Here is a 55,830-nt window from a genome sequence, read left to right as displayed (position 1 = left end):
CGTCTGAAGAGGTGATCGCTGCCTTGATGTCCGCGCGCTCGGAGAGGAGTTTGGACAGGTTCGGCGCGTTTTTCTCGATCAGTCCTTCCAGAGGGATCAAGGTGCCGCTGGCGGAGTAGGTGGCGATTTCGGCATCCGTCAGGCCTGTGTTGAAGAACGCGTCCGGCAGGTCGCCACTGGCCAGGATCAGGTTCTTCTTTTCCTGGAAGACCGTCTCGGGAAGGTTTTCCCACTCGATGTGGACGTTGGTGGCCTTTTCCCATTCCTTGACGACGGTCATGGTGTTGTAGTCGGGGGCCAGGGCCGCTTTCGTTCCTGAGAACTTCAAGGTCAGCTGCTTGCTGACAATGGGGAAGCCTTTTTCTTGAAAGCCGAAGTCTGCGGAGGCATCTTTGATCTCCGTGGTGCCTGAGTTGGAGCCGGAGCAGGCGGTGAACGTCAACGTTCCGGCCAGCACGGCGCCAAGGACGGCGAGTTTGCGGCTGATTGCCATGGTCATTTCCTGTTCTGAGTGTGATCGGGTGCGGTCCAGAGGCGAATGCTTTGGACCGTTTTCTTTGGGGTGAGCGATTATTTGACGGCGCCGATCATGGCGCCCTTGGTGAAGTGCTTCTGCATGAATGGCAGGGCAATCATGAGTGGCAGGCTCGAGACGACGATCATGGCGTACTTGGTGAGCTCTGCGATCCTTTGCGCTGCCGCATAGGATTCGATGTCCCCGCCGGTTGTTCCGGTGGAGGAGACGTCTGACTGGATCAGGATGTTCCGCAGGACGAGCTGCAGCGGGTATTTGGTGTCGTCGTTGAGGAAGATCAGGGCGTCGAAGAACGAGTTCCAATGGGCCACCACGTGCACCATGATCATCAGCATGATCAATGGCTTGGATAGTGGCAGGACCATGTTGAAGAAGAACTTGAAGTCCGTTGCCCCGTCCATCTGGGCGGCCTCGCGCAGTTCGTTGGGGATGGTGTGCTCGAAGAAGGACCTGGCGATGATCAGGTTCCAGACGCCCACGGCACCCGGCAGGACCACGGCCCAGATGGTGTCCAGCATGCCCAGGTCCCGGACCACCAGGTACTTGGTGATGAGTCCGCCGTCGAAGAACATGGTGATCACGAACAGGAGCATCAGGATCTTGCGGCCCGGCATGTCCTTCCTGGACAGCGCGTAGGCGCCACACAGGATGGTGGTAACGCTGATGGCGGTTCCCAGCACGGTGTACAGGAGGGTGTTGCCGAGTCCGTTCCAGATCCTGCTGTCGGCGAAGATCCGTTCGTAGCCTTCGGTGGTAACTCCGGATGGGAACAGCCAGACTTTCCCTTCGTAGACGGCATTGGGGTCGCTGATGGAGGCGATGACAATGAAGTAGAGGGGGTAGACCACGGCAAGGATGGACAACAGCAGCACTGCCGCGGCGGCGACGTTGAAGATGCGATCGCCGTATTTGTCGCGCAGAGTCTGGTGACGGCGGCCCGGGTTGGGAGCGCTGTTGGCCTGGTGGATGGTTGAGGGTTCGGTTGTCAGGGACATTTCGGCATCACCACAGGGTCGCTTGGTTGGCCCGGCGTGCGATCGTGTTGAAGACGAGCAACAGCGCAAGGTTGAGGAGGGAGTTGAAGAGGCCAATGGCGGCCGAGTAGCTGAACTGCGCTTGCTGCAAACCAGCGTGGTAGACGTAGGTCTGGATGATCTCTGATGTGGACAGGTTCAACGGTGTCTGCATCAGCAATGCCTTTTCGAAGCCCACGTTCAGCAGGTTGCCGATAGCCAGGATGAAAAGGATGGTCACCACCGGCATGATGCCCGGCAGGTCGATGTGGCGGATGCGCTGGAGCTTTGACGCGCCATCCACCTTCGCGGCGTCGTGAAGTGCGGGGTCGATCGCGGCCAACGCGGCGAGGTAGACGATCATGGAGAACCCCGCGTTCTGCCAGACATCCGAGATGACGTACACCGGCCGGAACCACTCAGCCGAGCCCATGAAGAAGATCGGCTCGCCTCCGGTGAGTTGGATGGCGTTGTTTACCAGCCCTGACCTCGGCGAGAGGATCACGAACATGATTCCCACCACCACAACGGTGGAGATGAACGCCGGCGAGTAGAGCACCGTTTGGGTGAACTTTTTGAATCTCTCGCTCTGGAGCTGGTTGACCAGCAGCGCCAGAATGATGGGGATGGGGAAGGCCACTAAGAGGCCCAGGACCGCGATCCATAGCGTGTTTCCCACCACTTGGCCGAACTGGTAGGAGTTCACGAACCGGACGAAGTGGTCCAGCCCCACCCAGGGGCTGTCAGTGAAACCATCCACCGGGTTGTAGTTCTTGAAAGCTATCTGCACGCCGTACATCGGCCAGTACTTGAAGACCAAGATGTACAGCAGCGCTGGCGTTAGTAATACGTATAACTGCCAGGCCCGAAAAATGCGCCGAAGGCGGAGCGAAGCAGAAATTTTTCGTTGCGGAAGTTGCGGCACCGGTGCCGCAGACGGACGCCCGCGTTTCGCCGGCATAGTGCGGCTCATGGCATCTCCTTAGGGTGTGTAACTGACTTTCGTTCAATAAGGGGGCATTCCATGAGCTCCACCCGACCATCGGGCTCGGCGCCTTGGAGGATAAGATCAACCGCGCGCCTGCCCATGGCAATAAAGGGCAATTCGAAGGTTGTCAGCCCTGGACGAAGATGGGGAGCGACGATGGCTTGGTTATCAAAACCCACAATCGAGACGTCATCAGGAATCGAAAGCCGAAGATCGGCTACCGCTTGATAAGCCCCCCATGCCGTCCGGTCATTGGCGCAGAAGATCGCCGTAGGTTGCTCCGGGGCAGTCATCAATTCCATTGCATACTTGTAACCGTCATCCTCGCCGCCCCTGCCGAAGCGCACCAGCGCGGGGTCCACGTCCAGTCCAGCCTCTGCAAGGGCTGCCGTATAGCCCTCGTAACGGCCCACCGCGGCAGGAAGGCCGCTTTCGAGCAATTCGATGTTGATCATCCCCACGCGGGTGTGCCCGGCATTAAGCAAGTGGCGGGTGGCTGAATAGCCGCCGTTCACCTCGTCGGGTGCCACACTGGGGAGCTGCCCGGCCCGATCCTGGGAGTTCAGCACCACCGAGGGAACACCAGCAAGAGCCTTGGGCACCTCCAGCAGCCGGTGATACATGGAGCCATAAACGACGCCTGCCACATTGTAGGAAAGCATGGCGTCAAGGGAAGCGGCCTCAAGGTCCTTGTCTCCGCCGGTGTTCATGGTCAGCAGGAGGAGCCCATCCTCCCAGGCGCGCTCTTGGGCCCCTTCGATGATTGCCCCGGCAAAGGGGGAAGTCGCCACAGAGTCGCCAATGAACCCGACCATACCGGCCAACCCATCGCGGAGCATCTTTGCGTGGGCGTTCGTGCGGTAACCGAGTTGCGCGACGGCATCTTTGACCTTGCGTCGGGTCTCGTCGGAAAACCGCGACCCGCCCGCTGAGTTCAGCACCAGGGAGACAGTGGCTTGCGAAACACCGGCAGCAGCAGCAACATCGTGCATGGTCGGCTTGGAATGCGGCTTCGACTTAGCCATGGGGCACCTCCTTGGGCCGTATCAGCGTATTGGTTATTCGTATTAGTTATTCGTATAACGTGGACAAATGTATCCGGCGTCACGTCGGAGTGTCAAGAGTTAGGGAGCACTCGCTCCGCCGAGGTGACAGTTAATACCCATGTCTGCGAGCAGGATTGGTGTTAACTGCCACCTCGGCGGAGTAAATCAGGCGAACTTGGCCAAGGGGTTCGCCAAACGGCCCGCCATCTGGAGCCCACCAGAGGGATCCGAGATGTCGAGCATTTGCTGGTTGTTCCGGAGCTGCAGGCGGTTGAGGCAGGAGAGCTCGAAGTCCGCTGCGAACAGGTCGTGCATCGCGAACTGGTCCGCCAACTCCGGGTGGCGCTGCTGGTATTCCCGCAGCACTGCGGCGGCAGTTCCCCAGAACTCGTCCTCGCGCAACGTGCCGTCCTCCACAAGGATTGCGCCCAGGAAGCGGAAGATGCAGTCGAACACGTCGGTAAAGATGGCCAGGACCATTTCCTCGGCAGGGATCTCAGCCTTGACACGGGAGACCTCCTCCGGGAGTTCCAGCCGGTCCCCCATGACCACGATTTCCTCCGCGATGTCCTTCATGATGGCGCGGACGGGCACTCCATCCTCAAGGATCAGGATGACGTTCTCGCCGTGCGGCATGAAAGCGAGCTCGTACTCGTAGAGGCAGTGGACCAGCGGCACAAGGTAGGCCTCGAAGTAGCGGCGAAGCCACTCAGTGGGGGCCAGGCCCGACCGCTGAATCAGGGCGGACACCACCGATTCTCCCGAGGAGTCCACGTGCAGCAAAGACGCCATGGTGGCCAGCTGCTGCCCCTCCGTGAGCAACGGTAGCGGGCTTTCCCTCCACAGGGCCGAGAGCATCTTTCGGTACGGGGACCCCTTGGCCGAAGCAGCCTCGTAATAGTGATTGTGGTAGCCGATGGCCGCGGTTTCACGGATCATGGCCAAGCCCCGATCCTGGAGCTCCTGGTCATTGCCGATCAGTTCCTGCAGCCAGTCATTGATGGCCGGTGTTGCCTTCATGTACTGCGGGGACAGACCGCGCATGAAGCCCATGTTCAAAACGGACATGGCCGTCTTGACGTAGGCCTTTTCCGGGTAGTCGGTGTTGAAGAACGTACGGATCGACTGCTGTGCCTGGTACGAATCTTCCCCCGTGCCAAGGTTCACGATGTGGCGCTGGGCGATTTCTGCCGCGAACGTCACCGTGAGCTTGTTGTCCCACTGCCACGGATGGACGGGCATGAGGAGGTAGTCCTCCGGATCCAGGCCGGATGAGGACAGTTCCGCGTTGAACCAAGCAAGAGTCGCGGGCCCAAGTTCGGCCTCGAAGTGCGTCCGGTAGTCCAACCTTGCACTGGAGGTGAATACTGCCTTGCTGCGGTGCACAGCGATCCACTGCAGCTTCACGGCTGCGCCGGTTTCCGGTGCAAATGCATGGTAGTCGGCGATCCCGAACCCAAGCCGGCCGTTGTTGGCCACGAAGCACGGGTGGCCCTCGGTCATGCTGTGCTCAATGGCTTGGAAATCAGCGGCGCGGTCAGCGCCGCCGGTGATGCCCGCAGCCAATTGGGCCGAGCTGAACGGCTTGCCCTGCTTATAGGCGTGGCTGGCCAGCGTGCTGCTGATTTCCTCAAGGTATACAGGCAGCATTTCCTGGCGGATGGCCAGTGCCTCATGGAACTCGGCAATGAAGTCCAAGGCATCCACAGGGAGCTCTTCACCATCCCGCAACCGAACGATGGATTCCGCGGATACGGACCAGTGCTCCAGTTGCAGCAGCCGGGCGCGGAAGCGGTATTCAGTAGCAGCGTCATCGCTCACTACCTTGTACAGTCCCACGCCGGCACCCTCCTCGCGGATCAGCTCCGGGACCAGGATTCGCTCGTGCGAGAACTCGGCGATCGCCTTGCGGACCAGGTGCCGGTTGGCGATGGCCCAGCGCTCCGGGGTCAGATGGGACACGGAATCAACGGCGGTGATAGTCGCGTTGTCGGCAGTTGTTGTCACAGGGATTCTCCTCTGGTCGCCGCGGCAGGCGCGGCCAGAATCGGGGTCAGGGTCGCCAGGAAATCCTCGCGGGTGCAGAAGCTGAGCAGCCCCTGCTTGTGGTCTTCGGCAGGGTCGACGGCGGGAAGGGTCACCACTCCGTGCGGGCGGAAGCCCACTTTCTCGTTCAGGACATGGATCTTGTGGTTGCGGGCGTCCGGCTCGACGACGACACGCTGGGTTGCCGGGTCATCGAAGAGTTCCGTCATGACGGACTGCATAACGGCGGTGGTGAAGCCCGGTTGCGGGGCGCCGCTGGGTGGTGACACCAAGAGATGCATGCCCACGTCACCTGGCTGAACCTCGTAGACGTCCGCCAACGGCGACGACTCCGGTCGGTACCGCTCCATCAGGAAGGCGGGGACGCCGTCGTCGAGCCCCAGGAACGCTTGGTGATGGCCGGATTCAGCGATCTTGGAGTATTCCTCCACAACGTCCTGCTCGGTGGCCGAAACCATTCCCCAGAACCGCGCATATTCTTGGCTGACCCAGCTGTGGAGGATAGGTGCGTCCGCCACGGGATCAACCAGCCGGAACGTGAAGCTCATACGGTGGCTCCAGCGGTTTCGGGGACGGCAGCAGTCACGGGAGCGGGAGCACCGAACTGCTGGAATGCGATGCTGCGCTCGATCGGGTAGACCTCGCGGCCGGTGATTTCGCGGAGGATGCAGGAGTTGCGGTAGGCGGCCATGCCAAGGTCCGGCGTGACGAAACCATGGGTGTGCAGTTCGGCGTTTTGGACGAAGATTTCGCCCGGTTCCACGCCGGTGCCGTAGTTCCGCTCAACGTCAAAGCGGCCCTTGGCGTCACGACGGATCCGGTCCTGGATGCCTGCCAGGAAGGCGGGCTCCTTGTACGTGTAGCCGGTGGCGAGGACCACGGCTTCGGACTCCAAGGTGTAGCCCTGCCCGTGTTCCTCGTGGTGCAACCGGAGTGTATGGGTGCCGGTGGTGGCATCCCACTCTGCAGCGGTGAGCGATGAGTGCGTATGCAACTGGGTGTCCACCATGCCGGAGAGGCTCTTGGTGTAAAGGAGGTCGTAGATGTCGTCGATCAGGTCCGAGTTGATGCCCTTGTACAGGTTCTTCTGGCTCTTGATCAGCGAATCCCGCTGCTCGCCCGGGAGCGAGTGGAAGTAGTCAACGTACTCCGGCGACGTCATCTCAAGAGTGAGCTTGGTGTACTCCAAGGGGAAGAACCGGCCCGAACGCGTGACCCAGTTGAGCTGGTAACCGTAGACATCGATCTCCTGCAGCAACTCGTAGTAGAGCTCCGCAGCGCTCTGGCCACTGCCCACAATAGTGATGCTGCGCTTGGACTGCAGCTCACTCTTCCTCGACAGGTAGTCGGCGTTGTGGAGGACAAGTCCTCCGGCGTCCACTATTCCTGCACAGGATTCCGGGACATACGGGGAGGTACCGGTGCCCAGGACAAGCTTGCGGGCGCGAAGCACCTCAGCTCCTTCCGGCCCCTGGACCGAAAGCCGGTACACGCCGTCGTCGTAGGTCACATCCAGCACATCCGTGCTAAAACGAACAGACTCAAGCTGGCCGGCCACCCACTGGCAATATTGGTTGTACTCGGCACGCAGCGGGTAGAAGTTCTCGCGGATATAGAAACGGTACAAGCGCCCGGTCTGCTTCAGGAAGTTCAAGAACGAGAACGGCGACGTCGGGTCGGCGAGCGTCACGAGGTCCGCCATGAACGGGACCTGCAGGTGCGCCGGCTCCAACATCATGCCGGGGTGCCAGTCGAAGGACTCGCGGCGGTCCAGGAAAACGCAGTCGAGGTTTTCCACGGGCTCGCTCAACGCGGCCAAGCCCAGGTTGAAAGGCCCGACGCCGATGCCTGCGACGTCGTAAATCTTGCCGTTGTCCTGGGTGCTCACGCTGCGGCCTCCGTGGTGTTCGCCAACAGGTTGTCGCCCGTCCGGCGGATAAGTTCGATGATTTCCTGGATGTCCCTCAGGCTCGCCTCGGCGTTGAGGAGGGTGAATTTGAGGTAGTGGCGGCCAGCCACTTTGGTGCCGGCAACAACGGCCTGGCCGGAAGCGAAGATCGCGGCGCGGATAGCTGGGTTGAGAACGTCTGCAGCATCTTCATCGAGGGCTGCACCGTCAACCACTGGGCGGTAACGGAAAACCAAGGTGCTCAGCTGGGGTGCTGCAGCGAGTTCGAAGTCAACATCGTCAGCCAGCGAGGTTCCCACCCGGGCGGCGAGGTCGATCGCTTCGTCGAAGAGTGCGCCGATGGCGTCGGCACCCATGATGCGGAGGGTCAGCCACAGCTTCAGGGCGTCGAAGCGGCGGGTGGTCTGGATGCTCTTGTCCACTTGATTGGGGATTTCTGCCTTCGCCGCGCTCTCAGGATTCAGGTAGTCCGCGTAGTAGGTGACGTGGCCCATCATGGAGCCGTTGCGGACAAGGACTGCGCTGGAGCTGACAGGCTGGAAGAAGGTCTTGTGGAAGTCGACCGTGACGGAGTCCGCAAGGTGGATCCCGTTCAGGAGGTGACGGTGCCTGCCGGAAACGATGAGCCCTCCACCGTAGGCGCCGTCCACGTGCAGCCACGAATCGTAGGCGCGAACCAACGCTGCCATTTCGGACAAAGGGTCAACCGAACCGAAGTCCGTAGTCCCGGCAGTTGCGACAACCGCCATCGGCACCAGCCCGGCGTCGTGGGCTTCCGCCAAGGCAGTAGCAAGCGCGGTGGGGTCCATGCGGTGGTCTTGGGTGGTAGGCACTGCGATGACGGCATCGAAGCCCAGCCCCAGCATGGAAGCAGACTTCTGGATGCTGAAGTGGCTATCCACGGACGTAAAAATCCGGAGCCGGTCGAGCAGGTGCGGCAGGCGCGCATCCCCATTCGCGGCCCGCAGCTTGGCGACGGCATGATTCCGGGCAATCAGCAGGGCTTGGAAGTTGGACTGGCTTCCACCGGACGTGAACACACCGTCAGCGTCTTCCGTGAAACCGATCCGCTCGGCCGTCCAATCGATGAGGCGGCGCTCGATCATGGTGGCACCGGCGCTCTGGTCCCAGGTGTCCATGGAGGAATTCACTGCCGAGAGCACGGCTTCGCCAACCAGAGCCGGAATGACAACCGGGCAGTTGAGGTGCGCCGCGTAGCGGGAATCGTGGAAGTAGACGGCGTCCTTGAGGTAGAGCTCCTCGAGCTCTTCCAGCGCCGCAGCCGTGTCCGGCAGCGGGCGTTCAAGGTCCACCGCACCAACCTTGGCCTTCAGTTCTGCATGCCCGACGCCGGTGAACGGCTGGGCGGTCCGCTGAACTTTGGTTGAGACCGCATTGACCCCCTGGAGAACCTGAGCGACGTAACTGGGTGAATTTCGTGCGTTGAACAGCTGGTTTGTGGCAGCGAGGGCCAGTTCCACTTTGGAGCCAAAATCCTGCTCCTGAGCGATCCGCTCTTCGACACTAGGTGACGTCACGTCAGCTTCCTTCCATTGCGTTGGGGCCGCTTGTTAGCAAGGTAAGCCTTACTTAGGTAATCCTTTGCGTCAAACTTTTGTGATGTATTTCGCTGAGAAGACGGTTTCTCGCGACTGTGCCGCCCGTAAGTACGTCATTGACTTTTCTTCGGACCACTTTGGGTGCAGAATATGGCACTATTTTTGGGTCCGAAGGCTTCGCTGGGCCGTGTGTGCACGACCTGCTGCCTTCCGATCTCCAAGGGGTAGAGTGCTAGGACTATCCGCTGCCCACGGTTGGGGGACCATATGAAGGACCACGCCCACGAACGAATCGGCTTCCGCGAAATCGACGAGCATGGCAACGCCCAGCCCGCCGTCAGCCCCCACGTGCCGGAGACCGCGGGCGCGGAACGCAAGCGCATCCAGCTCAACCCATTCATCATTGCCTTGTGGGTCTTGGACGCCGGCTTGGCATGGTTTGGATTATGGGCTTTAACTACGGCGGCCAGCGCGATAGTGAGCACTGCCCAAGCTCAGTCCCCCGAGTCAGCCCAGACAGCCCAAATTAACTTCATCATGCTCTCCAACGCACCCTATGCAATCCTGGCTGCGTTGCTGATCACTGCCGCTCTGCTCTTGTGGCATGCAGTGCAATGGCAAAGAAAGCGGTCCCCGCTTCCTTAGCGAACCGGCTTCCCAGGGAAGCGGGCATCAAGTTACTCGTTCTTCGGTTCCCCCACCGGCTTCTCGGCGGGCCAGTCGACGTCCTGCTCGTAGCCCTCGTGCTTCTTCAAGTACGCGGCGATGTACGGGCAGTGCGGGATGATGCGCTTTCCGGAGGCCACCACATCATCCAACGCAAAGTGCGCCAGGACTTTTGCAAGGCCTTGGCCGTTGAACCCTGGTTTCGTCTCAGTGTGAATGAAATCAATATGACCGGGCTTGTCCATGAACTGGGAAATCACGGCCAGCTCGCCGTCCACATGCAGCTCATAGCGGTGAAATTTGTCGTTGCGCACCGTGGTGACGCCAGCTCGGAACGACTCTGCCAGTGAATCCGTGTACTCGGTCATGTTTCGAGATTGGCACGTAAATCCGGGTCTGGCAACGTGCGCCAGCGCCCCCCGCGCAATTCAGCGCCTTCCTGTGCGGGCAGCGTCAGCACCGGCGTCGGAACCCTGCCAAGCAAAAGGACCGAAAGGGCAAAGCACGCCGCTCCCCCACCCAACAGGGCAAGGGTCAATCCGTTGAAGGCGGCGTCCGCCAGCGGGACCAAAACCACGACGGCGGCGGTCACCACTGCGGTACGCGACGGTCCCCGCGCGTGGCTGGCCGCCGTCGGGCGGTTCTCCAATCGACCAAAAATCCATACCACTGGGGCCAGCAGGGTTAGTACAGCGAAGAAGACCGGGATCCGCGCCCACCACCACTCTGCGCTCCCGGCCAATGGCTTGGGCACATCGGTGAGCAACAGTAACCCGGACATGCCCACCAGCAGTGGGAGGTGCCACAGATAGACGGTCATGGATCGCCGTCCCGCTACAGCAATAACTACCTGGACCCAACGGAGGTCCGCGATCCACCGAATGCCCTTGTGGAGCAGTTGAAGCGTCGCCGCCTGGGAAACGCCCAAGAGAAGCAGGCAAAAATTGGGCGGATTCAGGTTTACCACCATGTTCCCCGGGTACACGGCCACGCCGGTCACCAGTCCCAGCAGAAGGTTGCTGGAAATCATGGCACCAAGAAGCCAGCTGCGACTACGTTTCTCGAAGAATCCGTCGGCCATGAGGAATCCAAGCTGCTGGACAGCGCACCACACGAAGATCATGTTTGCGAACGCCAGGACGGGGACGGCGCCGCGAAGGGAATCCACCGTGATGATCAGTGCCACCAGCACAGCGAAAGTCAGCAGCGGCAGCCGTTCGTGAAGCCGGGCCATGAACGGGATACTGAGTTGGGCCGTGAGGTAGGCAGCCAGGAACCACAGTGGCATTGCGGCCCCGGCAGTCATCAACTGGATGACTTGCGGGTGGACGCCAAGCAGCAGTGCCACCCATAGCCCTCCCCACATGACGGCCAGTACAGCCATGGCCGGGCGGATCAGGCGCAGGAGCCGTAGCTGGGCGAAGTCGAAACCGGTGCCGCCGTGTGACTTCAGGCGCCGCCACGATTGCAATCCGGTCACGCCGCCCAGGACGAAGAACAGCGGCACAATCATGAGCCCCCATGCCACAGGGGTGAACCAGCTTTGCTCCATGAGCACATTCAGGGTGGTGACAGTGCCATCCTTGTGCAGGACGGGGCTGACCATCATGCAGTGTGCCGCGACGACCAGGAGCAGGCAGATGAAGCGGACGAGGTCGATCGCCGGGTCCCGTTGCACAGCCGTTGCCGGGCCGGCGGGAGGATGCGCGTCCATCTCCATGGTTCTCCCTACAATGGCACGCCGCTGCGTGCTTACTCCATTGTCCGCCCGCGCAAGGGCTTGGACCAGCAGGCAGGGCGGACGACCCAGCCGTTATCCACAAACTCGAAATTGGCTCTGGACGAGTTGGGGAATCACCGGCAGGATCAGAGGCATGACTACGTCGATTTTCGTGAACCTGCCCGTCAGCGACCTGGAGGCCTCCAAGGCCTTTTACACATCCCTTGGCTACTCCATAAACCCGAACTTCACCGACGAGACCGCTGCCTGCGTGGTCTTCAGCGACACCATCTATGCAATGCTCCTGACCCACGCCAAGTTCAGCGAGTTCACCAAGCAGCCCATCGCGGACACGCAAAATTCGACGGCGGCCATCGTCGCCATTTCAGCCGACAGCCGTGAGGACGTGGATGCCGTGGCTGCCAAGGCACTCGCAGCCGGTGGTTCCGAAACTTACGACGCCATGGACATGGGATTCATGTATAGCCGCGCGTTCCGCGATCTGGACGGCCACCACTGGGAAGTTGTTTGGATGGACGAGACCGCGGCCCAGGATGGTCCGCCGGAATCCTAGGTCCTTGGCCTAACCCAACCTGGCTTAGCCCAGCGTTACTGCAAGCACGCCAAGCACGACGGCGAGAAGCGGCGTGGTGCCTTGGAGGGTAGCTGCGCGGAGGTACTTCTTGCCGCTTGCTGCGAGCACGAGGGCCGCCAAAAGCATGGAACCGCAACTGCTGAAGACAAGGGTCCAGCCCACTTGGGGTGCACCCATAGCCACTGCGACAATGCCGACCAGTGCGCCGATGGCCAGGAACAAGTTGTAGAAACCCTGGTTGTATGCGAGCGGTTTAGTGGTTTCCGCGTCAGCCTGGGAGGTGATGCTGAATGTCTTCCAGGTTTTTGGTTTTGTCCAAGTAATGGACTCCATGGTGAAGATGTAGACGTGGAGCAGGGCAGCAATCGTCGCGAATATCAGGGAGGCCAGGATCATGTTTTGATCCTAGCCTCCCTGGTTGCCGGCCTTGGTTGCCGCGCTGCTCGTCAGACGCTGAGCAACTCGAGTGTGGCGCCCGCAAAAGCTGCAGCCGAGCCATTCCATCGGGCCAACAATCCCTGCAGGTTCTCGCCGTCGGCCCGGTGGGCTGCAGTTTCCGACTCCAGCGTCGCCAGGATGCCGGTCCGCAGCTCCGTGTTGAAGTTCACCTTTCCAACGCGCATTGAGGGAGCCTTCGCCAACTCGTCGGCCGGAATGCCGGAGGCTCCGTGAAGCACCAGCGGCGCCTCGGTCTGCGCAGCGACTTCTTGCAGTACGTCCCAACGGATGTTGGGGTCGCCCTTGTACTTCCCATGTACGTTACCCACCGCGACAGCCAGTAGCTGGGCTCCCGTGCGCTTCACAAAGTCGGCCACCTGTGCCGGGTTGGTGAGTCCCGCGACGGACGTTCCGGCGTCGTGCGCTGGACCTTCGGCACTGAACGCCCTGTCCTCATCGCCCGCTAGGCCGCCCAACTCCGCCTCAATCACGACGTCGTTACGTCCTTGGGCGTTTAGCGCCGCACGGACTTCACGGACAAGGGCGATGTTGTCCTCGTAGGGCAATGATGAACCGTCAGCGAGGACCGCATCCGCACCGGCTGTCACGGATTCCAGGATGACCTGGATGTCCGAGGCGTGGTCCAACTGGACCGAGACGGGGATGCTGGCGTCGTCGGCGAGTCCACGAAGGGCCGCGATGAGGCGCAACCCATTAGGCGTGGACGCGGTCTTCGGAGCGACGAGCAGGATCACGCCGAGCCCTGCTTTTTCGGCCGCGCCAACCACAGCCAGGGCGGTGGTGAAGTCGTAACAGGTGAACGCCGGAACAGCCGAGCCGGAGCCCAGGGCAGAGTTGACCATATGGTCGAGTTTGCCGCGCATCAGTGGGCCAAACCTCCCACCAGGATCCAGGCAACGTAAGTCAACGCGAAGCCGGCCAAGCCCAGGATGGTGGTGAGAACGGTCCAGGTCTTAAGGCCATCTGACACGGTGAGGCCGTAATAGCGGACAACGGTCCAGAACCCGGCGTCGGTTACGTGGGACAAGCCCAGTGAACCGAAGCCAATGGCAATGACGATTACCGCGATCTGGGCTGGCGTGTACCCGCCCTCCATCACAGCGGAAGTGAGCAGGCCGGTTGTGGTCACGATGGCGACAGTGGCAGATCCCTGGGCGGCGCGCAGTGCCAAGGAGATGATGAAGCCGAGCACGATGACCGGCAGCCCGAGGCTATCCAGGGTGTGGGACAGAGCTGCGCCGATTCCGGATGCCCGGAGGACTTCACCGAACACACCGCCAGCGGCCACCACCATGAGGATGGAAGCGATGGGAGGAAGTGCGCCTTCGAAGATCTCACCCGTTTCCTTGAGGGACCAGTTGCGGCGGACGGCCAGCAGGAAGAAGGACAGAGCCACAGCCACCAGGAGTGCGAAGAACGGGTTCCCGATGAACGCAGCCACACCGTACCAGTAGTTGTCCTTGGGGAGGGTCAGCGTTCCCACGGTGCCAAGGAGGATCTGGACGATGGGGGCGGCGATAAGGAACATGATCAGGCCAGGCCGCGGAGGAGCGATGGCGTGGGCACCGGGGCCGTCATGGCCAACGTGGACCAGTGATTCGGAACCGAACTCGTCCACTTGCTGCTTGACGCCTGGAAGCAATTCGTACTCTTTGCGGTTCATGATGCTGGCAACCCAGTAGGACAGGAAGCCAAGCGGCACGCAGATGATCAGTGAGATCAGGGTGATGAGTCCAATGTCCGCACCGAACACGCCGGCGCCGGCAACGATGCCCGGGTGCGGCGGGACGGCCACGTGAATGGACAGCATGATGCCGGCCATGGGCAGGCCGAACTTGATCGGGTGTACGTTAGCGATCTTCGCGAACGCATAAACAATGGGAACGAGGACGATCACGCCCACCTCGAAGAACACGGGGATCGCCACGAGGAAGCCGACGGCCGTCAGTGCAATGGCAACGCGTTTGGCGCCGAGCTTCTCAGTGAAGTGGGTGGCCAGCGACTGCACGCCGCCGGAAACTTCAATCATGCGGCCGAGGATGGCGCCAAGGGCGATCAGCAGTGCGACCTTGCCCATGGTGCTGCCAACGCCCGTGGTCACAACAGTGAAGATGTCCTTGAGCGGAATCTGCGCGGCGACGCCCACGAGGATGCTGACGGCAAGCAGCGCAACAAAAGCCTGGATTTTGAAGCGAATGATCAGCACAAGCAACAGGGCGATGCCCGCTGCGGCGATGGTCAGCAGCAGGGGTGTTCCCAGCTCCACTGCGGGCTTGATAGCGGGGGCGTCAGCCGCCTGAACCATCAAAGAGTTAACGAGGGGATTCATTGGGGGTGTCTCCTTTGACATACCAGTCTAGAGAAGACCGGCGGGAGGTGGCGGCGACGGCGAAGGGGGGATCGCCGTCGTCGCGCGTTCTGAGGGGTGCTTAGGCCGTGCGCTTTGCGGGCGCTACAACCTTGATGACGGCGGAGTCGTCGGCGGCGGCGAGGCCCTGGGCCTGACCGAGAAGGTAAAGCTGTTCTGCAGCGGCGGCAACGGGTGCGGCAAGACCGGCGGCCCGGGTTGCCTTACCCACGATGCCCATGTCCTTGACGAAGATGTCCAAGCGGCTGAGTACCTCGGCGCCCTCTTCGGAGTAGGCCTCGAGGATGCGCGGGCCGCGGTTTGAAAGCATGAAGGAACCTGCGGCTCCGGCTTCCAGGGCGGCGAGGGTCTTGGCCTGATCGAGTCCGAGGGCGTCGGCAAGGGCCATCGCCTCGGCAGCCGCGGCGATGTGGACACCGCAGAGGAGCTGATTGACGGTCTTGAGGGCCTGTCCATCGCCGGGCTTGTCGCCCACGATGCTCAGGGTGGAGGCCAGCAGTTCCAAGGCAGGACGGGCCTTTTCCAGTGCCTCCGGCTCAGCACCGACAACGATCAGCAGGTCGCCTTCGCCGGCACGCTTCGGGCCGCCGGAGAGCGGCGCATCCACCAGGGCTACACCGTATTCCGCAAGCTTTTCCACCGTGGCGGGGATGGCTTCGGTGCCAACTGTGCTGCCGAGGATCACGACGGCGCCCGGCTTCAGTACAGAAGCCACGCCATTCTCGCCGAAGAGGACGTCGTTAAGCTGTTCGCCGTTACGGACGGCCAGGAGCAGCGCGTCCGCGCCATCCGATGCCTCGCGGGCAGAAGCAAAGGTCTTGATGCCGGCTGCTGCGGCGAGCTCCAGTCGGGGCTCGGCGATGTCGAAGCCGTGGACAGTCAGCTCGGACGCGAGCCGGGTTGCCATGGGCAGGCCCATGGCGCCGAGGCCCAGGACGGTGACTGTGTAGTTGCTGCTGGTCATGGTGTTCTCCATTGAATTTCGGGGTTCTAGAAAGTGGCGCTGAGCTTGCGGGTGACTTCAGTCAGGGATTGGTCGTCGCCCACGTTTCCGGCAAACACGATGTACGGGATGCCCTTCGCGGGACCGTCCACGGGCTCCCACAGCGAAACAATGCCCGGCAGCATGGGGCCGCGGACGATCGCGTGACGAATCTCCAGTCCGTGCGCGGCGACGTCCGACGACGTGATGCCGCCCTTGGCGATGACAAACCGTGGCGGGAAGGTCTTCAACGTCCGGTTCACGACTGCGACGACGGCGGCCGAGACGGTGCGGGCGATCTTCAGGCTCGCTGCGGCGTCGTCTGTCTTGATGAGCAGGCGGCTGGTGTGGACGATGACGTCGCCCTTGTGAAGTGCGTCGACGACGTCGGACACGACAGTTGCGATGTAGGCATCGGCCTCGGCCGTCAGCAGCTGCTCGACGTCGATCTCGACGGTCCGTGCAGAGCTGTGTTCCGCGGTCAGCGAGTTGAGCTGGCGCGTGGTGACGCCGACGTGGGAGCCGACCACGATCAGGCCCCCTCCTGTGGAGGGGGTGTTGCCTGCATAGGCCTCTTCTGAGGTCAACGCGGTCCGGATCTCCTGGCCGATGCGACCCCTCACAAAGGGTGGGCCCACTCGGTAGAGAAGCTTCTTGCCACGGCGCTCGGCTTCTTCGAGACCCAGGGCCAAGGCGCGGAAATCATTCTCGGTAACAATGTCTGCCACGATCGGTGTGGAGTTGGTGGCGGACTCAAGGGCGTCGGCGATGGCCTTCGCTGAGATGGTGGGATCCTGGGCGGACGCTCCGGCTCGGATGATGTTGAGGTCAAGCACGATCACATCGCCGGCAGGGAACCGTCCCTGCGACTTCTCCTCCACGTACTTGGCCATCTCGGAGTTCTTAAAGCCGAAGCTGGCGTCCTTGGCGAATTCCGTCTCGGCCACGGGGGTGAGTGTGCCTGCTGCTTCTCCGGTGCCCCGCATGTAGTGCACGCCGCCGATGGTGACGCGGCCGGCGTCGGGGAATGCCGGGACGATCACCACGCCGTCGGTAGCTTCATCGGTCTCGGCTGCCACGGTGGCTGCAATGACGTCGGGCTCCAGCGGGTAGTGGCCGCGAAGGGTGGAGTCGCTGCGGCTGACAAAACCGAGCCTCACATTCCCTGCTGCCGCTGCCAGGGCGTTGCGGACGATTTCCTCGTTGCGGGCTGCAGCTTCGGCCGGGTCCAGGCTGCGGGTGTTGGTGAGGACGTAGACGGCGGGCTTGGTCTGGTTCTGCCGGATGTGGGTGAAGGCCCACGTGAAGTCTGCGACGTCCCACCGGGTCAGCACAGCGAGATCCGCAACGGACTGCGTTCCCGTGGGGTCGTCGTCGAGGACTACCAAGACGCGGGGAGATGTTGCCGAGGACGCCGCAACAGCGTCGGCAACCAACTGAGCAGGAATCTGAACTTCCGCCGGGAAAGCGGCCAGAACGTCGGCTTCAAGGGTCACTGTGCACTCCATCGTGGGAAATCTCTGTAGCGGTTTGGTGAATGTAAGATGTCAGACATCTAACATTTGAATTAGTGTGACACACGGCTCTACACTGCGCAAGGTGCTGCGCATCACTAGGCTGGGGGCATGGCTGACCGTGTTGTTGCGCTCCCGTTCGTCAACGTCCTCACGCCTACCGTCTCCGCAGGTGAAGCGGCTCCCGTGGCACTGATCCACGGATGGGCCTCCAGCTCCGTGTACTGGGAACCTCTTGCGAAAAAACTGCTCGACGCCGGCCGGACGGTCTGGATTTTCGACCTCCCCGGCTACCACCCAGGTGAAGAACTACCGCCGGACTTCGCGTGGACGCTGGGCTCGGTGGCCAGTTCGGTTGCGACAGCCATTGAAGACAGGAGCAGCGGACCGGTGCACCTGGTGGGGCATTCCATGGGAGGCAGTGTTTCATTGACACTTGCTGCAGCCCGCCCCGAACTAGTGGCCACCATAACTTTGGTGGGCATGGCCCCCGTGCCGCAGAATCAGGGATTCAAAAAGCTGTTGAGCTCGCAACTGGATCAGGGATTTTTCGATTCTGAGACCATAGCAAAGCTCATGGATGCTTGGTATGGAGAACTGTCCGCAGCAGACATGGCGCGGCTCAGCACAGGATTTGATGCGCCGTTCCCGATTCTGTCCGCAAGCGCTTTGGCGGCCATGACCGGCGTCGAACCTTCAGTGCCCGGGCGCGTCCACGCGCCACTGCTGGTGATAGCCGGCACCGATGACCGGGTGCGGCCTATGGAGCAAATACGCGCGTTCGTAGCCGAAAGTCCGCATCGGCAGCTAAGTGCCATCCCCGGCGCCGGCCACAACGTCCACTGGGAACAGCCGGAAAAATGCGCTGCGGCACTAACTGGGTTTTGGGAAACAAGCCGGACACTGCCAGCGTAAGATGTCTGACAACCGCCCGTCCGAGGGAAATGCGCAAGGAGCCGGGCGGTCTGGAGTATAGGAAATGGGGATACATGGCACGCAAGTCGCTGGTCGGCGTTGTCGCTGACGAGCTGCTGGACCGGATCATCGCGGGCGAGTTTCCGCCTGGAACGGTAGTCCCGGGAGAGCTGGAGCTCAGCGCCAAACACGAGGTGAGCCGGATGACTGTGCGCGAGGCCATGAAAACCCTCGAGGCGCAGCGGATCCTTAGCGTCGAACGGGGCCGCGGAACGTTCGTCAACCCTCTCAACCAATGGGCATCTCTGGAAGCCGTGTTGCGTGCGGCCTCGGAGGGAACCAAGGATGCAGCTGCCGCGATCCAGCTGATCGAACTGCGGCGCATGCTTGAAACCGGCGCCTGCGAACTGGCCGCTGAACGCATCTCGGACGATGAACTCACGGCCCTCAAAGAGCATGTGGAAAAGATGCAGGCCGCCCACGAGACCAATGACCTCGCCGCCTTCGTGGAAGCAGACCTTGCCTTCCACGACGTGATCCTTCACGCCTCAGGCAACGTCTTTGTCGCCGTGCTCTTCGAGCCGCTGCACCGGGTCCTCGAAGCCCGGCGGACCGAAACCTCAGCCTTCCCGGAGATCCAGGAACACGCCATCGGGCACCACCGGAAGATCGCGGCCGCTTTGGAATCGCGCAATCCCAATGATTCACGGCTGGCCATGGATGCCCATATGCAGCAGACGCTGGATGACCTGAAGACGTACGTGCTGGAGGCGTAGCTACCGACGCAGGCTCACGCTGGGCAGCTCGCCGAATGCCTTGACGTACAGCGCCGAGAACCGTCCTTGGTGCGTAAACCCGCACAACTCCGCAATGGCAGTGACGCTCTGCTCCCGCGGGTTCGCTTCCAAGAGCATCTCCCGGGCTCGGTCCAGCCGGATACTGCGCAACATGTCCGACGGCGTGGCACCGGTTTCCGCCCGAAGCGCCGTTTGCAGCGTACGGACCGAAACGCCCAAGCACTCGGCAATGTCCGGCACCGTAAGTTCCTCGAATGCATGCCGCTCCAACAGCTCGCGGCATTCACGGACAAGCCGGCTTTCGGACTCCGCGTCCTGGGTCTCGCCACTGGGCAACTCCATCGCCATCAGCAAACGTGACATCATGCTGTCCGCCAGCAATCCCTGAACGAACGCAGGGGCACTGGAGGCGGGCTGGCTGATCATGTCGTCATGAAGTTCGACGACGGACCTCAAGAACGCCCGGCCGCTGCCGCTTGAGAGATCCATGCCATAGCCCAGGTCAACAGCACTGTCGCCGTACAACTGCTCGGCCACGCGCTCCATCGCCGAGTGCCGCACATAGACAATCAGGTGCGGACTGCCGCTGTCCCAACTCATGGAAAAGGGCCGGTCGACCGGCGGAACGGTGGCCACACTCGGACTGGATTCCACAGTGTTTGTACCCACCTGCATGGAAGCGTGCCCGGCCAGCGGAATCTGCACCAGATGGAAATCCTGCAGTCCCTCAGGTTCTATCCGAACGTCCGCACCGTAGTCCAGGAACTCGATGCCCACGTCGCCGCGATGCAACGAACGCAGCTTCATGTCCATCAACGATGCGCGCGTGCGTGGAGCGAGCTCATGGCTGCAGAACAGCTCCGCGATCTTGGCATGTGCTTCGTCCACATCCTTTGTGGCCACCGTCGGTTGTCCCCGCAGAACATCACGGGCAAGAATCCTGACCATCCGCCACCTACTTCACGGGTAATTGCACTCCACATTTAAACGGCATTTTGCAGCTTTTCGCCTTTCGGATGATCCCCGCGCCAAGTGGATATTCCGCAGTGCAGCGGCTGTCTAGAGTCGCCTTTAAGACAAGTATGACGCAGCTCACAAAACCATAACAGTCGTGGAAGCGAGGTGAGGACAAGTGAAGAACATCAGAGTGGTACATGACCGCAGGGACGAGTGGGACAGGAGCCACTTCGAACTCTGGGCGGCGGAGCTACAGGCCAGGGAAACCCACCTCACTTCCGCGGCGTGGGTTGGTTGGCATGAAGAAGAGGAAGATCCTGCGTAATTCGGATGATCCTCGCGCCAAGTGGATATTCCCACCGGCAGCGGCTGCCTAGAGTCGCTAGCAGGATAAATATGACGCACGTCATATCTTCGTAACAGCATCATCCCCACGCGAAAGGGTTCGGCACATGTCAGCACTCAAGGGCAGGACGGCAATTGTTACCGGTGGAGCCACCAAGGTGGGGCAAGGCGTAGTCTCGGCGCTTCGGGACGCGGGAGCCACTGTGGTGGTTGCGGACATAGACCCCGACGGCGCCTCGCTCACCGCCGGGCTGGGCGAAGGAATCACCTACTCCCACACTGACATCACCGATGACGGCGCCGTGGAACGGTTGGTCAGCGAAACCGCTGCTGCACATGGGGGCCTGGACATTCTGGTGAACCTCGCCTGCACCTACAAGGACGACGGCGGAGCTTCCGGTCGCGCCGACTGGCTCGACGCACTCAATGTCAACCTTGTTAGCGCTGTGGTGGCAAGCAACGCGGCCCGCCCCTACCTGAAAGCCTCCGGACACGGTGCCATCATCAACTTCACCTCCATTTCCAGCTCGGTGGCCCAGACCGGCCGCTGGCTCTACCCGGCGAGCAAAGCCGCGCTGGTCCAAGTCACCCGGAGCATGGCAGTGGACTTCGCAGGGGACGGCATCCGGGTGAATTCTGTTAGTCCCGGTTGGGTGTGGAGCAACATCATGGAATCCCTCAGCAACGGGAACATTGAGAAGACAGACTCCGTCGCCGCGCCTTTCCACGCACTCAAGCGCGTCGGTCGCCCGCAGGAGATAGGCGACGTCGTCGCGTTCCTCGCCGGCGACCAGGCAAGTTTCGTGACCGGCGCTGACTGGGCTGTCGACGGCGGATACTCGGCTTTGGGCCCGGAACGCGCCGAAGAAGCCATCCCCTTGCTCGCCGCCAACTGACCATCGCAACCAGACACTCGCAACCAGACCCAGAGAAAAGGGCAACACTATGACGCAACGCCATATCACCATCGTCGGAGCCGGTCAGTCGGGGCTGCAGCTCGGCATCGGTCTGCTCGATGCCGGATACCAGGTCACCACGATTTCCAACCGCACGCCCGAGGAGATTGCCGGAGGCAAAGTGGCCTCCAGCCAGTGCATCTTCCACAACGCCCTGGAACACGAGCGCGCGTTGGGTCTGGATTTCTGGCCGGACGCCCCCACCGTGGACGGCATCTCCTTCACCATCCCGCACCCCGAACTTCCAAGTGAGAAGGCCATCAGTTGGGCTTCCCGCCTGGACAACCACGCCAAGTCGATCGATCAGCGCGTGAAGTTCCCCAAGTTCATGGAGGAGTTCACTACAAGGGGCGGCGAGCTGGTGTTCGAGGATGCCGGCGTAGCTGAGTTGGAAAGGTACACACAGAAATCAGACCTGGTGATCGTGGCGGCCGGCAAGGGCGAGATCGCACAGCTGTTCACCCGCGACGCCGAACGCAGCACCTACGACGCCCCGCAGCGCGCACTGGCCCTGACCTACGTGAAAGGCCTGGAGCCCCGGCAAGAGTACTCCGCGGTCTCGTTCAACCTCATCCCCGGGGTTGGGGAATACTTCGTTTTCCCGGCACTGACCACTACCGGTCCTTGCGAAATCATGGTCTTCGAAGGAGTTCCGGGCGGGCCCATGGATACCTGGAAGGGCCTGTCCCCCGAAGAACACCTGCAGAACTCAAAGAACATCCTCAACACCTTCCTTCCTTGGGAAGCCGAACGGGCCACGAATGTGGAACTGACCGATCCCAACGGCGTGCTTCAGGGTCGCTTCGCGCCCACCGTCCGCCACCCGATTGCTACGCTGCCGAGCGGCAAGCAGGTACTAGGCCTGGCCGACGTCGTGGTGTTGAATGATCCGATCACCGGGCAGGGCTCCAACAACGCCAGCAAATGCGCGGCGTCGTACTTGGACAGCATCATTCAGCACGACGCTGGAGCTTTCGATGCAAGCTTTATGGAGGCCACGTTTGAGAGGTATTGGGACTACGCCCAGCACGTTGCACACTGGACAAATGCCCTCCTGGCCCCACCCCCGCCCCATGTTCTTGAGCTCCTGGGGGCTGCGAACAACGAACCGGACATCGCGCACCGCTTCGCCAACGGCTTCAACCATCCTCCGGAATTCCAGGACTGGTTCATGTATCCCGCCAAAGCCGCGAGCTATCTTGCTGACCTGTCGGCCGCCAAAGTTTCATAGCACAGCCCTGCTAGCAAGGACACCATCATGCGAAAGATAGCAATTATTGGGGCCGGCGAGTCCGGGGCCCAGTTGGCCCTTGGCCTCCAGCGGGCAGGCTACGCCGTGACGCTCCTGTCCGATCGTTCCGCAGCCCAAATCCGCACCGGCAAGGTCATGTCCAGCCAGTGCATGTTCTCCACAGCCTTGGATGCTGAAGCCCAGATGGGCACAGCGCTCACCCAGTTCTATGAATCCGGATCGGTCCCAGGCATCAACTCCATCCGACTGCACGTGGACGCGGACGACCCCATTGAGTGGGACGCCCCCTTGGATGGCCCGGCCCACTCCATCGATCAACGGATCAAGAGCGCCCTCTGGATCGAGACGTTTGTTGCATCCGGTGGTGACTTCCGCATTGAGAAGGTCACCCCGCGGGTGCTCGAAGAACTCGCCCATGACTACGAGCTGGTCATTGTGAGCACCGGCAAGGGCGAGATCGGCCAGATCTTCCCCCGCGACAAGGCAAAGTCACCCTTCGACCGGCCGCAGCGGGTGCTGGCGCTAAACTACGTCAAGCCCGACGGCGGCGCTTTCGCCGATTCACCGGCAAGCACCTCCAGCAGCGGCAATGCCATTCGCATGTCCATGGTCCCCGGCGTCGGGGAGTTCTTCACTTTCCCCGGCCTGACCGTTTCAGGTCCTTGCCGCATGATGGTGTTCGAAGGGGTGGTGGGCGGCCCCATGGACCGCTGGACCGATGTCGGAACCCCGGAAGAGCAGCTGGAGCGTTCGCTGGAAATCCTGCGCGAACATTTCCCGCACGAGGCCGAAAACTTCGCCAACGCGGAATTGACGGACGACGGCGCCACGCTCCTGGGGCGCATCACGCCCACGGTGCGTTCCGCCGTCGGGGAGCTTGGCAACGGGAAGCTGGTGTTCGGGCTCGGTGACGCCGTGGTCCTTAATGATCCCCTCACCGGGCAGGGTTCCAACAACGCCACACTGGCCGCGAAGTACTACCTTGACGCGATCGTTCGCCGCGGCGAGCAGCCCCTTGACCGCGCCTGGATGGAGCGCACGTTCGACGAGTTCTGGCGCGGGTGGGGCCAATGGGCAGTGGAGTGGACCAACGACCTGCTGAAGCCGCGCCGGGATCACCAGAAGACGCTTCTCAGTGAAGCTGCTGAGCACCCCGCTTTGGCGGCAAGCATCGTGAGCGGCTTTGATGATCCTCGGACGTCGTACCCATGGTGGTTTGACTCAGCTGCAGCCGTGGACTTCATGCAAGCCCGCAAAGAAGAGGACACGTCGGCTTTCGATGTCCGGGATTTCCGCAGCGCCTTGGGTCAGTTCGCCACCGGCGTCACCGTGGTCACAACAGCCTCGGCAGACGGTCGAAAAGTGGGCATGACGGCCAACTCGTTCACGTCGGTGTCCATGGATCCGCCGTTGGTACTCTGGTGCCCCAGCAAACGCGCGCCCAGCTTGGACGATTTCGAGGACGCAACGCACTTTGCCATCAACATCCTGGCCAGTGACCAGCATGTGCTGTCCCGCCAGTTCGCCACACCGGCCACGGATAAGTTCGCCGGCGCGGAAACCACAGAGGGCATCGCCGGAATTCCCCTGCTGGAAGGCGCAGTGGCCACCTTCCAGTGCCGAACAGTTTCGCGACATGACGCCGGGGACCATGTCATCTACGTGGGTGAAGTGGAAAGCTACAAGCACGACGGCGGCGCTCCCCTGGTGTTCCATGGCGGCAAGTACCACGCCACCGCCAGCCATCCGGATTTCTAGGCAGTCCCTTTTCACTTCTGTGTACTTCTGAAAGGTGCGGGTATGGACGATTCCCTTGACGTCGCGATCATTGGATCAGGCATTAACTCCTTGGTGGCGGCGGCTGAGTTGGCCTTGGCCGGGAAGCGCGTGTGCATTGTGGAGCGCTCGGACCGGCTGGGCGGTTTCATTCAGTCAGCCGAGCGGACCCTTCCGGGCTTCATCCACGACTCCTTCTCTTCCTGGCACCCGTTATTCGTGTCCGGCGGCGCCTACGGGGCGCTGGGTAAGGAACTGCACGCCAGGGGCCTGGAGTACTGCAACACCACCGGCCCAGTGACGGCCAGTGTTGCTGCGGACCCGACCACCGGAGCCCACCGCGTGGTCATTGCCCAGCGTGATCCGGCTGAGACGGCTGCTGCGTTCAAGGCCCCTGGTGATCAGGCCGCCTATATGGCCATGTTGGATGATCTTGGGCGGAATGCCGGCACCATTTTTGGTGCCTTCGGGGCGGAACTCCGCTCGTTCGGGGAGGTGGCCAAGATTGCGCTTGGGGCTGTTCGCCGCGGTCGCTTCAGTGGCACGGAGGCTTTTATCCGGGATTCGGTGATGAGCGGCCGGAACTACACCCGCAGCCGCTTTGACGGGTGGGAAGCAGACCAGCTGTGGTCTCCTTGGCTCTTGCACGCAGGACTCGGCCCGGACCAAGCAACAGGGGGTGTCATGCTGCCCGTGATGGCCATGAGCATGCATGGCTTCGGACTCCCGATCGTAAAAGGCGGGGCATCAAGGTTCGTGGCGGCCTTTGAGTCGTTGCTGCGCGACAACGGGGTCCGGATCATGCTGGGCGCGGAGGCCGAGGAGATTCTGGTGGCTGAAGGGTCAGTGGCTGGAGTGCGGACTTCACAGGGAGTAGTTTCTGCCAAGACGGTGCTCGCAAACGTTTCGCCCCAAGCCCTCTACTCCCAGCTACTTCGCCAAGCGCCGACCGGTACTGCCGAAGCCGCCGAACGCTACCAAAACGGCCGCGGCGCCATGCAGATCCATCTGGCTTTGGACAAGCCTGTGGAGTGGCTCGATCCGCGGCTCAATGAGGTTCCTCTGGTTCACATCAGCAATGGCTCGGACAGCACCGGGATCGCCTGCGCCCAGGCAGAAGCCGGCCTGTTGCCCAGCGAACCCACCGTGGTGGTGGGGCAGCAATGCGTCCTGGACCCGTCCCGCGCTCCGGAGGGCAAGGCCACGCTCTGGCTGCAACTCCAGGAAGTCCCCTTCTCTCCCATCGGTGATGCGGCGGGCCGACTGCCAGTTGGTGAAGGTTGGACCCACGAACTGAAACAGGGCTACCTGGAACGGGTCCTCGACCGATTGGAGCAGTTCGCTCCAGGAACCCGCGCCACGGTCCTGGCCTCAGACATCATCGCTCCCACGGACCTGATGTCCGCGAATCCCAATGCCGTCAACGGCGACCCCTATGGTGGCTCCGCGGAACTCTTCCAAAACTTGCTCTGGCGACCCTTTCCTGCGGCGGCAGGCCACCAAACCGCCGTCGACGGTCTCTGGCACATCGGCGCTTCCACCCATCCGGGCCCTGGCCTCTCAGGTGGCTCCGGACACCTGGTGGCCCAAAAACTGAAGGCACCACCCTCACGGCTTTCCCGTATTCAAGCAGCACTGAAACCAAGCAAGCGATAGGAGAACAATGTCTGTTCTGGCCGGGCTCACTGCAGCCCTCTCGAGTGGTTCGGTGGAAATCATCGATCTCACCACGCCCCTGAGCTCCGAAACCCCCATCCTGAACCTGCCGCAACCGTTCGCGAACACCGTCGGGTTGTCGGTCTCGCCGGTGAGCAGTTTCGACGACGCTGGCCCCGCCTGGGCGTGGAACGACGTCACCGTAGGCGAACACGCCGGGACGCACCTCGATGCCCCAGTTCACTGGATCACCGGCAAGGACGGAAAATCCGTGGACCAGATCGAACCACACCGGCTGGTGGGTCCCATTGCGGTCATCGACAAGACCGCCGAGGTTTCCGGCAATCCTGATTTCCTGTTGGAACCGGAACACTTCGAGCAGTGGCAAGAACAGCACGGTGCCTTCCCTCAGAATTGCTGGGTCATTTTCCGGACCGGTTGGGCGGCACGTGGCACTGACGCGGCGGCGTTCGTCAACGCGGACGACGCCGGTCCCCACACTCCGGGGGTCTCTGCCGCGGGTGCCAAGTGGCTTGCCGGTAACACCTCAATCAGCGGTTTCGGTGTTGAGACCGTGGGCATCGACGCCGGCCAGGCCGGTGCCTTGGATCCGATGTTCCCTGTCCACTCCTTCCTCCTGGGCGCCGACAAGTATGGCGTGACCTCGCTGCGGAACGTGGACCGGCTTCCCGTCACCGGCGCCACGTTGGTGGTGGCACCATTGCCGATCGTGGGCGGCACGGGCAGCCCCAGCCGTGTGTACGCACTGGTTGAAAAGGACAGGATTGCAAACGACACGGTGGAAACAGCATGAGCGAGCAGGTACGGGTCTCCACACTGGTAGGCAGGACGCTGGCGAAGCTCGGTGCCGGGCATGTTTTCGGCGTGGTCGGCTCCGGCAACTTCGATGTCACCGGCACCCTCATGGCCGAAGGCATCGGGTTCACAGCAGCCCGGCATGAGGGCGGCGCCGCGACCATGGCCGACGCCTACTCGCGGATGTCCGGCAAGGTGGGTGTCGTGACCACGCATCAAGGGTGCGGGCTGAGCAACGCCATCACCGGAATCGGCGAGGCAGCGAAAAGCCGCACCCCCATGATCGTTCTCACAGCCGACACCCAAGCCGCAGCGATCAGGTCCAACTTCAAGATCGACCAGGACGGACTGGCCCGCAGCGTCGGGGCGGTGGCCGAGCGCATCCACTCCCCCGCCACGGCCGTCGCGGACACCGTTCGGGCTTTCCGGACGGCGGTGAACGAGCGCCGGACAGTGGTCCTTAGCCTGCCACTGGACGTCCAAAGCGGCTCCGCGGCAGACGAGGTGAGTGCCGTCGTCGTGCCTGAGCCGTTGAAGGTGCGCCCGGACGCTGCCGCCGTTGAGGAATTGGTGGTACTGATCGCGGCCGCGGAACGGCCCGTGTTCGTCGCCGGACGCGGCGGACGTGGTGCACGGGACGAGATCCTGGAACTCGCGCGGCATGCCGGCGCCTTGGTGGCGACGTCCGCGGTGGCTAGTGGGCTGTTCAATGGTGACTCCCACAACCTCGGCATCTCCGGCGGTTTCTCCTCCCCGCTGACCGCCCAACTGATCAGCGGTGCGGACCTGATTGTGGGTTGGGGTTGCGCGCTGAACATGTGGACCATGCGGCACGGGCGGCTGATCTCCGCAGGCACCAAAGTGGTGCAGATCGACGTCGAAGACTCCGCACTGGGCGCCAACCGTCCCATCACCCTTGGCCTGCTGGGTGATTCGGCGTTGACAGCGCTGGATGCTCTGACGGCGCTGCGCTCCAGGCAGTCCGAGCCCGCTGAAAAGTACCGCACCGAAGCCAACGCCTTGGCCATCAAACAGGGCTCCAGATGGCGGGACGTCCACACCGAAGACCTGTCCACGGCAACGTCCATCGATCCCCGAGTCCTCACCCGCGAACTCGACACTATGCTCCCTGCCGAGCGGATCGTGGCAGTCGATTCAGGCAACTTCATGGGCTACCCCAGCCAATACCTCGCCGTGCCGGACGAGTTCGGGTTCTGCTTCACCCAGGCATTCCAAGCAATCGGGCTCGGACTCTACACGGCCGTCGGCGCCGCCCTCGCCCAACCGCAACGGCTCCCTGTCCTGGGTGCCGGGGACGGTGGATTCCTCATGGGCATCAGCGAACTCGAGACCGCCGCCCGGCTCAAACTCCCCCTGGTGTGCATCGTCTACAACGACGCAGCCTACGGGGCAGAGGTACACCACTTTGCTTCGGAGCATTCCGAGAAGGATCTCTCCAGCGTGGTGTTTCCCGAGACCGACATCGCTGCCATCGCCCGCGGCTTCGGCGCTGAAGGCATCACCGTGCGGACCGTGGCGGATCTGGATGCCGCGCGCCCCTGGATCGCCGCTTACCGGGCCGGAACGCAGGACCGGCCGCTGGTCATCGACGCGAAGATTGCCTCAGATGGCGGTTCGTGGTGGCTGGCCGAGGCCTTTCAAGGCCACTAACTGCGGGGCTCCCCAGCTTGGAAAAAGAACTGGACACAGATAATAAGGAGGCTTAGCATTTTTACCTGTATCGACAGCTAGCTGTTGGAGGCGGCGAAAATGCGAGCGATGGTGTACCGCGGCCCTTATAAGGTCAGGGTCGAAGAAAAAGATATCCCCCGGATTGAGCATCCCAATGACGCTATAGTCCGGGTAACCGGAGCCGCGATCTGCGGCTCAGACCTGCACCTGTATCACGGCATGATGCCGGATACGCGGGTGGGAATGACCTTCGGGCATGAATTCGTGGGAGAGGTCCACGAGGTTGGCTCGTCGGTGGAAAACCTACAAGTCGGGGACCGCGTGATGGTGCCCTTCAATATCTACTGCGGGTCCTGCTACTTCTGCGCCCGCGGTCTGTATTCCAACTGCCACAACGTCAATCCGAACGCGACGGCGGTGGGCGGCATTTACGGTTACTCCCACACCACCGGTGGTTACGACGGCGGCCAGGCGGAGTTCGTGCGCGTGCCGTTCGCCGACGTCGGGCCCACCAAAATTCCCGAGTGGATGGATCAGGAAGATGCGGTGATGCTCACCGACGCCCTGCCCACTGGCTACTTCGGGGCGCAATTGGGTGACATCGAACAGGGTGACACGGTGGTTGTGTTCGGGGCGGGGCCCGTCGGACTCTACGCGGCGAAGTCGTCTTGGTTGATGGGTGCGGGCAGGGTCATTGTCATCGACCATCTCGAGTATCGGCTGGAGAAGGCCCGGACGTTTGCCCACGCGGAAACGTACAACTTCACGGAATACGACGACATCGTGGTGGAGATGAAGAAAGCAACGGACCACCTGGGCGCAGACGTGGTGATTGACGCCGTCGGAGCTGAAGCTGACGGCAACCTGACCCAACACATCACGTCGTCGAAATTCAAGCTGCAGGGCGGTTCGCCTGTTGCTTTGAATTGGGCAATCGATTCCGTCCGTAAAGGCGGAACGGTGTCGGTGGTGGGTGCCTATGGCCCGATGTTCAGTGCAGTGAAATTTGGCGATGCCATGAACAAGGGGCTGACGCTGCGGATGAACCAGTGTCCAGTCAAAAGGCAGTGGCCCCGGCTGTTCGAGCATGTCCAGAATGGCTACCTGAAGCCCAGCGACATCATTACCCACCGGATTCCGCTGGAACACATCGCCGAGGGTTATCACATCTTCTCGGCCAAGCTGGATGACTGCATCAAGCCGATCGTGACCACGGCCGCCTAGACGGCTGATCAGGCTTAGTGCCAGCTGGAGCAGGCAAAGCAAGGAGGAACATCATGCCGTACACAGCAGAAAGGCCCCGACCAAGGCCAACGCCCGAGGAGCTCCGGGCCAAAATCCCGGGCTGGGGCGTGGACCTGGACCCCAAGGATCGGCCGGCGTTTCCGCGCGAGCAACGCGGGATTCCCACGGGGGCGCATTGGGACTTCCCGGAGCGCCAGGAGGAAAAGTGGCCACGGGAACGCTCTATTGAGCACAAGTTCCTGACACCTGTTTTTGGTACATCAACCCCACCAAAGGGTGTTTCAGGAGCTATCCGGAAGTACGCCTATAAATACAGCGAAGGGCGGGCGGCGCACTGGCTGCTCCTGATCGCAGGTGACCGAGTCGACGCTTGGGAGAGCCACTTGCGGTCATTTGGCACGCTGCATCCGGATAACCCGATCACGGAAACCGGCGTGCTGAGCGAGTTCAAGAACCACGGTTGGGCTTCTCGGCGGGGCAGAAAGCGTGCAGACACCAAGCACCAGTGGATGGACCCGATCATCGTGGCCGGGCCGTGGCTCCTGGTGGGCACTGGCGTGGTCCTTGTTCTCAAGGGCCTCACGAAAGCCGCCGGGAAAACCCGCCGCTAACCCAACCGGGAGACAGCCACAACTAAGTAGCAGCACAGGCCGTTCTGAGCTTCCAGAACGGCCTGTGCTGCTACCTACATACGTTGGCTACGCGTCGACGTCGGTGTTCACGATGTACACGTCGCAGGGAGCACCATGCGCCACGCTGTTGGCGATGCTGCCCAGAACGCGGCCGAGGCCCTTCATGCGCTTGTTGCCCACCACGATCAGCGAGGCGTTGTTGGTCTCGGCATAGTTGATGAGGGCGTTGGCCGGAGTGCCGCGGGCCGCGAAGTACTTGATGTTGCCGGCGGGAACGTCCAGCTCTTCGGAGACCTTGCGTGCCACGTATTCCGCGGAGTCCGCCGAGGAGACGGTGATGCGGTCGCTGCCGCTGCCGAACTCTTCGATGCGGTCATCGGAGAAGCCGCTGATCACGTGCAGTTCGGCACCGAGAGCGGTGGCGAGCTTCGCTGCTGCCACTGCTGCGCGCTTGGCCGTCTCGCTGCTGTCAACGCCGACCACAATAACTTCTGACATGAGTACTCCTGGTTGTGGGGATTCACTAGGTGCTGCTGCAAGAAATCTACACTCGATCACCCCGCACCGGGATGACCCTTTTGCGCCGGGAGTGTTTACGGCGGAAATCCGAGGGTAGGGATAAATCGTAGGAACGATCACACGACCGAAAGGCACGACAATGAGCGACGCACCATTCTCCCCGCAGACCGCCATCGTCACGGGATCGGATTCCGGCATCGGAAAGGCCACTGCGGTGGCCTTGGCCAAGGCGGGCATGGACGTAGGAATCACCTGGCACTCGGACCAGCAGGGAGCTGAGGAAACCGCGGAGGAGGTCCGCGGCTTGGGCCGGAAAGCTGTGGTCCACCAACTGGACACAACGGATGTCCAGGGAACAGCTGCAGCCATCGACAAACTCGCTGAGGAACTTGGCGGCGTGGACGTCTTCGTCAACAACTCCGGAACCGGCGATGGCACTAAATTCCTTGAGCTGGACTACGACACGTGGATGTCCACGTTGGACACCAACCTCAACGGGGCTTTCGTCGCAATGCAAACAGCAGCCAAGCGTATGGTGAAGGCCGGCCGCGGTGGGCGGATCATCGCTGTCACCAGCGTTCATGAGTTCCAGCCGAGGGTTGGAGCCTCGGCGTACGACGCGTCCAAGCATGGCCTGGGTGGCCTCATAAAAACCATGGCACTGGAACTCGCTGAGCACGGCATCACTGCCAACAACGTGGCGCCGGGCGAAATCGCCACTCCCATGACAGGCCAGGAGGATGAGGACCCCACCAAGAAGGAACGGCCCGGAGTTCCGCTGGGGCGCCCCGGCGATGCCCGGGAAATCGCCGCTGTCATCGCCTTCCTGGCATCACCGGATTCCAGCTACGTCAACGGCGCTTCATGGCCGGTGGACGGCGGAATGTTGCAGATGGGACCGCAGGCAGGTTCGCACATTATCAGCAACGACTGGCGCGAAAGCTAAGCCCATGCAGACTCTGGCCGCACGGTGATCCGTGGGCTAGTCTGCATGGACGGCCTGCCTGGCGGGCCTGATTTTCCAGAGATTCGTAAGACGTTGATGAGGAGCACCATGGCTGGCCACACATATAGCGTTTCCGAAATTGTAGGAACTTCCACCGAGGGCGTTGACGACGCGATCAAGAACGGCATCGCAACAGCCTCCCAGACCCTGCGGAACCTGGACTGGTTTGAGGTCAAGGAAATCCGCGGCCACCTCGAGGACGGCGCAGTTGCCGACTGGCAGGTCACCATCAAGCTTGGTTTCCGCCTGGAGCGCTGATTACCCCTTTACCCACCCCGTGAGATGGCAGTTGACGCCCATGTTTTCGGAAAACATGGGCGTCAACTGTCGTCTCGACGCGCGGGTTCGGGTCTGCGAACGGGCACGGCGGCCGCCTCGCCGAGGCTCAGGAGGGTTAAAGCGTCCGACGACGGCGAACCTGCCTTCGCGGAATAGATCCTCAGCATCTGGTCGGGGTCGTCCGGGAGACTCAGCGTCTCAAAGTTCAGTTCCAGGTCACCCACTATCGGGTGGTGCAGCCGCACTGTGCCAGCGGATCGCGATGCCACCCTGTGCCCGGCCCACCACTGCCGGAAATGCTCGCTGTGCACGGCAAGCTCGCCCACGAGTTGGCTGGTCTGCGGATCGTTCGGATGCCGGCCCACGTCCATCCGGAGGGCACCCACAGCTTCAGCGGCTACGGTTTTCCAGTCTCTGAACAGCTGCCCCGCCAAGGGATCCAGGATGATCCAGCGGGTCAGGTTCCTCTCCCCGGCGGGGAGTGAGGGGAAGTCGGTAAAGAGCAGGTGGGCCATCCGGTTTCCGGCCAGGACATCCGCGCGCCTGCCCAGCACCATGGCAGGAACGTCACCGACGGCGTCGAGCAGCTGTCGGAGCCCTGGCCTCACCTTTTGCACGGGACCGGGATTACCCGCGGAACTTGCACAGTGCTCCAGGAGGTCCATCATGTGAGCATGCTCCCCGGCATCCAGGCGCAGAGCGCGGGCCACAGAGTCGAGGACCGCCTTGGATGGGTGGATGTTGCGTCCCTGTTCCAGACGGGTGTAGTAGTCGGTGCTCACTCCGGAGAGTCTGGCAACTTCTTCGCGGCGGAGTCCGGGCACCCTGCGGGCACCGCTGGACTCTTGCGCTCCAGCGTCCTCCGGTGAGAGACGGGCACGCATGACCTTGAGGAATTTACCGAACTCGGCGCTTTGACCCATCCGTCCATTCTGCCGTTCGGGGCGTGTGAAAGACCACCATTTTGGGTAGGACTACCAGACCTAGGAAAAACAGGATCAGGTTGGACTGCTGACTCTGCCGCCAAAAGTGAATAGGCTCAGTACAGAGCCTCCGAAAACGCTTTCTGGAGTGTCACCACCATAACCATTCCGTCGAAGGAGACCGTCATGCCAGAGCTGACATTGAACAACGGCGTCACCATCCCCCAGCTCGGATTCGGTGTCTTCCAAGTACCTGCTGAGGAAACGCAGAAGGTCGTGGAAGACGCCTTGGAAGCCGGCTACCGTCACATCGACACCGCGGCTGCCTACCGCAACGAGGCAGGAGTCGGCGCTGCCGTCGCGGCCTCGGGGATCCCCCGCGAAGAACTCTTTATCACCACCAAGCTCCGCAACGGGGAGCAAGGCGAGGCCTATGACGCCTTCCAGCGCAGCCGCGACGCCTTGGGCCTTGAAGTTATCGACCTGTACCTGATCCACTGGCCGGTCCCTTCGCAGGGCCTCTACACGCAGGCGTGGAAAGAGATGGAGAAGCTGTACCAGGACAAGCAGATCCGGGCCATCGGCATCTCCAACTTCCTCTCGGACCACTTGGACACGTTGCTAAAAGAAGCAGATGTAGTTCCCGCCGTAAACCAGATCGAGGTCCACCCCACGTACCAACAGGGCGAGCTGGCCAACAAGTGCCGCGACCTCAGCATCGCCGTGGAGGCTTACAGCCCGCTGGGCCAGGGCAAGGACCTGAACTCCGAGCAGGTAGCCCTGGTGGCGGCTGCCCACGGCACTACTCCTGCACAGGTGATTCTGGCCTGGCATCTCGCGCAAGGGACCATCGTGATCCCCAAGTCCGCGGATTCGAAGAGGATGCGCGAAAACTTCGGCGCGGCCGATCTTACCCTCACCGAATCCGAACTGGCTGCCATCACGGCACTTGAGGCGGGCGCCCGCATAGGGTCTGACCCCGCCGTCGCTGCTTTCACCCAGCTCTAAGAAAAGGACAAACATGCAGTACACGCATCTGGGCCGTTCCGGCTTGAAAGTTTCACGTCTCTGCCTGGGCACCATGAACTTCGGTCCGCAGACGGACGAAGCGACAGCGCACTCGATCATGGACTCTGCACTGGATTCCGGCATCAACTTCTTCGACACCGCCAACGTGTACGGAGGAACCGGACACCGCGGCTGGACCGAGGAAATCATCGGTCGATGGTTCGCGAAGGGCGGCGAGCGCCGCGAGCGCACCGTCCTGGCCACCAAGTTGTATGGCACCATGACGGACCGCCCTAACGAGTCCAAACTGTCGGCGCTCAATATCCGCCGTGCACTCGATGCCAGCCTGAAGCGGCTTCAGACGGACTACATCGACATTTACCAGTTCCACCACATCGATCGGGATACGCCGTGGGACGAGATCTGGCAGGCTATCGAGGTAGCTGTCCAGCAGGGAAAGATCCTGTACTCGGGCAGCAGCAATTTTGCTGGTTGGCACATCGCCCAAGCCCAGGAAGCTGCCCGGAGGCGGAATTACACGGGTCTCGTCAGCGAACAGTCCATCTACAACCTGTTCCGGCGCGAAGTTGAGCTGGAAGTCATTCCTGCCGCGCAGCAATACGGCCTTGGCCTGATCCCGTGGTCCCCGCTGCAGGGTGGGCTCCTTGGTGGTGTGCTGAAGAAGGAAGAGCAGGGTGTTCGCCGCACCGAGGGCCGGGCTCTGGAGACCCTCATGAAGCATGAGGAGCAGATCCGCCAGTACGAGGATTTCGCGGATGAAGTGGGCCATGCGCCCGGCGATGTAGCGTTGGCTTGGCTGCTTCACCAGCCTGCCGTGACAGCTCCGATTGTGGGACCTCGAACCCAGGAGCAGCTTGACGCTGCTATCCGCGCTTTGGACGTCACCCTGAACGAGGACGCTCTCAAACGCCTCGACGATATCTTCCCGGGCCACCGCACCGCCCCCGAGGACTACGCCTGGTGAGCAGTTCCCGTCCCACCACCCTCGGAACGGCAGCGGACACCGTCTCACCGCGGAACATCCTGTTCATTGGCGGGACCGGGGTTATCAGTGCGGCGGCGGCTGAACGCGCCGTCGCATTGGGCCACCGGCTGACCATCCTCAACAGGGGACGGTCAGCTGGCAGGCCGGTGCCGGACGGCGCGGAAATACTCCACGCGGACGTTCGGGACGCCGCCGCCGTGCGCGAGGTACTTCAAGGAAGAGAGTTCGACGCCGTTGCGGACTTCATCTCCTACACACCGGATCAGGCTCGGGCCGGGTTGGAACTATTCCGGGGGCGGACCGGACAGTACGTTTTCATCAGTTCTGCTTCGGCGTACCAGAAGCCACCCACTACGCTGCCGATTCGGGAATCAACGCCGCTGAAAAACCCGTTCTGGCAGTACTCGCGGGACAAGATCGCTTGCGAGGAACTGCTGTTCGAGGCCTACCGTGAGCAGGACTTCCCGTTGACAGTAGTCCGGCCGTCCCACACTTATGACCGGACCAAGATCGCGATGGTGGGCGGCTGGACCGACATCCACCGGATGCGAGCCGGAATGCCGATCATGGTGCACGGCGATGGAACGTCCCTTTGGACGCTGACCCATACCCGGGATTTTGCCAAGGCCTTCGTCGGTCTTCTGGGCCGGCCGCAAGCCGTGGGTGAGAGCTACACGATTACCTCTGACGAGTTCCTGCCATGGAACCAGATCTACCGCTTGTTTGCGCGTGCGGCCGGGGTGGAAGAACCGGAACTGTTCCATGTTTCTTCGGACACCATCGCAGCCCACAGCTCGGAGCTCGGACCGAATCTGTTGGGCGACCGCTCGCACTCCGTGGTGTTCGACAACTCCAAAATCAAGGCACTGATCCCCGGTTACAGCGCCACGATCCCGTTTGCTGATGGCGCCAGGGAGATCGTGGAGTGGCATGACACCCATCCTGAACTGCAGATAGTGAGCGAGGATTTTATGGAGTTGAGTGACCGGCTCCATGAATGGTCCTTGCGGTAGCTGTTGCCAAGCAGCAAGCGGCCAGCGTAGAACAGCAACAGACCCAAAGGAGATCACGCGCATGACAATTGCCCCGCTCATTGAACTCAACGACGGCCACAAGATCCCGCAACTGGGCCTCGGAACCTGGCCGTTGAATGATGCCCAGGTTGCCGATGCCGTGGTGGAGGCGGTGTCGCACGGTTACCGCCATGTGGACACGGCGAAGAAGTACGGCAACGAGAAGGGCGTGGGCAACGGTATCCGGGCTTGCGGGGTGAATCGCGAGGAACTCTTCATCACCACCAAGTTGGACGGTGAGTTCCAAGGCTCCGGTAAAGCTGTGGCAGGGCTGGAAGGTTCGTTGGAGCGTTTGGGGCTGGAATATGTGGATCTCCTCTTGATCCACTGGCCGCTCCCCCGCCGCGGTGAATTCGTGTCCACATGGAAGACCTTCGAGGAACTGCAGGCCTCCGGCAAAGCACGATCCATTGGTGTTTCCAACTTCAAGCCCGCCCACCTGGACCAACTGTTCAGGGAAACTGATGTTGTTCCGGCGGTCAACCAGATCCAGGTCAGCCCCTCTATTCCGAGGCCTGCCGCCCGGGCTTTCAACAAAGCGAACGGCATCATCACCGAGTCGTACAGCCCGCTGGGAGCCAGCAGCGACCTCTTGAACGCGCCAGTGCTGGCCGGAATCGGCAATAAATACGCTAAGACGCCTGGCCAGGTGGTGTTGCGCTGGCATATCCAGCAGGGCTTGGTGGCCATACCCAAAACCGCAAATCCGCAAAGAATGAAGGAGAACCTGGACATTTTCGACTTTGAACTGGACCACGACGACCTCACCCGATTGCAAACCCTCGACGCCGGACCGGACGCCGGTGTGGACTCAGACGTACAGGGGCACTGATCATCATGGCTACTCAAAAGACGCTCATCTGGGTTGGTTCCTACACAGCCGACAGGAACGCCAACGGCGAAGGCATCGTCGCGCTTTCGGCCGATGATGACGGCCAACTGACGTCCCTTGGCTTGGCGATCGCCGCCGACTCGCCGTCGTTCCTTGCACTGCACCCTTCACTCCCGGTGGTTTACGCCGTAGCAGAGGAAGGCAAGACCGTGCGGGCGTATCGCCGGACGGGGGATGCTGAGCTGGAGGCTTTTGGCGATCCCTGGCCCGCCGGCGAAGCGACCTGCCACGTAGCCACCGACCCGCAGGGACGCTTCATTGTGGCCACCTGCTGGGGTGACGGCCAAGTCATCTTGTATGAACTGGATGACGATGGTTCCATCACCTCGCGCACCAGCGCGGCGGCCGCCGTCGACCCCCACACCGCAACGTCTCCGGACGAGCAGCGACCCAGCCGGGCGCACTCGAGCCTGATGCTCCCGGACGGGCGTGTCATGACCACGGACTTGGGGCATGATCTGGTCAGGGCGTGGCAGTACTCCCCGGCCGGGGGCCTGCAATTGGATCACCAGGTGATCCTGCCGAAGGGCTCCGGGCCCCGGCACATGGCCCGCCATCACAGCGGAACAGTGTTTGTGGACACCGAATATTCCGTGGAAGTGGCCGCCCTTCGGATGGAACCGGACGGCACCTACGAGCTGACAACCATAGTTCCGGCGAGTGCCGCAGGGGCAAAAGAGGGCGACGCCGGCGCGGAGATTGCACTCTCGCCGGACGGCCGCTTCGCTTATGTCGGCGTGCGGGGATCCAACCGCATTTGTGTTTTGAAGGTGTCGCACGGCGGGGCTGAGCTGGAGCCCGTCGCGGATCTGCCGTGCGGCGGCGAGTGGCCGCGCCACCACCTGGTCCGCGAGGGCTGGCTGTACGTCGCCAACGAAGGCTCGGACGACGTCGTGAGCTTCAAACTGGACCGTGAAACCGGCTTGCCGGGCAGCGTTGTGAGTCGGGTGGAGACCGGCTCTCCGAGTGTGCTGATTCCCGCCGGTTAACTACCGCCGAGATGGCATTTAATACGTATGATCCGCTCAGACATTGGTATTAGATGCCATCTCGGCGAGTCTTTTCAGGCGGTCCAGACCTCGACGTCGTCCGTTCCGCAGATGAGCCGGCGGCCGGTCGGCTCGAGGATAACCCAGAGCAATTCCTGGTGCTTGGAAACGTCGTCCACGCGGCCGGTCCCGGCGCCCCACGCGACGTCGTAGATCCACACGGGATCGCCGGAGCTGAGTTCAGTCCACTCAGCCGCCGGTACGTGGCGGTAATCAGCGGGCCTGTTCAGGATGGTGCTGGTCATGCCGACACTTCAGCGGCAGTGCGGCGCCGCCACACAGTGGGTACACCATTGTGCGCCGGGAGGATGTGGCCTTCCGCGAAGACCTGGACGGCATCCGGATCGGAGTCCGGGCTCCACAGGCCTGACGCCGGGCAGTGGGAACCGGTAGGCATGACGCGGGTGGCTCGTTCGCGCAGGAGGGCGATGCTCTTCATCGTTGAAACTCATCCTTGGAGGTAGATCGGGGGCGTTTTTGTGAAGCAGATCTCTTCAACCCTATGCAAGTCACGCGGGCTTGGTTATGGGCATGTGCATAGCGTTTTGCTGTGGAGTGATGCAAGGGCACAGCGGCATTTTCAACAGATTTCGGTTAGAACACCTGCAAGCGCTTCCATTCAGTAAGAAAGAGAGGACGTTTTTACCTTTTGTAATCGTGAAATTTTCTGGATTTACACTGCGCAAGCGCTTACAGTTGTGACTTGTCACACAGCACCTATGCCCCACAGCACTGTCGCTTAGCGGAAGGTTCCATCACTTGTTATCTCGCAGCAATAGACACCGCCCCTGCCCCCAGCGCCCACCACTCAGCCGAATCGCCGCAGTTGTATTGACGACGGCGGCCCTCACCGCCTCGGCCATCCTCCCCGCAGGCGCCGCGCCAGCCAAGAGCACGGATCCCGCAGCCCAGCACTCAATCCGCGGCGGTCTCAGCGATCAGAACTTCTACTTCGTCATGGCCGACCGCTTCGCCAACGGCACCAAGACCAACGACGACGGAGGGCTGGGTTCTGATCCGATGGTCTCCGGCTATGACCCCACGCGTAAAGGCTTCTTTAACGGCGGCGACATAAAGGGTCTCCAGGACCAGCTGGACTACATCCAAGGGCTGGGCACCAATTCACTCTGGCTCACGCCGAGCTTCAAAAACAAAGCCGTCCAAGGTGACGGCACCCTGGCGAACAGTTCAGCCGGATACCACGGGTACTGGGTCACGGACTTCACCCAGATCGACCCCCACTTGGGCACCAACGCCGAGTTGAAGACCCTCATCGATACCGCACACGCCCGTGGCATGAAGGTGTACTTCGACATCATCACCAACCACACGGCGGACGTGATCCAGTATCAGGAGACTGCTTCGGCGCCGTACATTTCCAAGGAAACCGAGCCCTACCGGACCGCCGCCGGGGAAGTCTTCGATGACCGCGATTATGCCGGGACCCAGGACTTCCCTGCCCTGGACCCGGCGACGTCCTTCCCGTACACGCCCGTGGTCCCCGAGGCCGAGAAGGACGTCAAGGTTCCGTCCTGGCTGAACGACCCCACGCTCTATCACAACCGCGGCAACACCAACTTTGCCGGCGAGGACTCCCTCTACGGCGACTTCTTTGGGCTGGATGACCTGTTCACCGAGAACCCGAAGGTGGTGAACGGAATGATGGACGTCTACAAAACATGGATCCGGGACTTCGGGATTGACGGCTTCCGGATTGACACCATGAAGCATGTAAATGACGAGTTCTGGCAGCAGTTCGGGCCCCAGGTTCTCAGCTTTGCCAAGGAACAAGGCAAGGATGAGTTCTTCATGTTCGGCGAGGTCTTCGATACCTCCAAGAGCATCACGTCCAAGTTCACCACCAGGAACCAGATGCAGGCAGTACTGGACTTCGGCTTCCAAGGAGCAGCCCGGAGCTTCGCGTCCCAGAGCAGCAAAGCCACCGGCTTGGCGGACTTCTTCAATGGGGATGACTGGTACACGGATGCCGATTCCAACGTCTACCAACTGCCCACCTTCCTGGGAAACCATGACATGGGCCGCATCGGCACCTTCATCGCCCAGGACAACGTGGGAGCTTCCGAGACCGAACTGGTGGAGCGCGACGAGCTCGCCCATGAGCTGATGTACTTCTCACGGGGCAATCCTGTGGTCTATTACGGCGACGAACAGGGCTTTACGGGTGCCGGCGGGGACCAGGATTCCCGGCAGACGATGTTCGCGAGCAAGGTCCAGGAGTACCTGGATGACGACCTCCTGGGAACCAGCTCCACCCATGCCACGGACAACTTCAACACCGAGCATCCGCTCTACAAAAAGATCAGCGAACTCGCGGCCCTCACGGCTGAGCATCCAACGCTCCGCAGTGGTGCCCAACAGAACCGCTATGCAGCGGACGGCGCCGGGATTTACGCCTTCTCCCGTATTGACGCAAAGGAGCAGCGCGAATACATCGTTGCGGTAAACAACAGCGAGACCGCCCAGACCGCGGCGATCCCCACGTATGAAGCCAAGCAGCCGTTCAAGCTGGTCTACGGTGACGCCGCAAAGAACGCCAAGACAGACCCCCAAGCGAACCTTTCAGTCACAGTTCCACCGCTTTCGGCTGTGGTTTACGAAGCAGCGGGGCGACTTGCCAAATCCAAGGCAGCACCCGGCGTCGTGCTCAAGAAACCGGTCACCGCGGCTGGTGACGCTAGTCGCCTGAAGGTGACGGCCGACGTCGACGGTAACTCGTTCTACGAAGTCACTTTTCAGGCGCGTAATGCCGGTGGCGAGTGGACGCCGATTGGCACCGACGACAACGCGCCCTACCAAGTTTTTCACGACGTATCGTCCGTAGAGTCGGGGTCCTCAGTGGAGTATCGCGCGGTGGTGTTGGACAACCGCGGGCAGACGTCGACGAGTGAGCCGAAGAGCGGCGTGGTGGGAGAACCAACCCAACCCGAAACCGTCACCGTAGCCGGCAGCCTCAACACGGAACTGGGTTGCACGGAGGACTGGCAGCCGGGCTGCGAGCAGGCGCTCATGAGCTACGAGCCGACGCATCGGCTGTGGCAGTTGAACGTCCCCAATCTGCCGGCCGGAACCTACGAGTTCAAGGCCGCGCTCAACGGAAGCTGGGACGAAAACTACGGTGCGGGCGGCGAGTTGGATGGCCCCAATGTGGTGTTCCAGCACACTGGTGGTGCCGTCACGTTCCTGTACGACCACGCCACCAATGTCATCAGCGCAGCTGTTCCAGGACAGCAGCCGGCTGCCGTCTCCGTGCCGGGAAGCCTGAACTCCGAGCTCGGCTGCGCTGGCGATTGGATGCCGGACTGCGCCCAAGCCCAGCTGTCGTTAGATGCCAATGACGGACTGTGGAAGCTCTCTGTGCCCAATCTCGCTGCAGGAAGTTACGAATTCAAGGCCGCGATCAACGGGTCATGGGCTGAGAACTATGGCTTGGCCGGAGCCCCTAACGGCAGCAACATCGCCTTGAAGCACGACGGCGGCCCGGTCACCTTCCGGTACGACCCCGCCAGCCACCTGGTCACCGTCCGCTAACCCAAGTAGGTCGCAGTTGAGGCCGTTTTGAGCTTTCAGAACGGCCTCAACTGCTACCCAGATGGGCTTATTTGTAGCTCACGCTCATGAGCATGGACTTGAGCTGGCCATACTGGGCGCTGCCCATCCACGCCTTGGCAGCTTCCGGCGTGGCGAAGGCTGGCTGCTTGTTGATATCAAAGATGACACGTGCGGACATGTACCCGTTGGGCATCAGGATCTGGTTGGATCCGGACCCCGTCTCACCGGGCTGGAGTTCGGAAGCAATCCGCAGGTCCATGAAGTAGCTCGGTGGATCCAGCACCGGGGCACTATCCGCGGGGGCCCCGTAGGGAACATACCTGGCCTGATTGGCCGCGAAGCCGAACTCCACGGGATTACCTGACTTGTCAGTGAGACCTGGGACCACTGCACGGTCATACACCGTCCTGGTCACAGGGCCACCGGTCCCGTCGCCGTAGAAGCCACTGCTCATAAAGGCAACCTCGGCACCGGTGCCGTCCAAGATGGTGGCACCCGCGGAAGGCCCTTGCTCCAGGCGAACGGTCCAGCCCACCGGGTACGTGAAGGAGATGTGTCCGTCGGGGAACGTAAACGTTTGCGACGTGGCCATCGGAACGGGCGGCTGGGTCGTTGTCGAAACCGGTGTTGGTGCCACCGCCGGGACAGTTGGAACCGGGGGCGGCGCAGTAACCGGCGCGGCCACTGTGGGCGTTGCGGTCGGAGTAGCTGAGGGTGTCGCAGTTGGCGTTGGGGTCACCGAAACGCTGGGTGTCGGTGTCGCTTCTTGGGACGTAACCGTGACGGCAGGCGCCGGCGCTGAGTTCACGGAACCAAAGTTGGCGGCCACGAGCACCCCGGCGGTTACGGCAGCAGCGCCGAGCAACAGTCCTCCGGCGATCTGGGCCTTGCGGCGCCGGCGCTGTTCCAGGGACGTCACTGCGGCGATCGGGCGGCTGTCGCTGAACACCGTGGTCCCCGACAGAATTTTGTGGAGCGCTTCTTCGCCGTTGGGTTCCGCCACTGGATCGATAGTGAGCGGGTCAATCGCTGATATCTGGTTCTTGATCGGATCCATTGTCTTCAGACCCCCATCTTGTGTGTAGTCGATTCGGCCCCTGCAGGCAGTTGATTCCTGAAGGCTGTCCGTGCGCGGTGAAGGCGGACTTTAGCCGCCGATTCACTGCACTGCAGCACCTTCGCTATATCGGCGCTCCCCAAACCGTCCCAGTAGGCCATCTGCAAAATGTCGCGGTCCTGCTCCCGCAGGCGGTCCATCGCGTCCTGGACAGCAACGTTCTCGGAGTTGTCACCAAACCGCTGGACCGCCGTCGTCCGCAGTTTTTCCTGTAGCGCCAGGCGCCTGTCACGGCTTCTATACGCATTTCCCACCAGGTTCCGTGCAACCGTCAAGAGGTACGGGAGGTCCGGGCGGGAATCGTCGGTCCATTTTTGCCATACGACACGAAACACGTCGGCCGCGATCTCCTCAGCTACCTCCGCGGATTCAACACGTCGGCAGACGAACTTGAAAACGGACGGGTAGCTGTCTTTGTGAATGGCGATGAACGCCAATTCGCGCTCTGAAAGCACGATTGTTCCCCCTGATAATTAGAGCCCTGAACTGCAGGATACTTGTATAGTTTCCGGCCGGGCGGTCAGGGTTACACGGGGTGGCAAGTTTCGTCGCGCCCACGATAGATTCGATGCACAAACCCCGAACGAAGGCGTAAACAACCATGGTGGAAACAGGACACACTGCAGACTGGGCCCGCAAGCAGGTAGACCTCAATCGTGTGCCCGTCGCGGTAGTGGGCATCGCCTCGAGCCAAGGCATTGAGGACGTCATGGCGTTCGGGTCCGACGACGGCAGGCAAGCCACAGCCGACGACCACTTCGCGCTGTTCTCCGTCACCAAACCGATCAGTGCCCTCACGGTCATGCGACAGGTTGAGTTGGGGAAACTCTCGCTTGGAGCTTCGCTGAGTGAGGGCCTCCCGGGTTTTGGCGCCGCGCGCACAGACACTGTGACCCTTGAGCAGCTGCTCAGCCACCGTTCCGGAATTTCCGACCCAGCGCTCGACGACGGCACTCCCCTACGCGAGGCGCTCACCTCAGCGGGGCAAACCTTCTACGCCGGCTCCCTGGTTCAGTACTGCAACATTGCCTTCGAAGGCGCAGCGGCGATGGCCGAATGGGCCGACGGACGCCCGTTCGAGGAGCAACTCCTGGCCTTGGCAGGGGACACTGGAGCCCACGGCCTCACGTTTGGCACGGAGTGCAACCCGCACACCGTCCACGGCGCCGACGCGGCAGGCCTCGACGTCCAGGCCATGTACAAGAACAGGCACCCGGGAGCCGGCCTGTTCGGCACGGCCACGGACTTGCTGAATTTGGGCTCCGAGCTGCTGCGGGACTCCGGAAAAGCCGTGAGGCCCGCGACGCTGGCAGCCATGCGGAGGCCCCGGACCACGGAAGTTTCCCACATCACCACCCGGCCCCAGCCACTCCGCCACACCGGGCTCGGATTCCAGATGCCCGCCAACGAGTCCGAGCTGTTCGCGCAGGGCATTTATGGGCACCCGGGCTGGTCCGGAACGGAGTGGTGGATGTTCCCGGAGCAGGATCGCTGCGTCGTATTCCTGACCAACGTGCTGGACACCCCGGACCGCGGCGTGGACACGAACGAGCTCTTCAACGCGGTGGCGGTTTCCTAACCCAAGTAGGTAGCAGTTCAGGGCGTTCTGAGGGCTCTAAACGCCCTGAACTGCGACTCAGTTGGGCGGGGCCGGCCGTCTTACGCGCCCACGGACTGCGGACACCGCCCAGACGATCACGAACAACCCCACCAGGATCAGGCCGGCGTCGCCAAGGTCAATGCTGCCAAGCCACGTGGTGAGGGGGTCCTCGAGTTTGAGCGCGGAATTCATGAATCCCCCGAGCGTGATCACCGCGATGAATAGCGCCGAAACTGCCGAAATGCCGGTGATTACGGCGTTGAACCCCAGCTTCCGTCTCGGGTTGTGGATGGCCGATTTGTACATCTTCATCATGGCCACGCCGTTGACGGAATCGCACAGGGTCATGGCGGCGGTAAACGCGAGCGGGAGCGCCATCAAGGCAAGCGGTGAGACCCCGGCGAGTGACGCCGTCGTGGTGATGACCAGCAGCCCGATGGTGGTGGCGGTGTCGAACCCGAGTCCGAACAGGAAACCGATCACGTAGATGTTCCGTGGGCGCTCCACTTTGGACAGCGGTTTGGCGAGCAACCGTGCTACGAACCCTTGCGCTTCAAGGTCTTCGGGACGCGCCTCGCCTCCACGTTGGACCTGACGGTAGACGCTCGTGGCGCGAACGAACGCCGAGCCATTGAACAAACCCATCGCCAGCAGGAACAGCCCGGAGACGCCGCTGCCAATCAGCCCCAACACCTTGTTTCCAGTGGTCCCGTCCTCCATGAACTGCCCGATCAACGTCGCACCCGCAACCACCAGCAGCCCGGCCAGGATCACCACGGAGCTGTGGCCCAAGCTGAACGCGAACCCCACACTCACCGGGTCCTTGTGCTGAGCCACGAATTTACGCGTGGAATTGTCGATTGCAGCGATGTGGTCCCAGTCGTAACTGTGCTTGATTCCGGCCACATACGCGGTGATCACCAGCCCCAGCGCAAGCGGCTGCGCCCCGCCAGCTGTCCCCAGAAACAAGAGCACGACGGCGGCAACGTGCAAAGCGGCCACGGCACCGAACGTGAACAACAGCCGGGTACGCAAAGACAACGTCTCCCGCTCCCGGTACATGGTGGCGAACTCAGTCAGCGCAGTCATCAATACTTCCTCAGGTTCAAGGGTGCCTGCCCATACCAACGTTCCCGCAGGACGCCGGTGCAGGCACCCAGCAAATTGTTGAGTTCCTCAGTGCTGTTGGACAACGATCGCAGCACAAGCCCGGCAGTCCCGGCAACAGTCGCGGTCAAAGACACCCCCGTATAGGCGTCAAAGTCACGGACTATTTGGTCCAGCTCATCGGCAAGCCCCTGATTCACCCGCGGGTCCACCACCACCAACGACCCCAGGTGGCTGAAGCCCTCCATGAACCCCATCCCGGTCACATCGTTGACAGGTGGGAGAATCAGCACATTGTCCAGCGCCAACAACCTGAACCCATCACCGGTCTCCACCCAGATCTCGTTGCGCAGCCGCAGCTCTTCGTACTTGAAGGTTGCCCCGTCCGGGGACCACCCGGGCGTGATGACTTCGGCCATGACAAGGCTCGACGCCGGATGGAGACTGATGCGCGAATTCTGCCGGTAGCTTGCCTCCCGGTACGCAATCAACTGGTCGGGCATCAGCTCCAACCGCGCGCCCTCCCCCAGTATGATGTTCATCCGCTGCTCAGCAAACGACCCCGGAGTTCGGTATACCTTGGTGGCGGACTGCGTCGTCAGCAGCAGATCAGCCCCGGCCTCAACCTGCACGTCAATAACGAACAGATCCGCCCCAAGATATGCCCCGCCCGGATTGACCATGACATAACAAACCTGCCCGGACCCATCCAAGTAATGCGGCCGCAATACCCTCAGCGCACCTTCATGAAATTGCCGAGAAGCAACGGACCGCCCGCCCCGCACACTAACCCCCAACTCCAACCTGCCCCGAACCCCCCGCTCCCCCTCCCCAAAAGCCAACCCAGCGTGGGGCTCTACTTTCCCCAAGGGCCCGGCATCGAGTTCCGGGCCCACAATGTGCGTACTCACAGGCCACCGCCGCAAGGAGACGCGACCACAGAGTGGGGGCGGTGAGCGCACGCGGATGAAGGGGGCCGCGGCGTGGCGGGCATCGCGGAGCGGGCACGGCCCCCTTCATCCGCGGGCGCCGCCCCAGGTGAGATCGCCGCGGACTTTAGGCGGGTCATAGGGCCAAGTCGAGCATCAGGACATCGCGGCGGATCCAGTTGAGGACGGCATCCAGCCCTTCGTCCGTCTTGAGATTCGTAAAGCAGAACGGCTTGTTGCCGCGGAACTCCTTGGAGTCCCTCTCCATGACTGCGAGGTCCGCCCCAACATGGGGTGCGAGGTCTGTTTTGTTGATGATGAACAGGTCGGATTTGATCATGCCTTGGCCGGCTTTACGGGGGATTTTTTCACCCTGGGCGACGTCGATGATGTAGATGGAGAAGTCGACAAGTTCTGGGCTGAAGGTGGCGGAGAGGTTGTCGCCTCCGGATTCGACGAAGATGACTTGGAGGCCCGGGTGCCTGGTTTTGAGTTCTTCGATGGCCGCGGTGTTCATGGAGGTGTCTTCGCGGATGGCGGTGTGGGGGCAGCCGCCGGTTTCGACGCCGATGATGCGGTTTTCGGGGAGGATGCCGTTGGCTGCGAGGATTTTGGCGTCTTCGATGGTGTAGATGTCGTTGGTGATGGCGGCCATGGAAATGTCGCCGCTCATGTGCCGGGTGATGCGTTCCACGAGCTGGGTTTTGCCTGCTCCGACGGGTCCGCCGACGCCGATTTTGATGGGTTCTGTCATGTTTTCTGTCCTTTACGCTAGCTAGCTCATGAACATGCGGGCGCGTTGCCGTTCGTGCCGCATTTGTGAAATTTCGAGGCCGGGGCTGACGGCCCCGAAGTCGTCCCAGCACAGCTGTGCTATATCACCGACGGCGGTAGCGACGGCGTCGTGCGCGTGGCGAAGTACCCGCTGCCCGGCGTTCTGCCCGAGCGGAATGGCGCGCACGGCGTTTTGGGTCAGCGAAGTAACGGTGGCAAACAGATACGCAGAGAGCGCCTCCTTATAAGGAACCCCCAAGGACCTCGCAATCACCCCAAAAGCCAAGGGCTGATGCCCCGAGGCCAACCCCTCCCGAACAAGCCCCCGGTACGCCTCCAACTCCGCCGAAGGAAACACCTCCCCGCCGATCTCCAACAGTCGTCCGCCCATCTTCAAGGAAGCCTCCCGAACCTCCCGAGCCAGCAGCTGCGCAGACAACACCCCATCCAGCAAGCCCACGTCCACTCCCTCATACAAAAACCGCAAAGCCAACCCATCGGAATAAGTCAGCTGCTGCCCCACAAAAACAGCCAACCACTTCCCAAAAGTGTCCTCATCCCCCACCAGCCCCCGATGTATGTAGCTCTCAAACCCCAAAGAATGAGCAAACGCCCCCGTAGGCAACGCAGAGTCAGTCAGTTGCTGCAGCGCCAGCTGATATCCAGCGCTCAAAGCGCACCGCGCTGTAACTGGGCTCGACAAGCGGAGGCGGGTGATAGGGGCCGCGGTGTGGAGGGCATCGCGAAGCGGGCACGGCCCCTATCACCCGCCGGAGGCTTGCCAACCCCGAAAGCCAGCACCGGGATTCGCCTAGTGCGAATGCTCAGCATGGCGGAAGGCTACCGGCATGACCCGTTCTTGCCTGTCGTAGGGGACGCCGACGCTCTTCAAATAATCTTCGACCGTGTGGTCATACTGACAAACCATGACCTCACCGCCGTACTCGGATGGAGCGTCAAAGAACTGTGCCTGCAGGTGCCGGTTGCCGAGCGAGTGTGCCACCACCCCCATTTCGTGGATGCTGCGCGGCGCGATCACCAGGACGTCGGTGGGTAGCACGGAGACAACGATGATGTTGTGGTCGTTGACGGCCAGGATGTCGCCGTCGCGGAGGTCGCCGGTTCCGGTGGGGAGGCGGATGCCGAGTTCTTTGCCGTGGTCGGTGGTGACGCGTTGGATGCGTTTGACGAGCAGGGCGCTGGGCAGGATTACCTTTTCTTTGTGTCGGCCTGCGTAGAGGTTGGGCTGTTCGTGGAGGTTGCCCAGGATTTTTTCGATGATCACGGAGGCTCCTAGAAGAGGAAGTAGCGCTGGGCCATGGGCAGCACGTCGGAGGGCTGGGAGGTGACTTCGACGCCGTCGACCGTAACCTTGTAACTTTCGGGGTCGACGGCGATGTTCGGGGTTTCGCCGTTGTATTTGAGGTCCGCTTTGGTGAGGTTGCGGATGCCGGTGACGGGTTTGATGATGCGTTCGAGGCCGAGTTGGGCGGGTACTCCGGCGTCGATGGCGGCTTTGGACAGGAACGTAATGGATGTCTGTTGAAGTGCCTTGCCGTACGTGGCGAACATGGGCCGCATGGTGCGTGGTTGCGGTGTGGGGATGGAGGCGTTGGCGTCACCCATGAGTGCGTAGGCGATTTGTCCGCCTTTGATGACGAGTTCGGGTTTCACGCCGAAGAAGGCAGGGTCCCAGAGGACGAGGTCGGCGAATTTTCCTTCTTCCACGGAGCCGATCACATCGGCCATGCCTTGGGCGATGGCCGCGTTGATGGTGTATTTGGCGATGTAGCGCTTGAGTCGGAAGTTGTCGGATTCGGCGGAACCGTGCACTGCGCCGGACGGATCGTGGAGGACGCCGCGTTGCCGTTTCATCGCGTCTGCCACCTGCCAGGTGCGGGTCACTACTTCGCCCACGCGTCCCATGGCTTGCGAGTCCGAGGACGTGATCGCAAAGATACCGAGGTCGTGCAGGACGTCTTCCGCGGCGATGGTTTCGGCGCGGATTCGCGAGTCGGCGAAGGCCACATCCTCCGGGATGTCCGGGTTGAGGTGGTGGCAGACCATGAGCATGTCCAGGTGCTCTTCGATGGTGTTTTTGGTGTACGGCAGCGTTGGGTTGGTGGAGGCGGGAAGCACGTTAGGCAGGCCGGCGATCTTGATAATGTCCGGAGCGTGGCCACCACCTGCGCCTTCAGTATGGAAGGTGTGAATCACGCGCCCGTCGATCGCCCGGATGGTGTCTTCCACGAAGCCGCACTCGTTGAGGGTGTCTGTGTGGATGGCAACCTGGACGTCGTATTCGTCGGCTACGCGCAGGGACATGTCGATGGATGAGGTAGTGGACCCCCAGTCCTCATGGACTTTGAGCCCTACGGCACCGGCGCGGATCTGCTCTGCGAGAGGCTCGACGGCGGACGCGTGGCCCTTGCCGAAGAGGCCGATGTTAACGGGAAGTCCTTCGGCCGCTTGGAGCATTCGGGAGATGTGCCAGGCGCCGGGTGTGATGGTGGTGGCTTTGGTTCCTTCGGCAGGGCCGGTGCCGCCGCCAACCATGGTGGTGATGCCGTTGCACAGGGCAGCCGGTACCTGTTCCGGGGAAATGAAGTGGATGTGGGTGTCGATGCCGCCGGCGGTGAGGATTTTCCGTTCACCGGCGATGATTTCCGTGCTGGCGCCGATCACGATGTCCACACCGTCGGTAATCTGCGGGTTGCCGGCCTTGCCGATTTTGAAGATGTGCCCGTCTTTCAGGGCAATGTCGGCTTTGTAAATGCCGGTGCAGTCCAGAACGATCACGTTGGTGATCACGGTGTCCGGGATGTCCTCTGCGCGGATGAGCTGGCCGTTCTGACCCATGCCGTCGCGGATGACCTTGCCGCCACCGAAGACCACTTCTTCGCCGTAGACCGTGTGGTCCTTCTCGATTTCGAGGAACAGTTCGGTGTCAGCCAAACGGATGGCGTCACCGGTGGTGGGACCGTACAGCTCGGCATACTGCTTGCGGGGAATCTCGAAGCTCACTTGTCCCCTCCTTCCGGAGCAGACCCGCTCAGGGAAGCAGACCCGCTCAGGCGACTACCGCCGTCGAGCTTTCCGTTGACTGCGTTACTGAGGCCGTGCACCTCGCGCGTCCCGGCGAGTTCGATCAGCTGGACGGTCTTCCGGTCGCCCGGCTCGAAACGGGCGGCTGTGCCCGCGGGGATGTCCAGGCGGCGGCCGTAAGCGGCGTCGCGGTCAAACTCCAGGGCGCTGTTCGCCTCGGCAAAGTGGTAGTGCGAACCGATCTGGACGGGCCGGTCGCCGCGGTTCACAACCTCGACGGCGGTTCGCTCACGACCGCTGTTGCACGCGATGGAACCGGGCTGGAGCTTATATTCACCGGGGATCATGGGGGCTCCTAGCGGATGGGGTTGTGGACGGTGACGAGCTTGGTGCCGTCAGGGAAGGTGGCTTCGATCTGGACGTCGTGGATCATCTCCGGCACACCTTCCATAACGTCCTCACGGCGGAGCACGGTGGTTCCATAGCTCATGAGTTGGGCAACTGTTCGGCCGTCACGGGCCCCTTCGAGGAGCTCGTAGCTGATGATCGCCACGGCTTCCGGGTAGTTCAGTTTGAGCCCCCGCCCTTGGCGGCGTCGCGCGAGGTCGGCAGCCACCACGATCATGAGTTTCTCCTGCTCACGGGGCAAAAGATGCATGATTACTCCTTGGACGCCGGGCACCTGGACAGATTGTGACCAGCGTAGGGAGCAGAAGTTTCGGCTACGTTTCCAAATCGTCTCAGTCGGGGGTCGGTTTTTCAGGAATTGACCTCAACTTAAGTTGAGGTCCTAGCATCAATCAGGTGTGTGCCTGCAAGAGGCGCCCTCCCGAACGCAGTTCAAGTCCCACGAAGGTGTATGAATGACCCACCACAAGCCCCTGCCATCCGAACCAGTCGACGATTTGTTCAGGTCCGCATTTCGTGCTCATCCGGCCGGAGTCTCGATTGTCACGGCAACGGGACCGGAGGGAGCGGTGGGGCTGACGGCATCCTCAGTGGCATCGGTGGCAGTGGATCCACCAACACTGGCATTCTCTGTAACCGGCGGCCGCTCGGCTTCTCACATTGCAGCCGCACAGACAATCGTGGTCCATCTGGTCGGCGCCGATCAGATGGAGCTCGTGCGGACCTTTGCGGACCCAGCAGCCCCGCGCTTCACGGACGCCATGGACTGGGAGGTACTGCCCACGGGAGAGCCCCTGCTCAGAGAGGCTGTTTGGGCCTTGAGGTGCGAAATCATCCACCGGGCGCCGATGGGAGGCTCTGTGTTGCTGGCAGCGAGAGTTTTGGACATCCGGTCCAACCCGTCAGATTCAGCTCCGCTGGTTTATCACAACAGGGAGTTCCACACCCTGTTTCAGAGTGTGTCAGCCGTGGCTTAGCTGCAGGTACTGGTCCATCAGGTCCACGAAGACCTGCCGGTTGGTTTCAAAGGCGACTTCGGCATGATGAAGGATTTCCTGCTTTTCGGTGTCCGAGAAATCGGCCTCGTCCAGGTGACTGCGGTATGAGTCCTTATACGGCTTGATCTTCCCAATACTGTCAAAAACGTAAAAGTTGAGCCCTTGAGGGCTAAGGCCGTAGTGCCGCTGAACAAGAGCGGAAATGATCTGCCCACCCGAAAGATCACCCAAATAGCGGACGTAGTGGTGGGCAATCAGATACGTAACCGAATCCGGACCGAGTGCATCCAGTTCATCGGCGTATGCCTGGGCACCGGGTGTGACGTGCAGTTCGCCTGCGGTAAGCCTCAACTCCCAGTCATCCCCGTAGTGCACCGCCAAGTCCTTTTGCAGTGCCGGGACGCGCATGAGAGCCGGGTCAGCGAAGGGTGCGAGACGAGGGTCCGGGTTGACTTCCAACGCTGATTCCAAAGCCCGGTAGATGACGTAGTTCTGCAGCAGCATGGCTGCTACCTGGCTAGCCTCCATCCGGCCGGCCAGCAATTCAGTGACAAATCCAGCCTGCTCGGCATGCTCGTGCGCGGAGGCTGTATGGCTTTTGAGCTCCTCGGATAAGGCGGTCATAGTTGACTCCAGTCGTCACACCAAACGGACCAAAAGGCTGTTTGATGACACTCTGTCACAGGGCCCGCGAGGGGTAAAGCCTTTACGCGCCAGTTCCGCGAGCGATGGCCCGGCTTAGTTGTTCCGGCCGCGGGCTGCCACAGCCCACTGCTCCACCACGGCCCCGGCACGCACAACAGTCACCTCATCAACAAGGTTCATGGTGAGGCATACGTGGTTGGGAATGACCCGAAGCCGCGTGCCCAGGGATGGCAGTTCCGAAGAATCCGGCCACACAACCGTGGCGTGGTGCTCGGATAGCGCGGTAACGCGGGCCTCGGGGAATTCGGGAAGCCGTCCGTATCCGGTGGCCCAGTCCGGACGGTCACTGCCCAGGATCTTGCTGCCCGCGTCCACCACAACGCGGCGTACGTTCCCGCCGCGGGCTTCGTGCCTGCTGACAACGGTAGCGGCTACCGTCAGGGCGATGTCGTCCCAGCTGCAGCGTTCGAGTTCCAGTTGCTGAGCATCACCGAACACGTAGACTCCGGGCCGCAGTTCAGTTGCCGCGGTGTCACCGGAGATCAGGGCTGTAGGTGTGGATCCCCCGCTGATGGTCTTCACCTCAAAGCCGGCCTGGCTCAAAGCCTCAGCGGCCTGCGCCAATGATTCATTCTCGTTGCTCGCCGCACCAGTCGGCATGCCGGGCTTGTAGCTGTGCCCCGGGAAGGTAAAGACCCCTGCCACGTTCAACCCGGCAGACGCTGCGGCACGCGCAACATCCACCACTTCGGCCGGCAGTACGCCGCTCCGGTGATGCCCGCTGTCCACTTCGATGAGTACCTCAATGCTTCCGGCGTCCGCGCCCAGTTGGCCACCCATCGCCGTCGCACTTTCCGCTGAATCCACGCCGAGAGCGAGGCGGCACTGAGCCGCCAAGGCGCGTAGGCGTTCCGCGTGCGGCGCTTCAACCCAGAGCGGGTAGGCGATGAAAATGTCCTTCACGCCGTCCGCCGCGAAGACCTCGGCCTCTCCGATCGTGGCCACAGTTATGCCGACGGCCCCCGCCGCGAGCTGCTTGCGGGCAATCTCCAGCGTTTTGTGCGTCTTCACGTGTGGCCGAAGCTCCAGCCCGCGCCCGCGCATGCTCGACGCCATCCGTTCGATGTTCCGGTCGAGGACATCGACGTCGATTATGACGGCAGGGGTGACGACAGCAGCGGGAATCACGTTCATTCCTCAAACACTAACGGCCGGGACACTGACGCCCCGAAAGCAAACAGCCTACGGTGCGGACTGCCTGACACGCATTTCGAACGCCGCCTTCGGTTGCTGGACAGTGGGCGCGGCCTCTTTGCTTTCAATTCGCTGGATGAGGAGTTCGACGGCGCGCTCCGCAATTTCCGTCCGTCCCGGCGCCACAGTGGTCAACGACGGCGACGCGAACCGGGACTCATCAATGTCATCGAAGCCGGCCACGGCTATCTCTTCCGGGACCTTCCTGCCGCGCACCAGGAGTTCGTGCAGCGCCCCCAAGGCGAGGGCGTCGTTGAGCCCGAAGACGGCGTCGAATTCCACGCCACTGTCCAGCAACCTCGCGGTGGCGTCAGCACCGGCGTCGCGACGCCAATCGCAGGGAACCACCAGCGCCGGGTCATGCTCCACACCGGCGGCAGCGAGCGCAGCCCGGTACCCGCGGAGGCGAAGGCCGTTGCTGCCGGCTTCGTCGCCGTCGTGCGCTCCCAGGACTGCTATACGACGGCGGCCACCCGCCAGCAGGTGCGTGGTGACGGCAGCGGCAGCTTCCTGGTTTTGGATGAGGACCATGTCCAGCCGCGGGTCCTGCACGAATTCACCCAGGAGAACCAGCGGCTTCTTGCCGGCAGCAGAGATGATCTGCTCGGCGTCGAGCGCTAGCGGAATAAACAAGAGACCGTCGGTGAGACTGCGAAACTGGCCTTGAAGCGCAGCTTTCTCGTGCTCCGGCTCGTTGCCGGACTGCTCCACCAGGACACGGTAGCCGCGGGCCCACGCCGCCTTCATGATGTCCGAGGCGAGCTCCGCGTAGTACGGGATGGAAAGATCGGCCAAGACCAAACCGAGCATGCTGGTCTTTCCGGATCGGAGACTGCGGGCTGTCAGGTTGGTTTCATAACCGAGTTCGTCGATCGCATCAAGGACGCGCTGCTTGGTGGCGGGCCGGATGAACTCGTAGTTGTTGATGACGTTGGAGACCGTCTTCAACGAGACTCCCGCCGCGCGTGCGACGTCGTTCATGGTGACCGCCATGCAGGTGCTCCTTCTATACGTTGTCAAACATCGTTGCAGATCAGCCGGGCATCTGCGGGCACGGTAGCGGCGTACGCGTATTGGGCGGCTGAACTGAGCCGATTGGAGCGAATAAGACGTACTGCACTAGGCATGGGCGTCCTTCTTTTGTCGATTGGGTATATCCCATCACAGCCCGCCACCCTGTCATGTTGAATGGCATCGGCGTAGTCTCGAATGTAGGAGATTTCGGGTTGCGGCTAATGGTCCGGAGTTGAATATCCGGGCTTTGCGCGAACACGAGCGCACTGCCGCCCAGCCGGAGATGCGTGGACTCCGGTGTTGCTGGAATTGAGGCCGCATGGCCGAGAGTGACGCAGTGCCCACAGCCGAACAGCTGCAGGATCTGCTTTTGGAAAGCCCGGGATTCACCGAATTTCTTCTTGGATTGGCAACCATTTCGGCGTCCCTTCTTGGGGGTGACTCGCCCATGCTTTGCGCCATCACCGTGGAGCGTGACGGTGGACCATCCACAGTTGCCAGCAGCAATGACGCTGCCCGGCGGCTGGACGAAAAACAATACGAGTTCGACGACGGTCCTTGCCTTACGGCGCTCCGGCAACAACGCACCGTGTTGATTCCGGATCTTCAGTCCGATGACTCCTGGCAACACTATGCAAGGGCAATTTCCAATGAGGGCATCCGGTCAGTACTGGCAGTGCCGATCCCAACCGATGACGGGTCAAAGTGTGCCCTGAACTGTTACTCCACGGAGTTGGGGACCTTCGGTCCGGACACTGTGGCCCGGGTGGAAAGCCACGCGGAATCGCTGTCAAGGATTCTCCGGCTGGCCCTTCGCATGCACGCCGAGGACCCCTATCCTGAACACCTGCGGGCTGCTTTCAAATCCCGTGCCATAGTGGACGCTGCGATCGCCTTGATCATGGCGCAGAACCATTGCAACAGGGAATCGGCGCTCCGGCTGATACAAATGGCCTCGCGCAACAGCAATAAACGGCTTCATGAAATCGCCGGAGACATCCTGGACCGTGCCGGCTATCCGGACCAGAGGGGGAGGTAAATTCGATGAATGCCGAACCTTGGGACGGCTGGAGCATCTTGGAGTTTGATCAACGCCTGCAGGCGGCTTGCAGATTCCAAGTTGAAGATATCGGCCTCAACCGACTGTGGACCTACTATTTCGGGATTGGAGGAAA

The 55,830-nt window shown here is 61.8% G+C and carries 58 protein-coding genes (2 of these 58 running past the window's edge); 25 read left to right on the top strand and 33 right to left on the bottom strand.

What is annotated here, in order from left to right; translation table 11 throughout:
- The 8 genes from ACIQTW_RS19980 to ACIQTW_RS19945 all read right to left on the bottom strand — a co-directional run.
- On the bottom strand, positions 1–493 hold the start of the coding sequence (locus ACIQTW_RS19980; RefSeq protein WP_402940694.1) for an ABC transporter substrate-binding protein. Its footprint begins 1,115 nt before the window's first position; the window shows 493 of its 1,608 coding nt (coding positions 1–493); it begins with the start codon at positions 491–493; the stop codon falls past the left edge of the window.
- A gap of 77 nt (positions 494–570) precedes the next feature.
- The gene (locus ACIQTW_RS19975; protein ID WP_402940691.1) at positions 571–1,530 is read right to left on the bottom strand and encodes a carbohydrate ABC transporter permease; all 960 of its coding nucleotides are present in this window, start codon (positions 1,528–1,530) and stop codon (positions 571–573) included.
- 7 nt (positions 1,531–1,537) lie between these two features.
- Positions 1,538–2,521 (bottom strand): ABC transporter permease, encoded by a 984-nt coding sequence (locus tag ACIQTW_RS19970; protein ID WP_402940688.1) that lies wholly within the window; start codon positions 2,519–2,521, stop codon positions 1,538–1,540.
- Positions 2,518–3,561, bottom strand: a complete 1,044-nt coding sequence (locus ACIQTW_RS19965) for a LacI family DNA-binding transcriptional regulator (RefSeq protein ID WP_402940685.1) — start codon at positions 3,559–3,561, stop codon at positions 2,518–2,520. Before ACIQTW_RS19965 ends, ACIQTW_RS19970 begins: the two co-directional genes overlap by 4 nt.
- A gap of 186 nt (positions 3,562–3,747) precedes the next feature.
- Positions 3,748–5,589: an IucA/IucC family protein gene (locus tag ACIQTW_RS19960; RefSeq protein WP_402940682.1), complete on the bottom strand. Its 1,842-nt coding sequence runs from the start codon at positions 5,587–5,589 to the stop codon at positions 3,748–3,750.
- On the bottom strand, positions 5,586–6,176 hold the full coding sequence (locus ACIQTW_RS19955; RefSeq protein ID WP_402940679.1) for a GNAT family N-acetyltransferase: 591 nt from the start codon (positions 6,174–6,176) through the stop codon (positions 5,586–5,588). Before ACIQTW_RS19955 ends, ACIQTW_RS19960 begins: the two co-directional genes overlap by 4 nt.
- Complete coding sequence (locus ACIQTW_RS19950; RefSeq protein WP_402940676.1) at positions 6,173–7,516, bottom strand: lysine N(6)-hydroxylase/L-ornithine N(5)-oxygenase family protein; 1,344 nt, start codon at positions 7,514–7,516, stop codon at positions 6,173–6,175. The genes ACIQTW_RS19955 and ACIQTW_RS19950 overlap by 4 nt, the downstream gene beginning before the upstream one ends.
- A complete protein-coding gene (locus ACIQTW_RS19945; protein WP_402940673.1) occupies positions 7,513–9,075 on the bottom strand; it encodes a pyridoxal phosphate-dependent decarboxylase family protein in 1,563 nt (520 codons plus the stop codon). Before ACIQTW_RS19945 ends, ACIQTW_RS19950 begins: the two co-directional genes overlap by 4 nt.
- A gap of 288 nt (positions 9,076–9,363) precedes the next feature.
- On the opposite strand from ACIQTW_RS19945, the gene ACIQTW_RS19940 reads away from it, so the two are divergent.
- On the top strand, positions 9,364–9,741 hold the full coding sequence (locus ACIQTW_RS19940) for a hypothetical protein (RefSeq protein WP_402940671.1): 378 nt from the start codon (positions 9,364–9,366) through the stop codon (positions 9,739–9,741).
- Positions 9,742–9,773: 32 nt separating this feature from the next.
- On the opposite strand, the gene ACIQTW_RS19935 is transcribed toward ACIQTW_RS19940, so the two are convergent.
- Positions 9,774–10,130: a GNAT family N-acetyltransferase gene (locus ACIQTW_RS19935; RefSeq protein WP_402940668.1), complete on the bottom strand. Its 357-nt coding sequence runs from the start codon at positions 10,128–10,130 to the stop codon at positions 9,774–9,776.
- Positions 10,127–11,482, bottom strand: a complete 1,356-nt coding sequence (locus tag ACIQTW_RS19930) for an acyltransferase (protein ID WP_402940666.1) — start codon at positions 11,480–11,482, stop codon at positions 10,127–10,129. The genes ACIQTW_RS19935 and ACIQTW_RS19930 overlap by 4 nt, the downstream gene beginning before the upstream one ends.
- A 154-nt stretch (positions 11,483–11,636) precedes the next feature.
- Here ACIQTW_RS19930 and ACIQTW_RS19925 point away from each other — a divergent pair, with 154 nt between their 5' ends.
- Positions 11,637–12,056, top strand: coding sequence for a VOC family protein (locus ACIQTW_RS19925; RefSeq protein WP_402940663.1), 420 nt, complete (start codon positions 11,637–11,639; stop codon positions 12,054–12,056).
- Between the two features lie 24 nt (positions 12,057–12,080).
- Here ACIQTW_RS19925 and ACIQTW_RS19920 read toward each other — a convergent pair whose 3' ends face one another.
- The 5 genes from ACIQTW_RS19920 to ACIQTW_RS19900 all read right to left on the bottom strand — a co-directional run bounded on the left by ACIQTW_RS19920 (position 12,081) and on the right by ACIQTW_RS19900 (position 17,382).
- Entirely contained in the window at positions 12,081–12,473 is a 393-nt protein-coding gene (locus tag ACIQTW_RS19920; protein WP_402940660.1) for a DUF1304 domain-containing protein, read from the bottom strand.
- 50 nt (positions 12,474–12,523) lie between these two features.
- Positions 12,524–13,399: a class II fructose-bisphosphate aldolase gene (locus ACIQTW_RS19915; protein WP_402940657.1), complete on the bottom strand. Its 876-nt coding sequence runs from the start codon at positions 13,397–13,399 to the stop codon at positions 12,524–12,526.
- Positions 13,399–14,865: a GntP family transporter gene (locus ACIQTW_RS19910; RefSeq protein WP_402940655.1), complete on the bottom strand. Its 1,467-nt coding sequence runs from the start codon at positions 14,863–14,865 to the stop codon at positions 13,399–13,401. Before ACIQTW_RS19910 ends, ACIQTW_RS19915 begins: the two co-directional genes overlap by 1 nt.
- 100 nt (positions 14,866–14,965) lie before the next feature.
- Positions 14,966–15,868 (bottom strand): NAD(P)-dependent oxidoreductase, encoded by a 903-nt coding sequence (locus ACIQTW_RS19905; RefSeq protein ID WP_402940652.1) that lies wholly within the window; start codon positions 15,866–15,868, stop codon positions 14,966–14,968.
- A 26-nt stretch (positions 15,869–15,894) separates the two neighbouring features.
- Entirely contained in the window at positions 15,895–17,382 is a 1,488-nt protein-coding gene (locus tag ACIQTW_RS19900; RefSeq protein WP_402940649.1) for a four-carbon acid sugar kinase family protein, read from the bottom strand.
- Between the two features lie 129 nt (positions 17,383–17,511).
- Between ACIQTW_RS19900 and ACIQTW_RS19895 the strand changes: the two genes are divergently transcribed.
- Positions 17,512–18,315 carry an alpha/beta fold hydrolase gene (locus ACIQTW_RS19895; RefSeq protein ID WP_402940646.1) on the top strand — a complete coding sequence of 268 codons (804 nt, stop codon included), beginning with the start codon at positions 17,512–17,514 and terminating at the stop codon, positions 18,313–18,315.
- Between the two features lie 74 nt (positions 18,316–18,389).
- Positions 18,390–19,091, top strand: coding sequence for a FadR/GntR family transcriptional regulator (locus ACIQTW_RS19890; RefSeq protein ID WP_402940643.1), 702 nt, complete (start codon positions 18,390–18,392; stop codon positions 19,089–19,091).
- On the opposite strand, the gene ACIQTW_RS19885 is transcribed toward ACIQTW_RS19890, so the two are convergent.
- Entirely contained in the window at positions 19,092–20,060 is a 969-nt protein-coding gene (locus ACIQTW_RS19885) for an AraC family transcriptional regulator (RefSeq protein ID WP_402940640.1), read from the bottom strand.
- Positions 20,061–20,244: 184 nt separating this feature from the next.
- Between ACIQTW_RS19885 and ACIQTW_RS19880 the strand changes: the two genes are divergently transcribed.
- The 9 genes from ACIQTW_RS19880 (at position 20,245) to ACIQTW_RS19840 (ending at position 30,418) form a co-directional block, all read left to right on the top strand.
- The gene (locus ACIQTW_RS19880; protein ID WP_402940637.1) at positions 20,245–20,394 is read left to right on the top strand and encodes a hypothetical protein; all 150 of its coding nucleotides are present in this window, start codon (positions 20,245–20,247) and stop codon (positions 20,392–20,394) included.
- A 127-nt stretch (positions 20,395–20,521) separates the two neighbouring features.
- Positions 20,522–21,310, top strand: coding sequence for an SDR family oxidoreductase (locus ACIQTW_RS19875; RefSeq protein WP_402940634.1), 789 nt, complete (start codon positions 20,522–20,524; stop codon positions 21,308–21,310).
- Between the two features lie 49 nt (positions 21,311–21,359).
- A complete protein-coding gene (locus ACIQTW_RS19870; RefSeq protein WP_402940631.1) occupies positions 21,360–22,601 on the top strand; it encodes a styrene monooxygenase/indole monooxygenase family protein in 1,242 nt (413 codons plus the stop codon).
- 27 nt (positions 22,602–22,628) lie between these two features.
- Positions 22,629–24,380: a flavin reductase gene (locus ACIQTW_RS19865; RefSeq protein WP_402940628.1), complete on the top strand. Its 1,752-nt coding sequence runs from the start codon at positions 22,629–22,631 to the stop codon at positions 24,378–24,380.
- A 42-nt stretch (positions 24,381–24,422) separates the two neighbouring features.
- A complete protein-coding gene (locus tag ACIQTW_RS19860) occupies positions 24,423–26,054 on the top strand; it encodes a phytoene desaturase family protein (protein ID WP_402940625.1) in 1,632 nt (543 codons plus the stop codon).
- Between the two features lie 7 nt (positions 26,055–26,061).
- On the top strand, positions 26,062–26,868 hold the full coding sequence (locus ACIQTW_RS19855; RefSeq protein ID WP_402940622.1) for a cyclase family protein: 807 nt from the start codon (positions 26,062–26,064) through the stop codon (positions 26,866–26,868).
- A complete protein-coding gene (locus tag ACIQTW_RS19850; protein WP_402940619.1) occupies positions 26,865–28,541 on the top strand; it encodes a thiamine pyrophosphate-binding protein in 1,677 nt (558 codons plus the stop codon). The genes ACIQTW_RS19855 and ACIQTW_RS19850 overlap by 4 nt, the downstream gene beginning before the upstream one ends.
- 99 nt (positions 28,542–28,640) lie before the next feature.
- A complete protein-coding gene (locus ACIQTW_RS19845; RefSeq protein WP_402940616.1) occupies positions 28,641–29,786 on the top strand; it encodes a zinc-dependent alcohol dehydrogenase in 1,146 nt (381 codons plus the stop codon).
- Between the two features lie 53 nt (positions 29,787–29,839).
- The gene (locus ACIQTW_RS19840) at positions 29,840–30,418 is read left to right on the top strand and encodes a hypothetical protein (protein WP_402940613.1); all 579 of its coding nucleotides are present in this window, start codon (positions 29,840–29,842) and stop codon (positions 30,416–30,418) included.
- An 87-nt stretch (positions 30,419–30,505) separates the two neighbouring features.
- Here the strand turns inward: ACIQTW_RS19840 and ACIQTW_RS19835 are convergent, their stop codons facing one another.
- Positions 30,506–30,937, bottom strand: coding sequence for a universal stress protein (locus ACIQTW_RS19835; protein WP_054808808.1), 432 nt, complete (start codon positions 30,935–30,937; stop codon positions 30,506–30,508).
- A 160-nt stretch (positions 30,938–31,097) separates the two neighbouring features.
- Here ACIQTW_RS19835 and ACIQTW_RS19830 point away from each other — a divergent pair, with 160 nt between their 5' ends.
- Entirely contained in the window at positions 31,098–31,904 is an 807-nt protein-coding gene (locus tag ACIQTW_RS19830) for an SDR family oxidoreductase (protein ID WP_402940610.1), read from the top strand.
- A 108-nt stretch (positions 31,905–32,012) separates the two neighbouring features.
- Positions 32,013–32,222 carry a dodecin gene (locus tag ACIQTW_RS19825; protein ID WP_011773002.1) on the top strand — a complete coding sequence of 70 codons (210 nt, stop codon included), beginning with the start codon at positions 32,013–32,015 and terminating at the stop codon, positions 32,220–32,222.
- Between the two features lie 62 nt (positions 32,223–32,284).
- On the opposite strand, the gene ACIQTW_RS19820 is transcribed toward ACIQTW_RS19825, so the two are convergent.
- Positions 32,285–33,166, bottom strand: a complete 882-nt coding sequence (locus ACIQTW_RS19820; protein ID WP_402940607.1) for a helix-turn-helix transcriptional regulator — start codon at positions 33,164–33,166, stop codon at positions 32,285–32,287.
- Positions 33,167–33,352: 186 nt separating this feature from the next.
- Here ACIQTW_RS19820 and ACIQTW_RS19815 point away from each other — a divergent pair, with 186 nt between their 5' ends.
- The 5 genes from ACIQTW_RS19815 (at position 33,353) to ACIQTW_RS19795 (ending at position 38,134) form a co-directional block, all read left to right on the top strand.
- Entirely contained in the window at positions 33,353–34,174 is an 822-nt protein-coding gene (locus ACIQTW_RS19815; RefSeq protein WP_402940604.1) for an aldo/keto reductase, read from the top strand.
- Positions 34,175–34,187: 13 nt separating this feature from the next.
- Positions 34,188–35,159, top strand: a complete 972-nt coding sequence (locus ACIQTW_RS19810; protein ID WP_402940601.1) for an aldo/keto reductase — start codon at positions 34,188–34,190, stop codon at positions 35,157–35,159.
- Positions 35,156–36,193, top strand: a complete 1,038-nt coding sequence (locus tag ACIQTW_RS19805; RefSeq protein WP_402940598.1) for an NAD-dependent epimerase/dehydratase family protein — start codon at positions 35,156–35,158, stop codon at positions 36,191–36,193. Before ACIQTW_RS19810 ends, ACIQTW_RS19805 begins: the two co-directional genes overlap by 4 nt.
- Positions 36,194–36,254: 61 nt before the next feature.
- Positions 36,255–37,085, top strand: coding sequence for an aldo/keto reductase (locus tag ACIQTW_RS19800; protein ID WP_402940595.1), 831 nt, complete (start codon positions 36,255–36,257; stop codon positions 37,083–37,085).
- Positions 37,086–37,090: 5 nt separating this feature from the next.
- Positions 37,091–38,134 carry a lactonase family protein gene (locus ACIQTW_RS19795; RefSeq protein WP_402940592.1) on the top strand — a complete coding sequence of 348 codons (1,044 nt, stop codon included), beginning with the start codon at positions 37,091–37,093 and terminating at the stop codon, positions 38,132–38,134.
- 74 nt (positions 38,135–38,208) lie between these two features.
- On the opposite strand, the gene ACIQTW_RS19790 is transcribed toward ACIQTW_RS19795, so the two are convergent.
- Positions 38,209–38,439 carry a hypothetical protein gene (locus tag ACIQTW_RS19790; protein ID WP_017197047.1) on the bottom strand — a complete coding sequence of 77 codons (231 nt, stop codon included), beginning with the start codon at positions 38,437–38,439 and terminating at the stop codon, positions 38,209–38,211.
- Entirely contained in the window at positions 38,436–38,633 is a 198-nt protein-coding gene (locus tag ACIQTW_RS19785; protein WP_017197046.1) for a hypothetical protein, read from the bottom strand. Before ACIQTW_RS19785 ends, ACIQTW_RS19790 begins: the two co-directional genes overlap by 4 nt.
- A gap of 320 nt (positions 38,634–38,953) precedes the next feature.
- On the opposite strand from ACIQTW_RS19785, the gene ACIQTW_RS19780 reads away from it, so the two are divergent.
- Entirely contained in the window at positions 38,954–41,743 is a 2,790-nt protein-coding gene (locus ACIQTW_RS19780) for an alpha-amylase family glycosyl hydrolase (RefSeq protein ID WP_402940588.1), read from the top strand.
- 67 nt (positions 41,744–41,810) lie between these two features.
- Here the strand turns inward: ACIQTW_RS19780 and ACIQTW_RS19775 are convergent, their stop codons facing one another.
- Positions 41,811–42,821 carry a hypothetical protein gene (locus tag ACIQTW_RS19775; protein ID WP_402940585.1) on the bottom strand — a complete coding sequence of 337 codons (1,011 nt, stop codon included), beginning with the start codon at positions 42,819–42,821 and terminating at the stop codon, positions 41,811–41,813.
- Positions 42,822–42,826: 5 nt separating this feature from the next.
- On the bottom strand, positions 42,827–43,336 hold the full coding sequence (locus tag ACIQTW_RS19770) for an RNA polymerase sigma factor (protein ID WP_402940583.1): 510 nt from the start codon (positions 43,334–43,336) through the stop codon (positions 42,827–42,829).
- 146 nt (positions 43,337–43,482) lie between these two features.
- Here ACIQTW_RS19770 and ACIQTW_RS19765 point away from each other — a divergent pair, with 146 nt between their 5' ends.
- On the top strand, positions 43,483–44,460 hold the full coding sequence (locus ACIQTW_RS19765; protein ID WP_402940580.1) for a serine hydrolase domain-containing protein: 978 nt from the start codon (positions 43,483–43,485) through the stop codon (positions 44,458–44,460).
- A gap of 57 nt (positions 44,461–44,517) precedes the next feature.
- On the opposite strand, the gene ACIQTW_RS19760 is transcribed toward ACIQTW_RS19765, so the two are convergent.
- The 8 genes from ACIQTW_RS19760 to ACIQTW_RS19725 form a co-directional block, all read right to left on the bottom strand.
- Positions 44,518–45,570, bottom strand: a complete 1,053-nt coding sequence (locus ACIQTW_RS19760; RefSeq protein ID WP_402940577.1) for a HoxN/HupN/NixA family nickel/cobalt transporter — start codon at positions 45,568–45,570, stop codon at positions 44,518–44,520.
- On the bottom strand, positions 45,570–46,391 hold the full coding sequence (locus ACIQTW_RS19755; protein ID WP_402940814.1) for an urease accessory protein UreD: 822 nt from the start codon (positions 46,389–46,391) through the stop codon (positions 45,570–45,572). The genes ACIQTW_RS19760 and ACIQTW_RS19755 overlap by 1 nt, the downstream gene beginning before the upstream one ends.
- Before the next feature lie 262 nt (positions 46,392–46,653).
- A complete protein-coding gene (ureG, locus tag ACIQTW_RS19750; RefSeq protein WP_402940574.1) occupies positions 46,654–47,271 on the bottom strand; it encodes an urease accessory protein UreG in 618 nt (205 codons plus the stop codon).
- A 21-nt stretch (positions 47,272–47,292) separates the two neighbouring features.
- Positions 47,293–47,964, bottom strand: a complete 672-nt coding sequence (locus ACIQTW_RS19745) for an urease accessory protein UreF (RefSeq protein ID WP_402940572.1) — start codon at positions 47,962–47,964, stop codon at positions 47,293–47,295.
- A gap of 138 nt (positions 47,965–48,102) precedes the next feature.
- Entirely contained in the window at positions 48,103–48,576 is a 474-nt protein-coding gene (gene ureE, locus ACIQTW_RS19740) for an urease accessory protein UreE (RefSeq protein ID WP_402940569.1), read from the bottom strand.
- Positions 48,577–48,584: 8 nt separating this feature from the next.
- Positions 48,585–50,315 (bottom strand): urease subunit alpha, encoded by a 1,731-nt coding sequence (gene ureC, locus ACIQTW_RS19735; protein WP_402940567.1) that lies wholly within the window; start codon positions 50,313–50,315, stop codon positions 48,585–48,587.
- Positions 50,312–50,683 (bottom strand): urease subunit beta, encoded by a 372-nt coding sequence (locus ACIQTW_RS19730; RefSeq protein ID WP_402940564.1) that lies wholly within the window; start codon positions 50,681–50,683, stop codon positions 50,312–50,314. The genes ureC and ACIQTW_RS19730 overlap by 4 nt, the downstream gene beginning before the upstream one ends.
- A gap of 8 nt (positions 50,684–50,691) precedes the next feature.
- Positions 50,692–50,994 (bottom strand): urease subunit gamma, encoded by a 303-nt coding sequence (locus ACIQTW_RS19725; RefSeq protein WP_017197034.1) that lies wholly within the window; start codon positions 50,992–50,994, stop codon positions 50,692–50,694.
- 205 nt (positions 50,995–51,199) lie between these two features.
- Between ACIQTW_RS19725 and ACIQTW_RS19720 the strand changes: the two genes are divergently transcribed.
- Entirely contained in the window at positions 51,200–51,721 is a 522-nt protein-coding gene (locus ACIQTW_RS19720; RefSeq protein WP_402940560.1) for a flavin reductase family protein, read from the top strand.
- Here ACIQTW_RS19720 and ACIQTW_RS19715 read toward each other — a convergent pair.
- The 3 genes from ACIQTW_RS19715 to ACIQTW_RS19705 form a co-directional block, all read right to left on the bottom strand.
- Positions 51,707–52,366, bottom strand: a complete 660-nt coding sequence (locus ACIQTW_RS19715) for a heme oxygenase (biliverdin-producing) (protein WP_402940557.1) — start codon at positions 52,364–52,366, stop codon at positions 51,707–51,709. The two genes, ACIQTW_RS19720 and ACIQTW_RS19715, sit on opposite strands and share 15 nt — an antisense overlap.
- 114 nt (positions 52,367–52,480) lie before the next feature.
- A complete protein-coding gene (locus ACIQTW_RS19710; RefSeq protein WP_402940555.1) occupies positions 52,481–53,581 on the bottom strand; it encodes a D-TA family PLP-dependent enzyme in 1,101 nt (366 codons plus the stop codon).
- Positions 53,582–53,629: 48 nt separating this feature from the next.
- Entirely contained in the window at positions 53,630–54,634 is a 1,005-nt protein-coding gene (locus tag ACIQTW_RS19705; protein WP_402940552.1) for a LacI family DNA-binding transcriptional regulator, read from the bottom strand.
- A 340-nt stretch (positions 54,635–54,974) separates the two neighbouring features.
- Here ACIQTW_RS19705 and ACIQTW_RS19700 point away from each other — a divergent pair, with 340 nt between their 5' ends.
- Both ACIQTW_RS19700 and ACIQTW_RS19695 read left to right on the top strand, forming a co-directional pair.
- Complete coding sequence (locus ACIQTW_RS19700; RefSeq protein ID WP_402940549.1) at positions 54,975–55,694, top strand: GAF and ANTAR domain-containing protein; 720 nt, start codon at positions 54,975–54,977, stop codon at positions 55,692–55,694.
- Between the two features lie 5 nt (positions 55,695–55,699).
- Positions 55,700–55,830: the 5' end (the start) of a hypothetical protein gene (locus ACIQTW_RS19695; RefSeq protein ID WP_402940546.1), read on the top strand. 148 nt of this gene lie beyond the right edge of the window; 131 of the gene's 279 nt are visible here — the first part of the coding sequence; the start codon lies at positions 55,700–55,702; its stop codon lies off the right edge, out of view.

Origin of the sequence: Paenarthrobacter sp. NPDC090517 (assembly GCF_044769165.1) — a bacterium.
Taxonomy (GTDB): Bacteria; Actinomycetota; Actinomycetes; order Actinomycetales; family Micrococcaceae; genus Arthrobacter.
Note: the sequence above shows the minus strand (reverse complement) of the source record. Positions and strands in the feature narration are given on the sequence as shown.

Excerpts from the sequence above, each read along its gene's own strand:
- ACIQTW_RS19810 (WP_402940601.1), top strand. The coding sequence starts at position 34,188 with ATGCAGTACACGCATCTGGGCCGTTCCGGCTTGAAAGTTTCACGTCTC.
- ACIQTW_RS19925 (WP_402940663.1), top strand. The coding sequence starts at position 11,637 with ATGACTACGTCGATTTTCGTGAACCTGCCCGTCAGCGACCTGGAGGCC.
- ACIQTW_RS19970 (WP_402940688.1), bottom strand. The coding sequence starts at position 2,521 with ATGAGCCGCACTATGCCGGCGAAACGCGGGCGTCCGTCTGCGGCACCG.
- ACIQTW_RS19785 (WP_017197046.1), bottom strand. The coding sequence starts at position 38,633 with ATGAAGAGCATCGCCCTCCTGCGCGAACGAGCCACCCGCGTCATGCCT.
- ACIQTW_RS19890 (WP_402940643.1), top strand. The coding sequence starts at position 18,390 with ATGGCACGCAAGTCGCTGGTCGGCGTTGTCGCTGACGAGCTGCTGGAC.
- ACIQTW_RS19715 (WP_402940557.1), bottom strand. The coding sequence starts at position 52,366 with ATGACCGCCTTATCCGAGGAGCTCAAAAGCCATACAGCCTCCGCGCAC.
- ACIQTW_RS19840 (WP_402940613.1), top strand. The coding sequence starts at position 29,840 with ATGCCGTACACAGCAGAAAGGCCCCGACCAAGGCCAACGCCCGAGGAG.
- ACIQTW_RS19775 (WP_402940585.1), bottom strand. The coding sequence starts at position 42,821 with ATGGATCCGATCAAGAACCAGATATCAGCGATTGACCCGCTCACTATC.
- ACIQTW_RS19870 (WP_402940631.1), top strand. The coding sequence starts at position 21,360 with ATGACGCAACGCCATATCACCATCGTCGGAGCCGGTCAGTCGGGGCTG.
- ACIQTW_RS19940 (WP_402940671.1), top strand. The coding sequence starts at position 9,364 with ATGAAGGACCACGCCCACGAACGAATCGGCTTCCGCGAAATCGACGAG.
- ACIQTW_RS19725 (WP_017197034.1), bottom strand. The coding sequence starts at position 50,994 with ATGCATCTTTTGCCCCGTGAGCAGGAGAAACTCATGATCGTGGTGGCT.
- ACIQTW_RS19790 (WP_017197047.1), bottom strand. The coding sequence starts at position 38,439 with ATGACCAGCACCATCCTGAACAGGCCCGCTGATTACCGCCACGTACCG.
- ACIQTW_RS19825 (WP_011773002.1), top strand. The coding sequence starts at position 32,013 with ATGGCTGGCCACACATATAGCGTTTCCGAAATTGTAGGAACTTCCACC.
- ACIQTW_RS19845 (WP_402940616.1), top strand. The coding sequence starts at position 28,641 with ATGCGAGCGATGGTGTACCGCGGCCCTTATAAGGTCAGGGTCGAAGAA.
- ACIQTW_RS19935 (WP_402940668.1), bottom strand. The coding sequence starts at position 10,130 with ATGACCGAGTACACGGATTCACTGGCAGAGTCGTTCCGAGCTGGCGTC.
- ACIQTW_RS19915 (WP_402940657.1), bottom strand. The coding sequence starts at position 13,399 with ATGCGCGGCAAACTCGACCATATGGTCAACTCTGCCCTGGGCTCCGGC.
- ACIQTW_RS19855 (WP_402940622.1), top strand. The coding sequence starts at position 26,062 with ATGTCTGTTCTGGCCGGGCTCACTGCAGCCCTCTCGAGTGGTTCGGTG.
- ACIQTW_RS19920 (WP_402940660.1), bottom strand. The coding sequence starts at position 12,473 with ATGATCCTGGCCTCCCTGATATTCGCGACGATTGCTGCCCTGCTCCAC.
- ACIQTW_RS19700 (WP_402940549.1), top strand. The coding sequence starts at position 54,975 with ATGGCCGAGAGTGACGCAGTGCCCACAGCCGAACAGCTGCAGGATCTG.
- ACIQTW_RS19865 (WP_402940628.1), top strand. The coding sequence starts at position 22,629 with ATGCGAAAGATAGCAATTATTGGGGCCGGCGAGTCCGGGGCCCAGTTG.
- ACIQTW_RS19860 (WP_402940625.1), top strand. The coding sequence starts at position 24,423 with ATGGACGATTCCCTTGACGTCGCGATCATTGGATCAGGCATTAACTCC.
- ACIQTW_RS19875 (WP_402940634.1), top strand. The coding sequence starts at position 20,522 with ATGTCAGCACTCAAGGGCAGGACGGCAATTGTTACCGGTGGAGCCACC.
- ACIQTW_RS19885 (WP_402940640.1), bottom strand. The coding sequence starts at position 20,060 with ATGGTCAGGATTCTTGCCCGTGATGTTCTGCGGGGACAACCGACGGTG.
- ACIQTW_RS19895 (WP_402940646.1), top strand. The coding sequence starts at position 17,512 with ATGGCTGACCGTGTTGTTGCGCTCCCGTTCGTCAACGTCCTCACGCCT.
- ACIQTW_RS19765 (WP_402940580.1), top strand. The coding sequence starts at position 43,483 with ATGGTGGAAACAGGACACACTGCAGACTGGGCCCGCAAGCAGGTAGAC.
- ureG (WP_402940574.1), bottom strand. The coding sequence starts at position 47,271 with ATGACAGAACCCATCAAAATCGGCGTCGGCGGACCCGTCGGAGCAGGC.
- ACIQTW_RS19965 (WP_402940685.1), bottom strand. The coding sequence starts at position 3,561 with ATGGCTAAGTCGAAGCCGCATTCCAAGCCGACCATGCACGATGTTGCT.
- ACIQTW_RS19705 (WP_402940552.1), bottom strand. The coding sequence starts at position 54,634 with ATGGCGGTCACCATGAACGACGTCGCACGCGCGGCGGGAGTCTCGTTG.
- ACIQTW_RS19795 (WP_402940592.1), top strand. The coding sequence starts at position 37,091 with ATGGCTACTCAAAAGACGCTCATCTGGGTTGGTTCCTACACAGCCGAC.
- ACIQTW_RS19975 (WP_402940691.1), bottom strand. The coding sequence starts at position 1,530 with ATGTCCCTGACAACCGAACCCTCAACCATCCACCAGGCCAACAGCGCT.
- ACIQTW_RS19720 (WP_402940560.1), top strand. The coding sequence starts at position 51,200 with ATGACCCACCACAAGCCCCTGCCATCCGAACCAGTCGACGATTTGTTC.
- ACIQTW_RS19930 (WP_402940666.1), bottom strand. The coding sequence starts at position 11,482 with ATGGAGATGGACGCGCATCCTCCCGCCGGCCCGGCAACGGCTGTGCAA.
- ACIQTW_RS19830 (WP_402940610.1), top strand. The coding sequence starts at position 31,098 with ATGAGCGACGCACCATTCTCCCCGCAGACCGCCATCGTCACGGGATCG.
- ACIQTW_RS19835 (WP_054808808.1), bottom strand. The coding sequence starts at position 30,937 with ATGTCAGAAGTTATTGTGGTCGGCGTTGACAGCAGCGAGACGGCCAAG.
- ACIQTW_RS19760 (WP_402940577.1), bottom strand. The coding sequence starts at position 45,570 with ATGACTGCGCTGACTGAGTTCGCCACCATGTACCGGGAGCGGGAGACG.
- ACIQTW_RS19730 (WP_402940564.1), bottom strand. The coding sequence starts at position 50,683 with ATGATCCCCGGTGAATATAAGCTCCAGCCCGGTTCCATCGCGTGCAAC.
- ACIQTW_RS19910 (WP_402940655.1), bottom strand. The coding sequence starts at position 14,865 with ATGAATCCCCTCGTTAACTCTTTGATGGTTCAGGCGGCTGACGCCCCC.
- ACIQTW_RS19800 (WP_402940595.1), top strand. The coding sequence starts at position 36,255 with ATGACAATTGCCCCGCTCATTGAACTCAACGACGGCCACAAGATCCCG.
- ACIQTW_RS19905 (WP_402940652.1), bottom strand. The coding sequence starts at position 15,868 with ATGACCAGCAGCAACTACACAGTCACCGTCCTGGGCCTCGGCGCCATG.
- ACIQTW_RS19815 (WP_402940604.1), top strand. The coding sequence starts at position 33,353 with ATGCCAGAGCTGACATTGAACAACGGCGTCACCATCCCCCAGCTCGGA.
- ACIQTW_RS19820 (WP_402940607.1), bottom strand. The coding sequence starts at position 33,166 with ATGGGTCAAAGCGCCGAGTTCGGTAAATTCCTCAAGGTCATGCGTGCC.
- ACIQTW_RS19955 (WP_402940679.1), bottom strand. The coding sequence starts at position 6,176 with ATGAGCTTCACGTTCCGGCTGGTTGATCCCGTGGCGGACGCACCTATC.
- ACIQTW_RS19710 (WP_402940555.1), bottom strand. The coding sequence starts at position 53,581 with ATGAACGTGATTCCCGCTGCTGTCGTCACCCCTGCCGTCATAATCGAC.
- ACIQTW_RS19850 (WP_402940619.1), top strand. The coding sequence starts at position 26,865 with ATGAGCGAGCAGGTACGGGTCTCCACACTGGTAGGCAGGACGCTGGCG.